Below are 57,671 nucleotides of genomic sequence, written 5' to 3'. Positions count from 1 at the left end.
TATATATATTATTTGCACACGTTATGACAGGCGTGGTTAACTATCAGGCATTTGCAGGAAAAGACGGTATCGCTCCGGTTGCAGTTGCCGTAGAAGCTATGGGTCCTGTTGGCGCAAACGGCATGATTACCCCGGCTTATCCCTGGCTAAACAATGCTATTTTATTGGCTATTTTGGGTGGCTATTCCTCGGTAATTTTAGTTCTCTTAATGGGACAAAGCCGCGTCTTTTTCTCGATGAGTAAAGATGGTTTATTACCAAAAGTCTTCTCAGAAGTTCACGAAAAATTCAGAACTCCTGCCAAAAACAACTTACTTTTCATGCTTATTGTGAGTCTTTTTGCTGCCTTTATTCCTGCCCGGGTTGTGGGAGAAATGACCAGTATCGGAACCTTATTTGCCTTCATTTTAGTTTGTTTGGGAGTTTTAATCATGCGTACAAAAATGCCCGAAGCCCCAAGAGCTTTCAGAACTCCATTTGTCCCTTTTGTACCGATTGCCGGAGTCTTAGTTTGTTTGTTCATGATGGTATTTTTACCGCTGGACACCTGGATTCGACTGATTGTTTGGATGATGATTGGTTTTGATTTATACCTTTTCTACGGCATGAAAAACAGCGCCTTAAACCAAGGCGAATTTAGTTTGAAAAATCAAAAAACAGTTGCCGGCAGTGGATTAGCAATGGTATTAATACTAATTATCATTGCTTTTATTCATCATAACGATCCTAATTTAGACGATATTTATCTATTCTATTTCTCTCTGGCGTTCTCTATAATTCATGCTTTTGTATATGGATACAATTATAAAAAGAGCTAACAAAGAACTTATTCTAACCAAAAAAGGGATTCTAAATCAGTTTTAGAATCCCTTTTTAATATCTCAAAATTTACAAATCAAATACCGAAGTTCGTTTAGAACGAATCAAATCTTTCAATCGAATCCAAAAGGCCAGCGTCAGATAAATTCCGAATCCCAGTCCTGCAGTAACAAACGAAATATAAATAAAAAACAAGCGAACACTGCTAACCCGCATTCCTAATTTATCGGCTAAACGCGAAGAAACCTGAAATCCGTATTTTTCGAAAAAAAACTTCAATTTGATAATAGCTGACATTGGGTATCGATTTTTAGTACCGGGTAAAATTACAAAATTATAACACTTCTTAATCAAATTAATTTTTCTTCAACAACTCCGTCCCAATAGCACACTGAAGACATTTTCCATAAGCACAGTATTCATTTTTCAATTGCAACAACGACTGACTTTCAAAAGAATTATTTGCCTTTAAACCAAAAGACTGAAACTTATTTACAATACTGTTTTTCTCAGCAGCAATCTGACTCAAAATCGCTATCAAATCTTCGCTTATTTCCTTAGCAATGCTTTTTGCGTAAGCAAACTGAATTGGAACAATCGTATTAATCACCAACAAATTAATAAAAGATTTCGAAAGCTTTTTAACTTTCTTCGGGCTTTCTTTATCAAACTGATAATGCGTTTCCCAATATTCCGAAGGCTTTAAATGAAACAATTCATAGGCCGCTTCAAGATTTGTAATACTAATAATTTTGGTAAATAGATTTTGGTGTAAATGATACAAATGCGCCAATTGCGAAAGTCGAATGGTCGGAAAATTATCCGGACGATGTTTAAAAAACTGAACTTGCCCTTCTGTTTCTGATGACAACTGGTATTTATGCAACAAATAAAAGTAACGAAATTGCAAATCTTTAAAATAATTATCTTCTTTTTCTCCCGCTAACAAAGCTGCTTTTCCAAACAACAACGCTTCCAGATTTTCAACCTCAAAACTTTCTTTTCGGATTACTGAAAAAGGAATTGACTGGGCAATTTTCAAAAAAACAGCGCCATTAGTATTCAACCCAAAATTCTTAGCCAGCATACAAAAAAGAACAGCTTCCCAATCGTTATTAGTTTGTCCCAATAATTCGTAAATAGCTTTGGATTTTCGTTCTAAGCGCTCAAAAAATAGACGTTCCTGCCAATTTTTCAACACAAAGTCATCAAATCCTTCAAGTTGTTTTTCACAAAAAATCCATGATTTGGGTATGCTTAGTTTTTGATAATTAAGCAAAACCTCTTCATCCGTAAAATTTTTAAGTTCCAGAACAGGAAGTTCGGAATTGTCTTTTCTGAAAACAGCGGTGTCATGCTCCCAAACCACATGCAAAATCACATTTTCATAAGCCGCATCTTTCTCGTGATGATGCACATACCAATCGGAAGATTTTAGGTGAATTTCGACATTTCCTGCCCATTTTTGATTACCAATAGTTATTTGGGCATTAAAAAAATCAGGACCGGCCTGCTGCAAATACTGCCCCACCTGACTAATACAAATACTTTCTCCGGTGGTGGTTTTTAAATCCTGAGTATTCCACTTTTTATATTTCCATAAATAATGTAAAAAATCTTCTTTCATAGCCGAGATATAAATTCACAGACTAATTTAATGAAAAAACTTACACCAAAACTTTTAATGTAAAAATTCTTATTTCAGCAAGTACAATTGCGCGCAGGCTTTGGCATCTGAGAGCGCTTCGTGGTGATTCAATGTTATTTGCATCTCCCGGCAACAATCACTGAGTTTGGTAGGTTTTATGCCCTTTGCTTTATAAATTTTCAGCGTACATTCCCAACGGGAAGCAATATTCAAATCGGTATAATCCAATCCGTAATACGCCATTGATTTTACCAAAACATTGCGATCAAAACTTTCGTTGTGCGCCACCACTACCCGGTTTTGAAGTCGTTTTTGAATTTCAGGAAAAACTTCCAGAAAATTTTGAGCCCTTGCGGTATCACTCGGATAAATTCCATGCACCTGAATGGTAAATGGCGAATACAAATTATTGGGCGGCTGAATTAAAGTTACAAACTCATCGACTACAATTCCGTTTTCAACCGTAACAATCCCCACCGAACAGGGATGGAAAGCCGTAGCCGTTTCAAAATCGATAGCAGTGAAAGTCATTGGATAAAAACTAATTAAAGAAATTCCAAATCAATCCCACACGAAGCATCATGTCGCGATACGGATTATTAGGTGCCGAATAATAATTATTTCCGGTGTAAGCCGAGTTAAAATGTTCGGCTTTAAAATAAACGCGGGTTCTTTGGATTTTAGCATTAATAAAGAAATCCAGATTAGGATAATTCCCAATTTGCTTTTTTTGCTGCACAAAAAACGCTCCAATTACCGGACTATAATCATTGGCATAAAAATTAGTAAAATAATTCAACGTTATCCCCGCCTGAAGAAACAAAGCTTTTTGAAAAAAATGATTACTAAAATACAAAGTATTGCGGGTAACCAAATCCGGAACATTTAACACCGCCTCAGTCTGATCTGCTTTTTGATACAAAACTGTATTATTCAGGGCAAATTTCCCAAAAGTAAGCTCTTTGCTCAACTTCAATGAAAGATATTTTATCGTTCCTCCAAACTGATTTGGCGTTACAATTTGTTGCGAATCATCAGTGGCGGTATTTTCAAAATACAAATGATCGGTCAGGGCAGATAACTGTAAAGAAGCCTCAAACCAAGGCGTCACAGCAGTACTGCTAAGTACATTAATTTTTTCGTTTTCAAAATTATTGAACCAATTATAGGCTTCATATTCACTTTGGTACAAATTGTAAATATCATCAGGAAGCTTGCTTACATTTTGATAGCCAAAAACGAATTGAAAATCATCATTCAAATCATAATTTAATTTGGCTTCAACATTAGAAATGGATTGCTTGCTAATAGATTTGGAAAGCAAAAATTTCCCATGCCATTTGTTTTTCCAATATTCGTATTGTCCGCCAACATTGTTTATTTTTCGGGACAAAGTAGAAGGAATAACGCCCTCGTCTTTGATTAATATTCGATTATAATAAAAATTACTTCTAAAATCATCCACAAAAAACTGAAACTTCCCCAGCGTGGTATTTTCATAAATTAAGCCAGCTTTGTTGTACATTTTATTGTAATGCGTCTGATCTTTCAAATCGGAAGTTACAATCGCATCGCCAAAACGATTCACCGCCTGAGTTCCCACCGCCGAAATTAACGTAGGCTGATAATACTGAAACATTTTATTTTCATAATTCAACTGATGCGTTACATATAAATTATTGGCTGCTTCACTTGGATTAACTCTGAAAACATGATCTACAAAAATACGTTTGGCTCTCAAAAAAGACTCCGCATCGGTTAAATACACCTGCAAACGCTGTCTGTTCTTATAATCAGGGTCTTCGCTTTCAAAATCTTCAGTAGTTGTAATTCCGCCATTTTCTTCATTCAAAGCATCCTGCGATGTAAAATGAGACTTAATCAAATAACGTTTACTTGTGGTGTGATAACTCATCGTAAATCGGAAACTTCCAGTGCTGCTTAACTGATTGATATATTTCCCTTCAGAGCGCAATCCTTTGTAAGCGATAGACAGGTTTAAGTTTGGTGAAAGATTAGCTGTAAAATAAGAATCCACCTCCTGTCCTCTGCCCAGAGAAGATTTAAAAAACAATTCTGTTACCGGAGTCGCCACCGAAGGATACAGAATTTGATTAACTTTTAAAAAATTAAAATGCTTAGCCGTAAAACCCATTTCCGGAAAAGGCGAATAATCCGTCAGGCTGTATTGAAGTGTATTATAAGCCTGACCTTCGTTAGGAAAAGCCAATAATCCAAACAAATCTCTTCGAAGGTAATTATGACTGTATTCTCTTTCAATAGTAAGCGAAGTATCTAAATAAGTCGTATCTCTTTCCAAAGTCACAAAACGATACATATCGATTGAAGCTACTTTACCGGTATCTTTTTGTTTTCCACCTTTTAAACGTTCAGAAAAACTTCTTTTAGAACCTTCTTCTCTGGAATCATTTTGAGAGAAAAGCACGGCAGGTAAGGCTAAAAAATATAAAAAAAAGAGAATCCTCATTCGAAACAGCTATATAAATTGGGTTTTATTTCAAAACTAATACGGCGACAAAGGTAAACGATAAAACGGTATAAAAAAACTACTTCATCGCTACTTAATTATAAGTAAACGTTAGAATAAGTCTCTATTATCTTAAAAATTTTATAATCTTTGTTCTCCGAAAACTTTTAAATACCGTTTGTTATTTCAAATTAGTCCAATAAAATTGGACTAGATGAAATTTACAACGGTATTATACAGGAACTATTGGACTAAAAAATAATTATAAATGGTATAATATGCTTGCCTCCACTTTTTCACAATTAATTCTTGAAGCAGGAACCGACGAAGCCGGTCGTGGCTGTCTTGCCGGACCTGTTACTGCCGCTGCAGTAATCCTCCCATTGGATTTTGAAAACAGCATTCTGAACGACAGTAAACAACTATCTGAAAAAGTGCGGGAAAAACTAAGACCGATTATCGAAGAACAAGCGCTTACTTTTGCCGTGACTCATTTGTTTCCTGATGAAATTGACGAAATCAACATTCTGAATGCTTCAATGAAAGGCATGCAGGAATCGGTTTTAAAATTAAATCCATCACCCGAATTTATTATCGTTGACGGCAACAGAGCTATGAATGCCAAACTGGGCTTAAAGAATAATTTTGGAAAACGATTTACTGCGGAAGAAATCAATTTATTAAAATCAATTCCGAATCAGAGTATTGTAAAAGGCGATTCTAAATATTTAAGTATAGCCGCAGCTTCTGTTCTGGCGAAAACCTATCGGGATGAATACATGGATAAAATCCACGAAGAATTCCCGATGTACAACTGGAAAAAAAACAAAGGCTATCCCACCAAAGAACACCGCGATGCCATTGAAAAATACGGATCCTGCAAATACCATCGCATGAGTTTTAGATTATTGCCGGAACAATTGACTTTAGATTTATGATTGCTGATTTTTAAACCATATAAGTCACATAAGTTCATTGATATTTAACCGCAAAGCACACAAAGAAGGCACAAAGTTCGCAAAGATTTACCTATAAAGAAGTTTTAGAAAAAAATCTGCTAAAATCTGTTAAATCTGCGTGCCAATATTTTATAACAAAGAAAAACAAAAAATCCGTGACAATCTGTTATATCAGCATCATCCGTGTGCCATCCCAATTTAAACAGTCACAAACTCAGCTTCAAACAACTGAGTGAAATATTTCAGGATTTTTGCTTTTACTTCTTCTTCATCGACTTTTTCAACACCTAATTCTACATTTAAAGTAGTAACCGCCTTACCGCGAATACCACAAGGAATAATATTATCAAAATAACCCAAATCGGCATTGACGTTTAGCGCAAATCCATGCATGGTTACCCAGCGCGAAGCGCGAACACCCATAGCACAAATTTTTCGGGCAAATGGTGTTCCCACACCTAACCAAACTCCGGTTTCCCCTTCGCTGCGTCCACATTCTATACCATATTCGTTTAAGGTTAAAATAATCGTCTCTTCCAGCAATCGCAAATATTTATGAATATCGGTAAAGAAATTTTCCAAGTCCAAAATAGGATACCCTACAATTTGTCCCGGACCGTGATAAGTAATATCTCCGCCACGGTTGATTTTGTAAAAAGTAGCGCCTTTGGCTTCCAACTGTTTTTCTGAAAGCAATAGGTTTTCAAAATCGCCGCTTTTCCCCAAGGTATAAACATGCGGATGCTCCACAAAAAGAAAATAATTGGGTGTTGGGAGATTAGTTTCTTCTCTTCTATTTTGGATTTTCAAATCGACAATTCCTTTAAACAAATCTTCCTGAAACTCCCAGGTTGATTTGTAATCCTTATGTCCTAGATCTTGAAGTTGGATTGTTTTATTCATTGGTCATTGCGAGGAACGAAGCAATCTCACTTTCGTTCATTTATTTGATGAACTGCAAAAATACAATTAATTATTTTCTTTTGCCACGGAGTCACAAAGTCGAAAAGATTGTTATTTATTATGCTTAATCTATTGAATTAGCTACCCAAAAGTCCGTTTAAGTATTTTATTAGAAAATATTATTTTCTTTTTTGCTTGATCAAAAAAGAAACAAAAAAATCAAGTCTTGCGCTTCCTCGTCGGTCAAATTAGTTTTCGAATGCTAAAAGAAAAGAACTCGCTACGCTCAAACAGCTTTTCTTTTTACGCATTCTTCAAACATTTGACACTCGACTGCGGAAGCTAAGGACGTTTGAATCTCGTAAATAACAAGAATTGATTATTCAAAAACCACATTTAAATTCAGCTTCTCCGGGTTTTCAGAATAGTCCGTAAAAGGATATTCCGCCGTAATGGTTTTTCTGTCGGCACTAAATAGCGCATCAGGATTGGAAACCGATTTTACCACTTTAGGAAAATGGTATTTCAAAGTGTATTTAGACGATGCAAAAATCATCTTAGCTATTCCGGTTGAATCGTTTGCAATTTTAGCCATTGCCTCTTTAGATACAATTGCTTTGCGTACAAACTGCTTTCCATCATAGCTAAAAGTCAACTTAGAATTATCATTTCCAATACCGCTTAACATCGCAGCAGGATTGCTGTTTTTATCTGATTTTCCCTTTAAATCTTTCATAGCCGACATACTTTCCATCAAACCTCCTAATTCATTGACGCTTTTAAATGGCGTATCCATAGAAAATAATAATTGTTTGGCTTCAGGATTCATTTTGATATTCATTACAAAGTTTTCCAACTTTTTAATCATAGCCTGTTGCTCCGAAGACAACTTAGCAATACTATCTTTCTTAGCCTTAAAAATTTCTTTGAATGAAAAAGTGGAATCTATTGCTTTAGCGTTATTTTTCATACCCAATTCACTTCCTAATTTTTCTCCCGCCATCGCCATCAATCCTGCCCCATCCATTTCTAATGAAAATTTTCCGGTTCCATCAGGCTGAACATCGATGTTTTCGGTGAAGTTGCAGCTTGTTAAGGTTACTACTAAAATTAAAAGACTAAGTAATTTGTATAATTTTGTCATTGTTTGTTTTTTTTTGTAAAAGTATTGATTTTTGTTGTGGACACGGATTGCAAACAGATGCTATCGAAAACTGTTATTGACAGTAGTTTTTTCCTCTAAAATGTTGATGAATAATATTTAAAAAGTTCTGGATTAGATGAAATACCAAACCCATCAATTACAGAACCCTTGAGTTTTTCAATATTTAAATTTTCTGCTTCATCAATTCCAAAAAATTTCATTCCGTAATAGCAAAAATGATTGTAATTTCCCATTCTTCCGTGATATTCAATAATTCCAAACCAACTATCTCTAGAAGTTGTTTCATGTATAATTTCATTATTTTCTGATTCAAAAGTATAGTCGACGCAAAAATTTCCAATTGTTGGACTTTCTATTTCTGAATCGTATTTTATTATTTCTATTTTGCAATCTAAATAACTTGAAATAAGAATAGCTGATAATTGATTATTTTGATGTAAAATTTTTATGAGACAATTCTCAAATCTATATTCATTAATATTCACAATTAAATCATTTTCAAATAATTCATTTTCATCTATTGTGTAAACGAATAATGGTAATCCGATAAATTCTTCAAGTTTAACCATTGACATTCCAATACTTATAGAATGAATAAAATCTTTTGGAATAATCCTTCTATTATCTTCTAACTTTTCTTTAATATGATTTTTTCTTTTGTTTTTTTCGTTTCTGATTTGAATATAATAAACAAACAATCCTCCAAGAAATCCACAAATTAAATTAATTATAAAATCTTTCAAATTCTGTTTTTTTAATTACTGTCAACTCGTCTATACACGCAAGTTTAAAAAAAATTATGGATTTACAACAGTATTTTTCTTTCTTTTTTACCTAAGCGAAAAGCCGACACACCGATTTACAGATGATTTTATTCTGTTTAATCATGCAAGATTTTAAAAAACTTGCAGGAAGAACGTTCTACAAAAAACAAAAGTTGTCACTTAGCCCTGATGGAAACGGCATCCTTTTAAGCCGGTCCCGAAGCTTCGGGACGGCTTAAAAGATAGAGTGTACAGCAGGACAAATCATGATAAAAAAGGGAGATTTTCTGCTCCTAAAAATTCTAAAAATCTGCATTCTAAAGTCTGCATTCTTTTTTTTATCTTTGCGGTCTTAAAAATCAGACTATAATGGCATTATCAGAACAAGAAATCATCCGAAGAGAAAAACTTCAATCTTTACGCAACTTAGGAATCAATCCTTATCCTGCTAATCTTTTTCCTGTAAATCATACTTCAAAGCAAATAAAGGAGACTTTTGAAGAAGGTAAGAAGGTTATTGTTGCGGGGCGTTTGATGAGTGTGAGAGATCAGGGAAAAGCTTGTTTTGCCGAATTGCAGGATAGCGAAGGGCGTATTCAATTGTACGTGAACCGTGATGTTTTGTGTGAAGGTGATGATAAAACTTTATACAATCAGGTTTTCAAAAAACTAACCGATTTAGGTGATTATATCGGAATTGAAGGGGAATTGTTTACTACACAAGTGGGTGCAAAATGTATTCGTGTAAGCGGTTTTACATTTTTGAGCAAAACTTTACGTCCGCTTCCTTTACCAAAAGTAGATGAAGACGGAAAAGTTTTTGACGCTTTCAACGATGCCGAATTGCGTTACCGTATGCGTTATGTAGATTTAACTGTAAATCCACAGGTAAAAGAAACATTTATTAAAAGAACCAAATTGTTTAACGCGATGCGTGGTTTCTTTAACGATGCGGGATACCTTGAAGTGGAAACTCCGGTTTTACAATCGATTCCCGGTGGGGCTGCGGCGCGTCCGTTTATTACACACCATAACTCATTGGATATTCCGTTGTACATGCGTATTGCGAATGAGTTGTACTTAAAAAGATTAATCGTTGGTGGATTTGACGGTGTTTATGAGTTTTCGAAAAACTTCCGTAACGAAGGAATGGACAGAACGCACAACCCGGAATTTACCGCTATGGAAATATATGTAGCCTACAAAGACTATAACTGGATGATGGATTTCACCGAGCGTTTGCTAGAGCATTGTGCTGTTGCTGTAAACGGAACCAGCGATGTGACTTTTGGTGACCACCAAATCAGTTTCAAAGCACCTTTTGCCCGCGTAACTATGACGGATTCCATCAAACATTTTACTGGTTTTGACATTTCCGGAAAAAGCGAAGCTGAATTGTACGAAGCTGCCAAAGGAATGGGAATTGAAGTGGATGAAACTATGGGGAAAGGAAAATTGATTGATGAGATTTTTGGAGCAAAATGCGAAGGAAACTATATTCAGCCAACCTTCATTACCGATTATCCAAAAGAAATGTCTCCACTTTGTAAAGAGCACCGTGACAATCCGGAATTGACGGAACGTTTTGAATTGATGGTTTGTGGTAAAGAAGTTGCGAATGCGTATTCAGAATTGAACGACCCAATTGATCAAAGAGAGCGTTTTGAAGACCAAATGCGTCTGGCTGCAAAAGGAGATGACGAAGCTAACGGAATCATCGATGAAGATTTCTTGAGAGCTTTAGAATACGGAATGCCTCCAACATCAGGATTAGGAATCGGAATGGACCGTTTGATGATGTTTTTAACGAATAATGCTTCTATTCAGGAGGTTTTATTGTTCCCGCAAATGCGTCCGGAGAAAAAACAAACTATTGAATTATCTGACGAGGAAAAAGTAATTGTTACTTTGCTAAAAGGAAGCGAAAACAAAATGGATTTGGTACAACTTAAATCTATAGCTGGTTTAAGTGGTAAAAAATGGGATGTTTCTATGAAAAACTTATCGAAACACGGTTTAACTAAAGTAGCTGTTGACGGCGAAAGTAAAGTGGTGGAATTTGTAGGTTAATTCAATTTTTGAAATATATTTAAACCCGTCTCGTTTTTAAAATGAGACGGGTTTATCATTTTTATGCCTTGCATTAAATTCATAAAATTTCCTTAAGAATTAAACTATTAATACTTTCTGTTGTCTTATTTGAAAAACATAAAAAGACGACCATTATGAAAAAATTAATCACCTTAGCAATGATTGCCTGCCTTGGATTAGCTTCTTATGCGCAACAAAAACCGTCAAGACACAATGGCAATCCAATGGAAAAATTCACTCCGGAACAACGCAATGAATTGATGTTAAAAAAAATGACATTGGAACTGGATTTAAATGCTTCACAACAAAAAAAAATGGGTAAAATAATTGCAGAACAAAGTGCAAAAAGAGAGGCTCATTTAAAAGACAGAAAAGCAAAAACAGAAAAACCAACTTCGGATGAAATTTTTGCGATGAAAAGCAAAATGTTGGACGAGCAAATTGCGATGAATGGTAAAATGAAAAAAATCCTTTCTACTGACCAATTCAAAAAATGGGATGAAATGAAAAAACACCATCGCGAAGGTATGAAAAAACATTTTGACCGCAGAATGGTTCAAAACAGACACAACAAAGGTGAGGATTTCAAAAGAATGCACAGAGATGGCATAAAAAAAAACATGATGAGACACAAAGACAGTACTCAGACAAATAAATAACAGTTTTAACAACTAGATTACAAACAAAAAAGGGATTGACGGCAAAGAGTCAATCCCTTTTTATATTTCTCAAAAAAATTATTTTCTGGTATTAGTATTTCCTGTTGGCATATAATAAAGCAATACAATACACACCAAGAATAAACCAAATGAAGCCGCAAAAGCCGGAATAAGAATCTCTATATTATTATCCAAAGCATTATTTAATGCGGCATACAACAACCAAATTTGAATAGTAACATTCAAAATCAATACAAAAATCAAGGTCGAAAGAATCGCGTTTAACTTATTCGGATTGGACTGATTCTGACTTCTTCTAAAATTACTCATAACCTTATCTTATTAAATCACTTTGACTTTTTCCTGTTGCGCTGCTTTTACATAAACCGCTTCACCTTTAAAAAACACCTCCAATTTTGGCAACGCTCTCGGTGGCGGACCTCCTAATACATTTCCGGTTTGCGCGTCAAACGAACCTTCATGACAGGGACAATGAATAATTCCGGTTCCCGGCTTGTAAAAAACGGAACAGGAAAGGTGGGTACATTTCTGTTCATAGGCTTTAAACTCGCCGGTTTCCAGATGAATCAATATATAAGGAATAGTACTCCCCTGAATTACAAAAGCATGTGTTCCGCCTAATGGCACATCGGCTTTATTACATACAAAATGTTCCCCTTCTACTTCTTCTTTCGGATACCAATAAGCTTTGGCTGCCACTAATCCGCTTCCTACCATCAAACCACCGGAAACTAATGTCAGGAATTTTGCAAAATCACGACGGCTTACATTAGTAGCCTGTTGCTTTTCAATTGGAAAATCTTTCTTCCAGTTTTTATTTAAATTTTCTTCTTTTTTTGACATGACTTTCAAACTAAAAAATTACTAATTCACTACTTCCCTTTGGCATCATGATATTCACTTTGGTATTCACAGTCTCTTTTCCAAAAATAAAAGTATTTACAGGTGTACTGTTTGGACGCATTTCCTGAATTTCATCTTTTGTACCATAAAATAAAGCGCCACTCGGGCAAACCGTTGCACACATTGGTTTTTTTCCCACGCTGGTTCGGTCATAACACATGGTACATTTCATCATTAAATCGTAGTTCTCTTCTTTTTTGGGTACACCAAAAGGACAAGCCATCACACAATTAGAACATCCAATACATCTTTCGGTATTAGCCGTGTGAACAATTCCGAATTCATCTTTAGAAATCGCATCGGCCGGACACACATTAGCACATACAGGATCGTCACAATGCATACACACCTGAACAGTAGTTTGCACAGTCGAAGCTCTGTCTACATAATTAACATGTATCATCGAATCCTGACCGTTAGTTTCACATTCGGCGCAAGCCATCTCGCAGGCTTTACAACCAATGCAACGCTGCATATCTACAAAAAATTCTTCGTTGGGATTAAAACCACTATATTTCATCTACATCAATTCTTTAGAAATTAAACACTGGCATAAGCTTTCGATTCTTTCGAAGGCGGAGCGATTTCGCCGAGTGGTTTTAATTGGCAGGCGCACACCTTAAATTCAGGAATTTTAGAAATTGGATCTAAAGTACCCGGGGTCAACTGGTTTGCTGATTTTTTTCCTGACCAGTGGTACGGAATAAAAACAGTATCTTCTCTAATGGTTTCAACAATATTAGCCGGAAAAACACCTTCTCCTCTTCTTGTTGAAACACGAATTAATTCTCTCTGTTTAATATTGTATTGCTTAGCTAAATTAGGATGAATTTCCAATAAAGGTTCCGGAAACTGATCGACTAACTTTCCAATTCTGCGAGTTTGTGTTCCACTCAAATATTGAGAAACCACACGTCCTGTCGTCAAAATCACCGGATAATCCACACAGGTTACTTCCCCCGGAAGTTTATAAGGTGCCGGGTTAAAATGCGCTTTGCCGTCGGGTGTTTTAAACTTTCTGTCCTCCCACAAGCGCGGTGTTCCGGGATGATCTTCGGTAGGACAAGGCCAGAAAACCCCCATATTGTCTTCTACTTTTTTATAGGTAATTCCGTTGTAATCGGCGGTTCCTCCTTTAGAAGCCACCCGCAATTCATTAAAAATGGCTTCACTGCTCTCGAAATCAAATTTGGTTCTCACTCCCAAACGTTTGGCTAATTCCAAAATAATCGAAGTATCCGTTCGGGCATCACCCGGAGGCGTTACCGCCTGACGAATTCGAATCACGCGTCCTTCTGCCGAAGTAGTTGTTCCTTCTTCTTCTTCCTGTAAAGAGCCCGCTAAAACGATATCCGCATGACGAGCCGTTTCATTTAAGAAAAAGTCAATACACACATAATATTCCAGTTTTTCCAAAGCTTCGCGAACGTAATTACTATTAGGTAAAGAAACCAACGGATTGAAACAAATAGACAACAAACCTTTTATTTCTCCTCTATGAATGGCCTCAATAATTTCATAAGCCGACAAACCTTTGCCTGGCAAATCTTTTTCATCAATTCCCCAAACTTCTGAAATGTATTTACGGTGTTCCGGATTTTCAATATCTCTGTTTCCCGGCAATTGGTCACATTTATGTCCGTGCTCCCTTCCTCCCTGTCCGTTTCCTTGTCCTGTAATGGTAGCATAACCGCAATACGGTTTTCCAATTCTTCCTGTTGCTAAAACCAGATTAATACAACCTAAAACATTATCTACTCCTTTAGAATGATGTTCAATTCCGCGGGCATGAAGCAGGAAACTGGTATTAGCTTTTCCCCATAATTCGGCAGCCAGCTGAATTTTTTCTTTTTGGATTCCGGTAACTTCTTCAGCCCATTCTAAGGTATAATCTTTCACCGCATCAATGGTTTCCTGAAATCCCGAAGTATGATTATCTATAAAATCATGATCCAGCATATCATGATCTACCAAATATTTCAACATCGCTCCGTACAAAGCAGAATCAGTCCCGGGACGCACATTCAAATGAATATCGGCGGTTCTCGCTAATGGAATCATCCTTGGATCTATCACAATCAATTTTGCTCCACGGTCTCTGGCTTTCCAAATCCAGTGGGTTAATGTTGGAAATGTTTCACTAATATTCGCTCCGGCAACAATAATTACCTCAGCATATTCTAAATCCGAATAATTATTGGAACCTCTGTCTAAACCAAAAGCCTTTTTATTTCCGGCACCGGCACTCACCATACACAAACGTCCGTTGTAATCCAGATTTTTAGTTTTTAAGGCAACTCGAGCAAATTTCCCCACTAAATAACTTTTTTCATTGGTTAAAGAAACCCCCGAAAGCATTGCAAAAGCATCATTTCCATATTCTTTTTGAATGCGCTGAATTTCTCTAACGGTTTTCGTCATCGCTTCATCCCATGAAGTTGGCACAAAGCCTTGTCCTTCCACACGTTTCAATGGACTCAAAAGTCTGTCCGGGTGATTATTTTGCAAATAACGCTGTACCCCTTTTGGGCATAGTCTTCCTTCATTAAAAGGAAATTCCATCCATGGTTCGAAACCAACTACCTTATTTTCTTTAACTGATAATTGAATTCCACATTGCATACCGCAAAAACAACAATGTGTTTTTACCAGTTGATCGGGTTCATCTCTTCCTTCATATCCTTCCTGAGGACTATAATTAAGATGAGGACCAAATTGCGCCACGATATGTTCTTCTGAAACCGGTAATTTTGCCATATTTATATGCTTTTATCTTTCTTTATTTTATCCAAACAAATTCCCTCCATCCTGACGCGCTCTTAAATGAGCCTGCGCCAATCGGGATCTTTTTCCTTCCGGGCTTAAATCTAAATGTGAAGTCCCGTCTTCCCGGTCAAAATCAAAACCTAATTTTTGAGTGAGCTTTTTCAAATCTTTAATATGCAGATTTGTTGTAAATTCTTCTCCTGTATGCTCACAAACAGCCATTCCCTGTTGCTTTCCTACTTTATGATAAATGTGGGCGGCAATTTGCGCCGGACGCTGGATAATATGAAAAAACTTCCCAAACGGAATCCAAATCAGAAATAAAATAACGGTTACAGCGTGCAAAACGGCCAAAAAGTCGAAAGCCAAACCTTTCATAAATTCATAGGAATACGTTAATCCTAATCCTGTAACCGAAATTGCAATTAATAAAATCAATGGCAGTAAATCGCCTTCGAAAGTTTGAGTTGCAATCAAACCCGGATTGGTCAAACGTCTTCTTAAATAATATCCCGCACCAAAAATCACCATGTAAGAAGACCAGTTTAGCGCATGAAAAGTCAGAAATGCCATAATGGAATCCAAATCAAAATCCATGACTTTAAACCCAAAAAAATGCGCTTCATAAACCGAAATCGAATTAGGAGCCATTGTAAAATGTACCCAGCCAAAAGTTAATGGAATCGTGATTAAAAATGCCGACGTACAGCCCACTGCAATCATAAAATGCGCGAACCAACGGTATTTTCCTCTGGGATATATAAACTTTTGAAAGGCAATATTTTCAACGGATTCTTTGACAGCAAAACAAAAATGAGAAAAGATTTTACCGGTAAACAAAAATCCTACTCCCCGTTTAAAATAAATCCACGTAGGCGGTCTTTGCAACCAAACGGTATAACGGTAAACAATACCAAAAAAAGCAAATACCGTCCCAAACAAATACGTCACTAAGGCTGCGTCAAAATTTTGCAATTCTCTCGAACCGTAAAACACTAAAACAACCATTAAAACGGAAAGTAGCGTAGCAATAAGCATCGCTTTTATATTATAGCTTCTGTTTTTCATTTTATTTCCCAATATTACACTTGTGCTTAAAAACTACTTTTTATTTTTCGAAAGTAAAAATAAGTAAAAAATACGTTAAAATACTTAAGTATTAGTCTGAAATACAAAAACGACTAAATATGTTACAAAACACGTACAAATCACTAATTTACAACAATAAACATCATCACTTATTATCAAACCCTTATTTTTCACTATTAATAATAAAAACATATTACCTTTCAAATCAACAACTTATATTGTTTTTTTTTTTAAATTAAGTATTTCCTCAACTAACTGGGTCTTTCGCAACCTTTTCTGTTATAAAACCACCAATTAATAACTGTTGCTATCGTCGTAAATACAATAAGACCTGTAAAGAATTGTATAACTGAACCGTTTGCTGAAATATTATTCCCTATCAATTTTGAAAAAATGAAAGGACCAAAAGCTGCAATAGCTGCTGTCCAACCAATAACACCTGCCGCCTGTCTTTGATTTTCTGAAAAGATAATTGGAAACTGTCTAAAAGTACCCGCATTTCCAATACCTGTAAAAAAGAACATCGCTAAAATTACTCCAACAAATAACGGAAACTGATTCATACTGCTAGGAGATACTAATCCCTGAGTGATTAAAATAACAGCTCCTGTTACTATTCCAATACCGGTAATTGTTGTTAATATGGCTCCTCCCACTTTATCTGCAATAAATCCAAAAGCAATTCTGCTGGCGGAACCAATAAGCGGTCCATAAAAAGCATACACTAAAGGATCTGGAGCATTTGGAAAATCACCGTACAAAAATTTTATCATTAAAGGAAAAGCTGCAGACAAACCGGCAAAAGTTCCAAAAGTCATCATATAAACCATCGTACAATACCAGGTATGTTTGTTTTTAAAAATATCCATCTGCTCTTTTACTGAAGCCTGCATTGGAATACTTTTTAGAAAAAACCAACTCATAAATGCCAAAACCAAGAGAAAACCAATGTACCAAAATGCAGCAGATTGAATATAGATACTACTTTTATTTACAGCCACATTTTTGGGACTTATTTTGTTTAATATTTTTTCAGCCACTTTCGGATTGGCATTAGCTATGGCTTTAGATTTTGCTTTCAAAGGCAAAGCTGCAAAAACTACTGTATTATCTGCTGATTTTACGGCAGCTGTTACTGAATCTAAAACCGGTTTCTTTACAGTAGCCAAAATTTTATTTTGCGTTTTGATGTCCAAAGCGGCAAAAACTGCTGTTTGCTTTTCAATTGTTGAGTCTGTTAAAACATTTTGTGTTTCTTTGGCATCGATACTTGTAAATACCGAAGTGGTTCCGTAAATACTAACACTCAAAATAATCGGAGTAATAAACTGAGCTAAAGAAACCCCAAAATTCCCAATACCCGCTTGGATTCCTAACGCTGTTCCTTTTAATCTTTTTGGAAAAAACAGACTTGTGCTAGGCATAAAGGATGAAAAATCTCCGCCACCAAAACCAGTGGTAATAGCCAAAAGAACAAATACCCAAAATGGAGTAGTGGTATCCATCACTGCAAACCCGATTCCAATTGCTGGAATTAATTTGAGTAAAGTTGCCACAGTCACTACATGCCTTGTTCCAAAAACAGGCAGAATAAAAGTGTGTATAATTCGTAAAAAACCCGCCGCTAATCCCGGAATAGCGACCAACCAAAAAAGCTGATCTTTAGAAAATGAAAAACCAAGTCCGGGAAGTTTCACCGCAATCACACTCATCATAAACCAGGAAGCAAATGATAAGATTAATGAAAGAGTTGTTACTGTTAATGTTTTCCAGGCAATTTTACTACCTGTTGCTGCCCAGAATGCTTCATCCTCAGGCTCCCACTTGGTCAACCACGTAGTACTTTGATTGATTTGCGTTTCGTTAGATACATTTTCAGGCTCTGATCCTAATTTTTCTAAGTAAGTATCCATAATATTATTTTTTAAAATTATTATATTTATTGGTTGCGCTCAATTCCTTTTGTAAACTGAGGCATCTTTTCACGCATAATATTGATAATTGTTCGGTGCATCCATAATAAACAACCCACAGAAATCAGGAAGATAAATATCCAGGAACTGGTCCATAAACCGGTTGCATTCAATAAGTATCCAAATAATATTGGACCTATAAATCCGCCTAAACCACCTATTAATCCCACCATTCCACCTACAACTCCCACCTCATTAGGGAAATATTCAGGAATGTGTTTAAAAACAGCTGCTTTACCAATTCCCCAGGAAATCCCGATTAAAACTACCAGTACAAGATAAATCCACATATTGGCATTAAACTTTATTTGGGTAATTCCTTCAGCCAAAAGTTCTTTCTTTTTGACTTCCTGATTTTGTTTGACTACTATTTCCTGCCATGAATTTCGAACAGGCAAAATATCAGAATCAGATGAACTAATGGTTGATTTTGCATTAACATTATAGGTTCTTTCTCCCACTTTAATTTCAGAAGCTGATATTTGATTAACCACTCCATTATTAGTGGCTAAAACTCCGGGACCTGATGTAAAAACTTCCATTTTAGGAAACATCAACAAAAAACTAATAGCAATTGAAGAACCTAAAACCCAATACATAACCGTTCTAGCTCCAAATTTATCAGACAAATAACCTCCAAAAGCCCTGATAATTCCTGATGGTAAACTAAACATCGTTGCAAACATTCCTCCCATAACAAGAGTCGTGTGATAGACATTCATAAAATTAGGTAACAACCATTGTGAGTAAGCCACAAAACATCCAAAGACTAAGAAATAATAAGCTCCAAATCGCCAAACACGTACATTTTTTAAAGGAGCCAATAACTCCGAAGTTGATCGGGCTACTGTTGCTGCTTTTTTATTTTTAGCAAAAAACACAAATAGTAATCCAATTGCTACCAATACAATTCCATAAATCACAGGAAGCATTTTCCAGCCGTTTTCAGTATCTGTTTCTGATAAAACATTTAATAAAGTTGGTGCAAAAAAAGTAGTTACCGCAGCACCTGCATTTCCCATTCCGAAAACCCCTAAAGCTCTCCCCTGCCATTCTTTAGGATACCAAACCGAAGTATAACCTACTCCAACCGCAAAACTGGTTCCTACTAATCCAAACAAGAAACTCAATAGGGCAAATTCCCAAAATGAACCGGCAAATGGCAATAAAAACAATGGAACAGCACAAAGTAACAACAAAGTCGAGAATACTTTTTTACCACCGTATTTATCGGTCAAAATCCCAATTGGCAATCGAAAAATAGCTCCCGATAAAATAGGAAGTCCTAACAACCATCCTACCTCAACAACCGACCAATTGAAAATTCCTCTATCTACTAAAAAAGTAACCAAAACACCGTTTAAAGTCCAACAGGCAAAACTGATTGTAAATGCCAGTGTATTCAAAAATAAAATACGATGTGACTGTGATAAATTGCTCATAAATCCCCTAAATTAATTATGGTGTAAAGATAAAATAGTCCTTTATCTATAAATATGATAAATATCAGCAAGTTTTATATTCTTACTAAATTCAACTAACTCAAACATAATTTATTTTTTAACACAAAAACCCCTATAAAAAGCTTAAAGCTTTCCTATAGAGGTTCTTAAAAAAAAAATGAATTAATAGACTTTATTGTAATGAAAACAATTTAGGATTAAAAGAAATCATGACCCACGCCCAATTGTTTGTATTTGCAGCATCGGTTACATTTTTAAGCCTTTCTAAAGTTGCAGAAGCCAACATCTGAGAATACCCGGCGGAAACCATAATGTCTTTTTGAACAGCGTAACCCAATGTAAAATCAATTTCTGTTCCCAGATAACTGTCCATTTTTTCATTGGAAGCATCTAAAACTGTATTGGACGCATTAAATACATGAGGAGTTAAGGTAAACTGCCATTTCTTAAGAGAATAATTTAATTTCAAATAAGCATCCTGCAGTCCCACGCTATTTTGATGATTACCCACATAAAAATAATCCATAAAACCATTAAAAGCGTGATTGGTTCCAAAAATCGGACTGAATGATTTGACAGTCAAACTCGCATTATCCTGATCTTTTCCTGAGAGGAATTCATATCCTAAACCAGCTTTAAAAGCATCGGTTAAGGCATATCCTAAATTAGCTCCGGCATACCAGGCACTAACATTATTATTAAAACTTTTTCCTGTTTGTCCGTACAAACCTAAATTAGTATCCCATTTTTTATCTTTAAAAACAAGATAGGTTCCAAAAGTTTGTTTATAATCGACTTCTAAATTTCCAACCGATTTTTCGAATTCATAACCCGTATTCAGCAATAAAAGACTTGTATTTATTTTACCAAATTGCGTATGATACCAGGCATATTGCATCGATTTATAATTAGTGGTATAAGGCGTTTTGGGAGCAACTAAATTTTCAGCATTGGCATTCATGGCAAAACCTAAATCCAGTTGATGCTTTTTTGGATGAAAAGAAAACAGAGCGGCATCATGGCTTTGTCCTTGTTGTATCCAATCGATTTCACCCAAAATACGCTGATTATCATACGAAATCACCTGACGTCCAAAACGGGCACTCCAATTAGGACTAAAATCATATTGTGCCCAGGCTTCAAAAACAGCCACTCCATTTTTATCGGCGGTAGCAGTTGTACTAACATCACCCCAGCTTCGGATGTTCTGTAAAGTTAGTTTGGCTTTTAGTTTTTCCTGTTTGAAATTCAAATTCAAACGGGAACGCTGAGAAACAAATGAAGTCGGATCTTCTCCATTTGAAATAGGACTTTTAAAACCGTTTCGATATTCATAACGAGGTCTGAATTGTAAATTGGCATCCAATTCCTGTGCATAAGTCCCCAGACTTATCATTGCTACCAATGATAAACCGATTATTTTTAGTGCTTTCATATTTAATTTATTTTTTGAGCTTCTTCTTTGATTTTAGCAATTGTTGGATCGGAGTTAACACCCAAACCTTCTTGCTGATAAGTCAGTTCTCCGTCGGCATTGAATACGCTTATGATATTAGAATGAGAAAAATCTATTGGGGAAACTTTTTTATAATTTACTGCCAAAACCGCTGCAAACTCTCGTGTATTTTCTTCAGTAGAACGCAGAAAAACCCATTGATTACTATTCATTTTATTTTCGATAGCAAAAGCTTTAAGACGTTTAGGTGTGTCTGCTTCCGGGTCAATACTCACTAAAACCATTTGCACCTTGTCTTTGATATTTTCCGGTAAACGCTTTTCGATATTACGCATATCAGCAACCAAACGAGGACAAGCAGCTTTGCAGGAAGTATAAATCATCACCATCACCAAAACTTTTCCTTTCATATCTTTCATTTCAATATTTTGTCCGTTTTGATTCGTCCATTTTGAGGGAAGATTATAAATGGATAAATCGGAAATTGGCTTGTCTTTTTCGGCAGCTTTTACTTTTTGGTTACAGGATTGTAATGTTACTGCCAACGCTAATATCCCTAAAAAAAGCAGACTAAGGATTCCTTTTTTTATTTTCTGGCATTCCAATTTTGATTTCATCATCTTAGATTTTGAATGGTTTTTACAAGAGCTACTTTATCTTTAGCACAACGAAATCCAAGATTTCTTGTAGTGTATCGCGCTTTCAAACTGCCTCTGAAAGCATAGCGCATAAAGGCAGCATAATTCATTAAATCGGTAGCATTTACTGAACCGCTTCCGCAAAAAAGATTCTTATCGGTATCCTTGTCTTTTCTGGATTCTCCGGAAAGAAAAATACTGTTGAAATCTGAAGTCCATTCCCAAACCAGTCCGTGCATATCGTAAACACCCCAATAATTTTTAAAAGTCTGCCCTATCGGATTAGCATAGGTTTTTGGTTTTTCATACCAGGACATGATGTATTTGTTGAAAGCTTCTTTAGTTCTGGCATCAATTCGTTTTTCGTCTGCCATCGCTACATATTCCCATTCGTCCATGGCAGGCAAACGTTTTCCTTCACATTCACAATATTTTTTAGCAGCAAACCAGGAAACATTGGTTACGGGAGCATTACTCAAATTATTTTTACCATAATCAAAATCACTCTGCCAATGTGATAAATAGCTTTTATCCGCAAAAATTCCTTTAATTTTAGAACGGCTGTATTCAGGATATTTTTTTAGAAAAGCTACAAATTGCGCATTCGTTACCGGGTAAATATCCATTTCAAAAGCGGCAACTTCCAGCGGTTTTTTATCAATGGAACCATAAAGAGGGACAAACTTTCCTTTCTTTATGGTAACCATTGAAGTTTGTTGAGCACCAACTGACGTTACTATTCCTAACAGTAAGATGAGTACGGTCATTTTTCTCTGTAACAGGGTTCTCATTCTTAATTTTTTTTAAACTTTATTTTCTTTGTGATTTAACCATTGCGGGAGTAACTACTGTTTTATTATTTCCCCAGCTGCTGTACACATAAGTAAAAGCATCAGCCAGTTGTTGGTCGGTCAAGGGTTGTGCCGGCATTGCTGAAGCATATTTTTTACCATTTACAACAATTGGCCCGCTCAATCCTTTTACCACTCCTCTAATGGCACGATTTACGTCTTTATTTAAATAATCCGATTTTGCCAACGGAGGAAAAGCACCGGGAATTCCCAGTCCTGTAGCCTGATGACAGGTGATACAAACCTTGTCATACACTCCTTTTCCTTTAACTGCATTTTGACTAAAACCATATAGTCCAAATCCCATCATCACAATTGCAAATACATTTTTTTTCATTTTGATTATCTTTTAAATTTTTTAATTCCATTTTTTAAAAATCTTAATGTGCAGCTGCTGCTTTTGAAGCTGGTTTTGCTCTAACCGCTTTCACTCTTGCCGGTGTAATTACCGTTTTATTATTACCCCAACTGTTATAAACATAGGTTAATACATCAGCTACTTCTTCATCCGTCAAATTCTGACTGGTCATCACATTGTTGAATTTTTTTCCGTTAACTGTAATTTCACCGCTTAATCCATGTAAGACCGCATTAATTGCCAGATCCGGATTAGCATTTAAGAAATCAGATTTTGCCAAAGGAGGAAAGGCATTTGGAATTCCTTGTCCGCTTGGCTGATGACAGGCAAAACAGGTTCTTTCGTACAATTCTCTACCAGACTCAATTTTTTCCGGAAGGGTTTTAGCCTCTATTTTTTTAGCCACACCGTTTTCTCTTGGCATGTTTTGAATGGTTCCGCCTTCCGGCAAATAAATTCCTTCCTGAGTTGTTCCCGAATACACTTTTTTATTCTCATCTCCTTCTACTTTTAACATTCCCAAAGCTCCTTTGTTAAAAGCTCTAAAAATAGAATGATCCACCAAGATGAAAGTTCCCGGAACATCTACTTTAAATTCAACGATAGCAGAACCTCCGGCAGGAATTAAAGTAGTTTGTACATTTTTATTTAATTGTTCTCCGCCTTCGATGTGTACTTTGTCAAAGATTTCCCCGATAACATGGAATGAAGAAACCAGATTTGGCCCGCCATTTCCCATGAAAATACGAACCGTTTCACCTACTTTTGCTGTAATAGATTTATCTCCTGTCAACGCGCCAACTTTTCCATTAAACACTACATAATCCGGATCTTCTTTAATAGCCTTATTCATATCAAAAGGTTGTTTTCCTGACTCTCCGTAACTTCCTTTGGTATAAAAATCGCCCTGCATTACATAATATTCCTTATCAACTGGTGGTAAACCTCCTTCGGGTTCCACCAAAATCAAACCGTACATTCCGTTAGCAATGTGCATCCCAACCGGTGCCGTGGCACAATGGTAAACATACAATCCTGGATTTATGGTTTTAAAATTAAACACCTTCTCGTGTCCCGGCGCCACTAAGGAAGAAGTTGCTCCACCTCCCGGCCCCGTAACCGCATGCAAATCAATATTATGTGGCATTTTGTTATCCGGATGGTTTTTTAAATGAAATTCAACCTCATCTCCTACCCGGGTTCTGATGAAACTTCCCGGAACCGAACCTCCAAAAGTCCAATAGGTATATTTTACACCATCAACCATTTCTCCTTCCTGCTCCTTAATTTCCATGTTAACCACTAATTTGGTGGCTGCACGGTCGCCTACCGGTTTTGGCACTAAAGGTGGCGCAGTAAGTTCGGCTTCTTTTTGCCCTTCAATTGTAATGCTCTTATAATATTCAGCATCTTTTTCTTCTTTTTTTGCACAAGAAAACAGGTTTAACAACACTGCTCCCACTACTGCAATTCGCATACTTTGCTTTACTAAAGTCAGTTTGGGTTTCATAATTATTTATTATTATAATGTATCGTTTTTAATAAATAAAAGACATTTTTATCCTTTATTATTTTATGACAAATTACGCTCTTAAAAAAAACCTAAAATATGATAAAAATCATGGAATCGATTTTATTTTTTTCTAAAATTAAGAAGTCAAAAATGAACCATATCAACATGAATTACAAAAGATTACAATTAAAACAACAATAAAAGATAAATTTGTCTTTTATTTAAAATTAATACTTACATTTGTAACAGAGATTTAAAAATTAAAAACAACAATTATGGAAACATTAGAAAAAACAACAATCGGAGAATATGTAGCAAAAGATTTCAGAACAGCAGCCATTTTTTCAAAATACGGTATCGATTTTTGCTGCAAAGGAAACCGAACAATCGAAGAAGCCTGTGACAAAAAAGGACATGATTCAGAAACTATTTTAAATGAAATCAATGCGGTTTTAAACACTAAAAATGATAACAACATCGATTTTCAATCCTGGCCTCTGGATTTATTAGCCGACTATATCGAGAAAACCCATCACCGTTATGTGGAAGAAAAAACACAAATCTTACTTCCTTTTTTAGACAAATTGTGCAGAGTACACGGCGCATCTCACCCTGAATTATTCGCCATCAACGAATTGTTCATTGGCTGCGCTGGCGAACTGGCGCAACACATGAAAAAAGAAGAACTGATTTTATTCCCTTTTATCAAAAAAATGGTGCAGGCAACCCTGAGTCATGAACAAATTATGCAACCTCATTTTGGAACTGTTGAAAACCCTATTGCTATGATGATGCACGAACATGATGCCGAAGGTGAACGCTTTAGAAAAATTGCTTCTTTAACCAATAATTATACGCCGCCGGCAGATGCCTGCAATACTTACAAAGTAACTTTTGCGATGCTACAGGAATTTGAAGAAGATTTACACAAACACATTCATCTGGAAAACAATATTTTATTTCCAAAAGCAGTCGAATTAGAAAAAAAATTCTCAGCACAATAATAAAAACAAACCATATAAACTAAAATCATCAAATGCTATGGAAAAATATGTTATCAAAAGAAACGGCCAATACAAGCCTTTTGAACCTTTTAAAATAAAAGATGCCATCGAAAAAAGTTTCCTGAGTGTTTCCATGGCAATTGATGAAAACATTTTTGAAAATGTTATCCGGGACTTAGAGTCTAAAGAAACCTGGGCGGTAGAAGAAATTCAGGATTTAATCGAGAAAAATCTTTTTGAAAAAAAGCATTTTGATGTTATGCGTTCGTTTATGCTTTTTCGCCATACCCGAAAACTGCAACGCGAGCATATTGATGGTTTTAATGAAGATACCACTTATGTGGACAGCACCCAAACCATCGAAGAATACATTGAACAAACCGATTGGCGTATTAATGCCAATGCTAACACCTCCTACTCCAATGCCGGTTTGGTCAATAATGTGGCGGGAAAAATCATTGCCAACTATTGGCTGGACAAAGTTTACAGTAAAGAAGAAGGTTATGCGCACCGCAACGGAGCTATTCACATTCATGATTTGGATTGCCTGACCGGCTATTGTGCCGGCTGGAGTTTGCGTGTCTTACTAAATGAAGGTTTTAACGGAGTTCGCGGTCGTGTGGAAAGCAAAGCACCGTCGCATTTCAGGGAAGCGCTGGGACAAATGGCTAATTTTCTTGGGATTTTGCAAAGCGAATGGGCAGGTGCTCAGGCTTTCAGTTCTTTCGATACTTATTTGGCGCCTTATGTTTTCAAAGACAATCTCTCTTTTGATGATGTTCTGAAAGCGGTTCGCAGTTTTGTTTACAACCTGAATGTTCCGGCGCGTTGGGGACAATCGCCTTTTACCAACATCACTTTGGATTGGGTGATTCCTGAAGATTTGAAAACACAAATTCCGACGAAAAATGATTTACACTTTTTTGAAGGCAACTTTAATTATGATCTTTTGGTCAGAGCCAAAGAGCGAGGCGTAACTAAATTAACCGATTTACGTTACGAGCATTTTCAAGCCGAAATGAACCTCATCAACAAAGCTTATTACACCGTAATGACCGAAGGCGATGCCAATGGACAGCCTTTTACCTTCCCGATTCCAACGGTAAATATCACCGAAGAATTTGACTGGAACGGAGAAAATACCGATTTACTTTTCGAAAATACAGCTAAAATTGGGTCTTCTTATTTTCAGAATTTCATCGGAAGCCAATATGTTTTGGATGAAAACGGAAATAAATCAGAAAATCCAAATGCTTATAAACCCAATGCCGTTCGTTCCATGTGTTGTCGTTTGCAATTAGATTTACGCGAATTGTTAAAACGCGGAAACGGTCTTTTTGGTAGTGCCGAAATGACGGGAAGTATTGGTGTGGTAACCATCAACATGGCGCGTTTGGGCTATTTGTACAAAGGAAACAAAACCGAATTATTCGAACAATTAGACCGATTATTATACATTTCAAAATCGACTTTGGAGAAAAAAAGAATCTTTATTCAGGAAATGTACGACCGTGGTTTGTATCCTTACACCAAGCGTTATCTGAAACATTTCAGGAACCATTTTTCTACGATTGGCGTAAACGGAATCAACGAAATGATTGTCAATTTTACCAATAATCAGGATACGATAACGTCCAACACAGGAATTGCATTGGCTGCTGAAATTCTGGATCATATTCGCAACCGAATGAAAGAATTTCAGGAACAAACCGGCAATTTATACAATCTGGAAGCCACTCCAGCCGAAGGAACCACCTATCGTTTTGCCAAAGAAGACAAGAAACGTTTTGCCGATATTTATCAGGCGGGACAGGAAGAAAATATTTATTACACCAACAGTTCCCAAATTCCGGTAAACCATACCGAAGATCCATTCGAAGCTTTGTTTTTACAGGATGAATTACAATGCAAATACACCGGAGGGACGGTTTTGCATTTGTATATGAGTGAAAAAATCAGTTCGCCCGAAGCCTGTAAACAATTTGTAAAAAAGGTTTTATCGAATTTTAAGCTGCCTTACATCACCGTGACACCGGTATTTAGTGTTTGTCCGGTTCATGGTTATTTGAACGGCGAGCATGAATATTGCCCGAAATGTGATGAAATTATTATTGCTGAAGAAACAAATTTATTGAAGTGTAAAGATTTTTAAATCTCTCAGATTTAAATCAATTTTATAAAAATCCACCCCACCTTTCAGGCACCCCTCCAAAGGAGGGGAAAGCACTCAAGTTCCCCTCCTTTGGAGGGATGCCCAACGGACGGGGTGGCTCTAACTTTTAAACAATTTTAAATCTAGAAAAATATGAAAACAGCAACGAACCCTATTTTAGAAGAAAAACAGCATTTAAGAACCAAATGCCTAGTGTACACCCGAGTAATGGGCTATCACCGACCTGTAGAAAGCTTCAACATTGGAAAAAAAGGAGAACACAAACAACGCACTCATTTCAATGAAGGAAAATGTTAGTACGCCTATTTACAGCATAACGCCTTTTACATTATTAGATTATGCGCATCAATCAGCCTGTATTCTTTGGTTTGCAGGCTGTAATATGCGTTGTCTTTATTGTTACAATCCCGAAATTGTTCTTGGAAAAGGAAGTATTTCTTTCGAAAAAACACTCGCTTTTCTTCATTCCCGTAAAAATTTACTCGATGCTGTTGTTTTTAGCGGAGGCGAATGTTTGTTACACAAAAACATCGCAGACCTCATTATTGAAGTCAAAAAAATGGGCTTCCTGGTAAAAATTGACACTAACGGTTCCAGACCAATGTTCTTAAAAAAGCTGATTGAAAAACAATTGATTGACTATGTCGCTTTGGATTTTAAAGCCCTGCCGGAGCATTTTGAAAAAATAACCCAATCGGTTCTTTTTCCACAATTTGAAAATTCTTTAGATTTACTTTTGGAAAACCAATTTCCTTTTGAAGTGCGCACCACTGTTCATTCGGAATTGATTCCTGAAAAAGATATTCAACAGATGATTGCTTATTTGGAAAACAAAAAATATTCGGGAAATTATTACCTTCAGTATTTTGTAAACGGCGTAAAAACCTTAGAAAATTTAGGTCATTCACTTAAAATATTAAACGCAGAAAAACTTTCCACTTCAAAAATAAAAATTTCTATTAGAGGATAATTATGCGAAACCATTGGCTCTTAATCTGTTTTATTAATTTTTTCATTGCAGCCAGCATGGGATTAGTGCTTCGATTGCTGTATGTATTCCCTATTGAAAGTATCAATTATCAGTTTTTATTGCACGGTCATTCCCATGTAGCCATGTTAGGCTGGGTTTATCTGATGATTTACAGTTTGATTGTTCATTTTTTTATTCCAAAAACAGCACAGCAAAAACCCGTTTACAACCGATTATTCTGGCTAACCGAAATTGCTGTTATCGGTATGACGTTTCGCTTTCCTGTGGAAGGTTACGCTTTATTTTCTATTGTTTTTTCTACGCTGCATATTTTTTGCAGTTACTATTTCTGTCGGTTAGTCTGGAAAGATGCCAAAACCAATTCGCTACCTGAAAAACAACTTTTGAGAACCGCATTATTTTTTATGTTGCTATCCACTTTAGGCGTTTGGTGTTTGGGTCCTGCTGTGGGACTCTTAGGAAAAGCCAGTGCTTTTTATCAGATTGCCATTCAGTTTTTCCTGCATTTTCAGTTTAACGGCTGGTTTTTATTTGCCATTTTAGCGTTATTTCTCAAACATTTGAATGCAGATATCGACAAAAAAATATTCCAGCGATTTTATAATTTTCTGGTTTCGGCTACTGTTTTAACCTTGGCTTTGCCGGTAAGTTGGTATCTTCCTTATCCGATTTTCCATTGGATAAACAGTCTGGGAGTGCTATTGCAACTGATTTCTTTTATTCTTTTTATCCAAATAATTAGACCCTATTTTGAAACTTTCTTTTCTGCTTTAAAAGCTGTTGAAAAACTCGTTTATGGTTTTGCCTTAACTTCATTATTTTTAAAAATCGTTATTCAATTAGTGGTTTTAATCCCGGAATTAGCCCAAATTTCACATCAGATTCGGAATTTTGTAATTGGCTACATACATTTAACAATGCTCGGAATCATTAGTGGTTTTTTATTGGGATTTGTGCTGCAAAATACATTTCTAAACGGACAAAAGAAACGCGTCAAATTAGGAATCTTATTGTTTTTAATAGGTTTTACAGGCACCGAATTACTTTTATTTCTACAAGGCAGCTGCTTTTTTTTCAACAAAGGACAGCTTCCCGGATATACAGAAAATCTTTTTACCGCCAGTATTTTTTTACCATTAGGACTATCAACACTAATTTCCGGTATTTTGTTAAATTTCAAAGCAATTCAACCTCAAAAATTATAGTTCAATAATGAACTTATTTCAATAAATTTGTAAAAAATTAAATATGTTCTCTAAAACTTGTGAATACGGAATCAGGGCAACTATTTTCATTGCATCAGAATCTTTTCAGAACAACCGTGTTGGGCTGAAAGACATTGCCAAAAAAATAGATTCTCCGGAAGCTTTTACGGCTAAAATTTTGCAAATCCTTTCCAAAAACAACATTATTCATTCGATTAAAGGCGTAGGTGGCGGATTTGAAATTCCAAAAGAAACAATGAGTCAGATAAAATTATCTCAAATTGTGACAGCATTAGAAGGCAATCAGGTTTTTACAGGTTGTGGTCTTGGACTGAGTCATTGTTCGGAAGAACATCCTTGTCCGGTTCACGATAAATTTAAATTCATCAGAAACGAACTGGCTGCTATGCTAGAAAACACTAATTTAGAAGAACTCGCTTCAGGAATTAAATCAGGAGATACTTTTTTAAGATATTAATCAAATTCGTTTTTATAAAAAAAACAACACCAATAAAAACAAGAGTATTACTTTCAAATACTTGTAATTAACAAAATGGACACAGAAAAAATAAAAGATTTAAAAGAGCGTATATTAAAATTAAAAAAAGCAAAAAATGCCGTAATTCTGGCACATTATTACCAGGAAAATGACATTCAGGATATCGCTGATTATGTAGGAGACAGCTTAGGATTATCACAGGAAGCCACAAAAGTAGATGCTGATATTATTCTTTTTGCGGGAGTTCATTTTATGGCCGAAACAGCAAAAATTTTAAATCCTTCTAAAAAAGTAATCCTGCCAGATTTGAATGCAGGTTGTTCTTTGGCAGAATCTTGTCCGCCGGATTTATTTAAAAATTTCATTGATCAACATCCTGATCACACCGTGATTACTTATGTAAACTGCTCTGCCGAAGTAAAAGCACTGACGGATATTGTGGTTACATCAGCTAATGCCGTTAAAATTGTAGAATCAATTCCAAAAGACCAACCAATAATTTTTGCTCCGGATAAAAACCTTGGAAAGTATGTAATGAGCAAAACCGGAAGAGAAATGCTTCTTTGGGATGGTTCCTGTGTGGTTCACGAAGCTTTTTCATTGGACAAACTAATTGCCTTATACAAACAACATCCCGATGCTCAAATCATCGCTCACCCGGAATCTGAAACACATATTTTGGAAACTGCCAGTTATATTGGCTCTACTTCCGGAATGATTGAATATGTAAAAACCAATCCGAACAACAAATTTATTGTAGCAACTGAATTTGGTATTTTACACAAAATGCAGGAAGAAGTTCCTAACAAAATATTAATTCCTGCTCCGGCAAAAGAGGATAATACGTGCGCCTGCAGCGAATGTGGTTACATGAAAATGAATACTTTACAAAAAGTATATGATTGTTTAGCAAATGAAAGCCCGGAAGTACACGTAGCCGAAGACATTATCCAAAAAGCATTAGTTCCTATCGAAAGAATGCTTGAATTATCAAAATAATGACAAATACCAATTACCTGATAATAGGCTCGGGTGTTGCCGGCTTGACCTTTGCGCTCCGAATTGCGGAACAATTTCCGGACAAAAAAGTTACCATTGTAACCAAAGCTAATGCCGACGAATCCAATACCAAATACGCACAGGGTGGTATTGCTATTGTTACCGACAAAAATGAAGATTCGTACCAAAAACACATCGAAGACACTTTGATTTGTGGCGACGGATTATGCAATGAATCGGTAGTAAAAATGGTGGTAACCGAAGGGCCTAAACGATTAAAAGAATTGATTGAATGGGGAGCCAAATTTGACAAAAATTCAGATGGCAATTTGAATTTAGGAAAAGAAGGCGGACATTCTGAAAACCGCGTGGTACATCACAAAGACCAGACAGGTCACGAAATTGAACGCGCTATTTTAGGACAGGTTTACCAAAAAAGCAACATAACCGTTTTAGACCATCATTTTGCCACCGATTTAATTACAGCCGAAAATTACTGTTTGGGAGCTTATGTTTTAGATCAAAAAACACAAAAAATAAGCACCTATCAATCGGATATTACTTTGCTGGCCACCGGAGGAATTGGAATTCTTTACGGTCACACCACAAATCCCGCTATTGCTACCGGAGACGGAATAGCGATGGCATATCGTGCTAATGCAAGCATTAAGGAAATGGAATTTATTCAGTTTCACCCAACCGCTTTTTACGAAGCAACCACAGGTTCTAAGTTTCTAATTTCTGAAGCGGTTCGTGGTTTTGGCGCTTATCTTCGCACTAAAAACGGTCGCCGTTTTATGATTGATTATGACAGCCGGGAAGAGCTGGCTTCACGAGATATTGTTTCCCAAAGTATTGATTTGGAACTAAAAAAATCAGGAGACGACTGCGTTTATTTAGATTGTTCCCACTTGGACATTGAAGCGTTCAAACAACATTTTCCGATGATTTACAATCATTGTCTTAAAGCCGGAATTGATGTTACCAAAGACTGGATTCCGGTTGTTCCTGCCCAACATTATATTTGCGGAGGAATTGTCGTGAATACCGATGGAAAAACTTCGGTAAACAATTTATTTGCCTGCGGCGAATGTTCGCAAACCGGATTGCATGGAGCAAATCGTTTGGCATCAAATTCTTTATTGGAAGCATTGGTTTATTCCAGCAGAATATTTGAATATTTGTCGAATCCTGCTTTAAAAACAGAAATTCCAAATCTTACAATTCCGAAATACCACAGCATAGAAAAACCAGAAATTGACGCTGACTATCTGAAAACTTTAAAGGCAAATTTGCAACAACTCATGCGACAAAATGCCGGAATCGTCAGATATGAAACCGATTTGCAAAATGCTAAAATTCAACTTTTGGAATGGAAATCAGCCATTGAAAAATTAGGCGAAAATCACCAGCTCAATTCGGCTTATTTTGAATTACTGAACATGATTACCATCGGAAGTTTAATTGTTATACAATCCATTGAACGAAAAGAAAATAAAGGCGGATTTGTAAAATTTGAAACTCCTTCTTTTAAATAAAAACAGCTATTTTAAAAACCAACAACAGCCCAATATTCACTATTTAAAAAAAATAAATATTTTTTTTAACAATAATTAAACCTTTCTCTTTATTTATTATCTTATATCCATAACTTTTAACATAAATCAAGAAAAATGAAAAAATTAATTATTGCCGCATTATTAGTTGTCAGCGTATCAACTTTTGCCCAGGAAAAACAAGAAAGATCTCAAAGAGGAGATATGAGAAACATGACTCCTGAACAACGCGCCGAAAGACGTGTAGAAAGAATGACTAAGGATTTGAACTTAGACGCCAAACAACAGGAGCAACTTAAACAAATGTATGCCAACGAAGCCAAAGAAAGAGAAGCGATGATGGCCGACATGAAAAACAAAAAGGACAAATCCAAAGAAAAAGCAGGTGACCAAAGAAAAGGAATGCAGGATCGTATGAAAGCTTCTGAAGAAAAAATGAAAACTATTTTAACTCCGGAACAATTCACAAAATGGAAAAGCAATCAGGACAAAATGAGAGAAAGAATGCAGCAAAGAATGAGTGAAAGACAAGGTGGTATGGGAATGGATGACAACGGACCAAGAGGTGGCGGTGACATGGATAACTAATAACAAAAAAGCTTCGGAATTCCGAAGCTTTTTTTATGTCTAAAATTATAGCGTTTTAGAAACTTTATCGATAGCATTGATTGTGAAATCTAAATCTTCATAAGTCAAAGCATCTGTGATAAACCAGGTTTCATAAGCTGAGGGCGCAATATAAACCCCTTCCTGTAACAACCCATGGAAGAACTTTTTAAAAGTCGCATTATCACCTTTAGCGGCTTTTTGAAAATCTACTACCGGACTTTCATCAAAATGTACCGAAATCATCGAACCAACTCTGTTAATCGTATAAATAATTTTGTTAGCCTGCAACACACCATGAATTCCGGCTTCTAAGTAAGCTGTTTTTTGCTCCAATCGTTCAAAAATAGCGGCATCATTATTTAAAGATTCTAACATTGCCAGACCCGCGGCCATCGCTAATGGATTTCCCGACAAAGTTCCTGCCTGATACACCGGACCAAGCGGCGCTAAATAGTTCATAATTTCTTCACGAGCTGCAAAAGCACCAACAGGTAATCCTCCACCGATTACTTTTCCAAAACATACAATATCGGCATTAATTTTTAGTAATTCCTGCGCTCCTCCTTTCGCCAGACGAAAACCGGTCATTACCTCATCAAAAATCAACAAAATTCCATTCTCCGAACACAACTGACGTAAACCTTCCAAAAATCCTTTTAGCGGAGGCACACAACCCATATTTCCCGCAACAGGTTCCACAATAATGGCAGCAATTTCATTAGGATTGGCCTCAATTAAGCTCTTCACATTTTCTAAATCATTGTATCTAGCTAACAATGTATCTTTAGCCGTTCCGGCAGTTACACCAGGACTGTTAGGCGTTCCAAAAGTCATCGCGCCACTTCCCGCCTGAATCAGAAAAGAATCCGAATGGCCATGATAACAGCCTGAAAATTTAATTATTTTATCTCTTTTTGTAAATCCGCGTGCTAATCGCACCGCACTCATACAGGCTTCTGTTCCTGAATTTACAAAACGAATTTTATCAATATTGGGCACCATCGAAACCGCTAACTTAGCAATTTGGGTTTCCAACTCTGTTGGCATTCCAAAAGAAGTTCCCTTTTGAGCTCTTGCTGTCACTGCCTGAACTACCGGCTCATAAGCATGCCCTAAAATCATTGGCCCCCAGGAATTGATATAATCGATTAATCGGTTTCCATCTTCATCATACAAATAAGCTCCTTTGGCTTCTTTTACAAAAATTGGGGTTCCTCCAACTGATTTGAAGGCTCGTACCGGCGAATTTACTCCTCCGGGAATTACTTTTTCTGCTTCAGCAAATAGCTGACTACTTCTTTGGTATAACATTTTTATTTTACAACTTGTAATTAATTTACTTTTAATTTTTGACCAATATAAAGGGTATTGTCGGTCAATTTATTTTTGCGTTTCAAATCATCCACCATCATATTGTATTTTTTCGAAATAGAATATAAGGTATCGCCTTTTTGAACCTCATAATAGGATTCATTTCGGGAACTCACTGCAATTGACCTTATATTTTGATTTTCTATCGGTCGGTATTTAATTCCTAAAACCTGTGCATCATATTGTGCCAAATTATACCTTTCGATATAAGAAATTAATTTTTCAGGATATCTGGGATCTGTAGCATAACCCGCTTTACGCAAGCCTTTTGCCCAAGCCTGATAATCATCTTTATCCAATTCAAACAAACTGGAATACCTTCCTTTTCCGGTCAAAAACAAGGCATGATCGCGATAAGATTCGGCTACTTTATCATATTTTCTAAAGCACTCCTGACTGGCATCGTCATCGTGTCGTACGGAATCTCCGGTCCAGTCGGAATGGCATTTGATACCAAAATGATTATTGGCACTAACGGCCAAATCACCTCTTCCCGCTCCCGATTCTAAAATTCCCTGTGCCAAAATAATACTCGCCGGAATACCATAAGTTTTCATATTACTCATCGCAATATCTTTGTATTCTAACACATAATTGCTCACAATATCATTAGTAACCACCGTTCGGGAAGTAGATTCAATGACTTCGTTACGACTTTTGCTGTTTTTTTTAGTTCTTGAAGAATAGGTATTGTTTTTAGAAACTGCTTTTTTAGTCGTTACAATTGGGGATTTTGTAGCGTGACAGCTCACTAAAGTAATGATAATAAATAATAGTAGGCTTTTTTTAAACATCGATTGTTATTGTTGGTAATTGTTTATTTTTTAAACGTTCATTCATTCCAAAAACTCCCTGTAATCCGCCGGTATGAATGAGCAAAATATTCGAATGCGCCGGAAAAAAATCTTTTTGAATTAAATCCAAAACACCAAAAACCATTTTCCCTGTATAAACCGGATCTAACGGAATTTTAGTATCCTTATAAAACTGATTGATAAAATGAACCAATCCTTCATTAATCTTAGCATATCCGCCAAAATGATAATCATTAATTAATTCCCAGTTGTCATTCTTTGCAAAAATACGGATTTCATCCTGTAAAAAATTGCCTTTCAAGGCCGGAAACCCTAAAACTTTTTGATCAGGCAAAGTACTGTTAATAATTCCCGAAATCGTTCCGCCGGTTCCAACCGCACAACAAATATAATCAAACTTCGCGTCTTCTTCCGTTAAAATCTCCTGACAGCCTTTTATCGCCTGTGCATTAGTCCCTCCTTCGGGAACGAGATAAAAATCACCAAATTTTGCTTTTAATTCTTCCAAAAAAGCCGCTTCTGTTTTATGGCGATAAGCTTCGCGCGACACAAATTCAAATTGCATGCCGCATTCCTTAGCAAATTGCAAGGTTGGATTACTATCTGTTTTTTCGTTTAATTCATCGCCGCGAACAACACCAACAGACCGAAAACCCTGCTCCTGAGCCGCATAAGCTACCGCTGCAATATGATTGGAAAAAGCCCCTCCAAAAGTGAGCAGCGTTTCTTTATTCTCGGCTTTTGCCTGAAGTAAATTGTATTTTAATTTTCGAAATTTATTTCCGGAAACTACTGGGTGCAACAAATCCTCTCTTTTAATTGTAACCGAGACAGATTTAGGAAATAATATTTGTAATTCCTGATTCAAAACTTTTTTTTACAAAGGTAAAACTTCTAAGCTATGCTTTTCAACAGAACTAAATTTAAACGAATACCTTTTGCAGCTTAACTTTTCATGAATTCAAATACTTCCAAAAACCAAAAAGCTTTCTTTTTTTAAGATATTCTAAATCCGTTTCATTGTTGTAAGCTTCTCTTTCGAAAGAAATATTTCGATAGGCATGATTTTTGTTGTTGTATTTCAGAAGGTTAAAAAGATATTCTAAAAAATACCAAACAAAAAAAGGCAGAATTAACAACTCTGTTTGTTGTCGTAAATGAATACGCTCGTGATTGACAAAAACAGCATTGTCTTTATCAACACGAAATTTCAAAAACACAAAAGGAAAAACCGTCAACCCGCGGAATCCTTTCGGTATTAAATACTTGTTAACAACAAAAAACATTGGTCTTTTAATTTATAAATTTGTATAAATAATACTATTGAATGACAGGACAAAGTAATGAAAATAAATTAACTGAAGGCGAAGATTTCTATTACACCGCCGAAGGTTACAAATGTTTTACCGAAAAATACCATTTAAAAAGAGGCTATTGCTGTAAAAGTGGCTGCCGACATTGTCCTTATGGATATGATAAAAAAACAGGAAGGATACGAAAATAGCTTTTATTTCAAACTTTTCCCTTTTTAAAAGTTCTAATCAAAACCTGAATTTTAATTATACATTAGTAATCAAATAATTGCATTATGAAAACAATCAAAATAATACCCTTATTATTTCTTTTTCTGCTAAGTGCCTGTAGCTCGATAAGAGTCAACTCTGATTACGACAGCCACGTGGATTTTAGCCAATACAAAACCTATGCTTTCCACAAAAAAGGAATTGACCGTGTTCAGATTTCGGAACTGGACAAAAAAAGAATTTTACACGCCATCGACAATGCGTTAATGCAGAAAGGAATGAGTAAAAGTGAAAATCCCGACTTATTAGTCAATATTTTCACTAAAGAAAGAGAACAAATTGACGTGAACCAATTTAACATGGGTTGGGGATACGGCTGGGGATGGGGTTGGAATCCTTATTTCTGGGGAGGCAATACCTATGTTTCCTCGTCCACTCAGGGAACGCTTTTTATCGATTTAATCGATGCTAAGAAAAAAGAACTCGTTTGGGAAGGACAAGGAATTGGAATCCTAACCGAAAACCGAAAAGAAAAAGAAAAACAAATCAACGAATTTGTTTCTAAAATTTTAGCTCAGTTTCCTCCTGCTCCCGAAACAAAATAAACAACAGCTGAATTCTAAAGGCAAAAATTTATATATTTGTTAAACAATTCAAAAACATGAAAAAATTGATTGACATCCGTATCGCGATTAACATTATTATTCCCTGATAATGACGGAGAGTTATGTAAATCAGTACCAAAAATACAATTTATCAAACCTCCGTTAAGGAGGTTTTTTTATACCGGAATTATGAGTTTATTTCAACAAATAGAAGAAGCCAAAAAACAATTACAGGATGTTGTAATGGCAACACCTTTGTCCAAAAATTTAAATCTTTCTAACGAATTTAACGCTACAATTTTATTAAAAAGAGAAGATTTACAAACCGTTCGTTCTTATAAAATCAGAGGTGCTTATAACAAAATAAGCACCCTTACTGCCGAAGAACAGGAACAGGGTGTTATTTGCGCCAGCGCCGGAAATCACGCTCAGGGTGTGGCTTATTCCTGCAAATTGCTTCAGATAAAAGGCAAAATTTACATGCCTAAAACCACTCCGAAACAAAAAATAAAACAAGTAAAACTTTTTGGAGAGAATTATGTAGAAATCATCCTTACGGGTGATACTTTTGATGATGCTTATGCGGCCGCAATAGCAGAATCCACTAAAAACAAAATGGCTTTTATTCATCCTTTTGACGATGAAAAAGTAATTGCCGGTCAGGGAACTGTAGGACTCGAAATCTTAGAAAGCTATAAAAAACCAATTGATTATGTCTTTGTTCCAATAGGTGGTGGCGGATTAGCCTCCGGACTTTCGGAAGTTTTTAAACATTTAAGTCCGCAAACTAAAATCATTGGTGTAGAACCTGAAGGCGCACCTTCGATGCAAACTTCCATCGCCAATAACAAAGTAACCGTTTTAGACAATATCGACAAATTTGTTGACGGAGCAGCCGTAAAACAAGTGGGCAAACTCACTTTTGACATTTGTAAAAAAAGCCTAAGCGACATTATTCTGGTTCCGGAAGGCAAAGTTTGCACCAGCATTTTGCGTTTATACAACGAAGAAGCCATGGTAGTTGAACCAGCAGGAGCTTTATCCATAGCAGCCTTGGATTTTTACAAAGAAAAAATTAAAGGCAAAACCGTCGTTTGTATCGTCAGCGGAAGCAACAACGACATTGAACGCACCGCCGAAATAAAAGAACGCTCCTTGCTTTATGAAGGACTGATGCATTATTTTATGATTCAGTTTCCGCAACGTCCCGGCGCTTTAAAAGAATTTGTCAACGACATTTTAGGCCCGGACGACGATATTACCTATTTCCAGTTTACCAAGAAAAACAATCGCGAAACAGGTCCGGCCGTTGTAGGGCTTGAACTTAAAAATAAAAATGATATTGAAGCTATTAAAACCAAGATGAATAACAAGGGTTTTGAATACAAATATCTCAATGACAAACTTGATTTATTCAACCAGCTAATTGGCTAAAAAATATATTTCCGCAATCCATTATTCGATCAAAAATGCCTGATTTAAACGATATACAAAATCTTGATGATATCATACTATTGGTAGATACTTTTTATTCCAAAGTTCAAAAAGACCCGCTGATTGGTCCAATTTTCAATGAAAAAATTGGCAATAACTGGCCGGCACATTTAGAACGCATGTACCGTTTTTGGCAAACTATTTTACTGGAAGAACACACTTATTCCGGAAGTCCGTTTCCGCCACACAAACATTTACCGGTAGAAAAAGCACATTTTAATCGTTGGATGGAAATTTTTACCGAAACCATTGACGGACTTTACGCCGGAAATCTTGCCGAAGAAGCCAAACTTCGCGCTAAAAATATGGCCGAAATGTTCTTTTACAAAATAGAGTATTTTAGAACCGGGGGACGTAATTTCTTTGAAGCGTAACATTCTTCATTATTTTTCAAACTAAAAATCGAATTCTCTTTCACAAACTAAAATTTCATAAAAGGGTAACGAGTACACATATCGGCAATTTTTTTCTGAAGTTTTACCAAAAACTTTTGATGACTTTCGGATTCCGGATTAAAAGGACGATGATTCAAACTACTTTGAATACTTCCTATTTCTTCCAAAACCGGCAAAGCTGATTTTGAAATTGCTGTTTCTTTAAATCGCTCCCAGATATAATCTATCGCGAGCTGATTAGGATGCAACATATCCTCAGCATAAAAACGATAATCCCGTAATTCGTCCATCATGATTTCGTAGCTTGGAAAATAGTTATGAGTTGTGAGTTGTGAGTTATCAGTTGAATGAATTGCTGCAATCAAATGCGCTTTACTCCATTGATTTTCGACAAAACCATCTTTAATGTGACGCACGGGAGAAACGGTAAGTATAAATTTAGCCTCCGGATTTACCGTTTGAATAAGCTGAATAGTATTCTGAAGAGCCGTTTGAATCCTTTCAATTGAAAGTAATTCTTTGGTAAATTGTTTTTGAGGCACTTTATGACAATTGGCTACAATTTGATTGCTTTCTTTATTTCGATACACCCAAGCCGTTCCGTAAGTAATTAAAAAATGTGTCGATTCGCTGATTTGTTGATTTGTTGAATCGATTAAATCATTCAATGAATCTAAAAAAATTGCTTTATCCTGATTAGAAAGTTCCGAATGCACTTCGAAACAATGCCACAAATCATTGTGATAAAAAATATCTTCTTCGGTAAAAAAACGCTTATGAACGGCACGCTGAACTAATTTTTCAATGGAAACCGGATTGAAGATAATCCCAAAAAGATTGCAGCTGTTTTGAAATTTAAAATACTCCAATTTCTCAGCCATATTCACCGCAAAACAGGAACCCAGACTTAAAATTTTGGAATGGTAATCAATGGGAAACTGAATTTCAGTGATTGGTATTGGGGTACGAAATTGCATTGCCGTTTTTTTCCAAAAATAAGTATTATAACCCGTTGGGAGAAATTAATTTTTGATTATAATTTTTCGTCAGTTCGAGTGATTTTCTCCCGAAGCCTCGGGAAGAAAATCGTATCGAGAACAAGAAAAATTTCATTAAAAACGGTTCTCGTCCCGATAGCTATCGGGACATTTTTTGTTCCGTTTCACTACACAAAAAACACTCGAACTGACGTTTTAGTAATTTCACCCAAAGGGTTATTATAATTTAATACAAATACTGAATTTTAGAATAATTAGGATTCGTCAAACTGGCTTCGGAAACCTGCTCCACCGGGTAATTATCGGCATCATATTTATAAGTTGTTTTATAAATATTCGCCGAAGAAATAGTTCCTTCTCCTTCAGTGACAGTCGTTTCAGAAACCGCCTGAACCATATTATTTCTGGACACCAAAGCGCCCTGATTTAGCAACTTATCGTAGCCCAAAATACTATAATAAGGGTTATTAAACGTATCATAGTCGTAACTTATTTTCATACTAACGGTTTGATTTTCATCTAAAACATCAAACAAACGCTCGTCTTTAATCAGATTTTTATTTTTAAAAGACAACGTTCCGTGATAGACTTTTTGAGCTTCGCTTTTAGTTGTTCCGTTGTATTTCTCATAAGAAACCGTTCCGTCTGAATTATAACTGTAATAAATCGAATAATTTTCAGAAGAAGTAAGCTGAACTAATTTTTCATTTTCGTAACTGAATCCTAAAACCACACTTGATTCCGAATCTTTAACATAAGTTACAATTCTGGAAATAAGTCCGTTTGCATAAGTATAATCAATTCTTTGCTTTGAATTTTCGGCGCTGATAATTTGATTTTCTTGATATTTGAAAACAGAATTCTCAACAACATTATTATCAGTAGTTTCAATTATTTTTACAAAAACTTTCCCTTTATCATCTTTATCGTTCGAACAGGAAGTAAGAACCAAAGCAATAACAAAAATCAGAAAAAATATTTTGGTCAAATTTTTCATGCGATATAGGTTAATTGAACTGGATATTTTTGGGACTCCAAAACTAAATATTTAATAAAGCCAAGCCAACAAAACAGGTTTAACGACCTAAAAACTCGTTCAAAGGACACTTTTAAAAAACAAAAATCAGCCTGCTTTAAAGACAGCCTTTCCTTTTACAGATTTCATCTTTTAGGTTTGCCAATAAACTTCTAAATTCAAAATAAAACAAACCACTGATTTACAAACACTAAAACCATTGATTAAACCCAACCAAAACACCTTAACCCCAGAAAAACACAGTCTTTTAACATCTCATTTTTATCGATAAAAAGCAAGGCACTAGCGGTTTAAAGAGTTTTTTTTCCTTTTAACGATTTTAAGTTGTTTACTAATTTTTTGCTTCTACATTTGACAAGGATACCAGCAAAACACACTATGAAAAATATATTTAACCCTATTTACAGACAGGGCTTTTTCGAAGGCTATTCAGCGGGACAAAATCCTTATTCTGAAGTAAAAAATAAAACTTCCAATCCGGCATTTAATGATGGTTTTAATTCCGGCCGACTGGATTATGAAAGTTTGAATGGAAGTGTCCAGGAAGGAATTCCTAAAAAAATTATTACCGAAAAAATTCTGGATGAATTTTTATTAGCCGGCTTATTAGGAATTAATGTTGACACCGACGGTTATACGCATTTCCAAATAGCCATTCTGTTAAAATGGTATCAAAGCGGTATTGAACAATACGACCCAAAAGAGAACAGTTACTTACTGGATATTCTGGAAGAAAACGGAATTGAAATAAGTTACTCAGAAAAATAAAATTAAGTTTATCAATTCTTTTTAAGAGATTAAAAGAATAGCATTTTGTCTTCTTTTTTGTCCCAAAGATCCAAACTTAAACCAGAAAACCCTTTTAATTTGTCCTTCGCAAACTAAAAGGGTTTTTCTTATTTATACCTCACGAAAGATCATTTTACAAACTCAACAGCCTTCGCTAAAGCTTCCTGAATTCCTGCCGCATTTTTACCTCCGGCTGTGGCAAAGAACGGCTGTCCTCCTCCTCCGCCTTGGATATATTTACCCAATTCACGAACCACTTGTCCAGCATTCAAGTTTTTCGCAGCCACTAATTCTTTAGAAATATAACAAGTTAACATTGGTTTATCTTCGTTTACAGTTGCTAACACCACAAATAAGTTTTCCTTATTACTTCCTAATTCGTGAACCAAATCTTTAGCTCCTGAAGGATCTAAATCTACTTGCTTCGCTAAGAATTGTACTCCGTTTACTTCCTGTAATTCCTGAGCCAATTCGCCTTTCATATTTTTAGCTTTCTCTTTCAACAAAGCTTCTACTTGTTTTTTCAATTTAGCATTTTCATCCTGCAAAGAAACCACCGCTTTTACAGTATCCTGTGGATTTTTCAATGCCGATTTAATTTCTCCCAATAATTCTTCCTGAGAAGCAAAAAACTGTCTTACTCCTTCTCCGGTAATTGCTTCCACACGACGGATTCCGGCAGCAACTGCTCCTTCGGAAACAATTTTGAAAGACCAAATATCAGCCGTATTATCCACGTGGATTCCTCCACATAATTCCATACTGTCACCAAATTTAATCGCACGCACATTATCCCCGTATTTTTCTCCAAACAAAGCCATTGCACCTTCGTCTAAAGCCTGCTGAATTGGAATACTTCTCCTTTCAATCAATGGCAATTGCTCCTGAATTCTGGCATTTACAAAATCTTCAACTTGTTGCAATTCTTCATCGGTTACTTTTGAAAAATGAGAAAAGTCAAAACGTAAATTTTTAGGATTTACCAATGAACCTTTTTGCTCCACATGCGTTCCTAAAATACTACGCAACGCCTGATGCATCAAGTGCGTAGCCGAGTGATTTTTAGAAGTTGCAGTTCGTAAATCGGTATTTACTTTCGCTACAAAAGATGCTGAAATATTTTCCGGTAATTTTTTGGCAAAATGCAAAATCAGGTTATTCTCTTTCTTGGTATCAATAATTTCAATCGTCTCATTAGCTGAAACCAAAGTTCCTTTGTCTCCAACCTGTCCTCCGCCTTCCGGATAGAATGGTGTCGCATCCAAAACAATTTGGTACATCACCCCGTCTTTCTTAGAATCAACCTTACGGATTCGGGTGATTTTTACCTCATTTTCCGTTTGATCATAACCTACAAAAGACTCTATATTACCTTCAACTAAGATTTTCCAGTCATCTGTAGAAACTTCTGATGCCGCACGGGAACGATTTTTTTGCTCCTGCATGGAAGCTTCAAATTCAGCTTCGTTAAACGACATTCCTTTTTCCTTTAAAATCAAGGCGGTCAAATCTTTTGGAAAGCCAAAAGTATCATATAATTCAAAAGCTTTCACTCCGGAAACTTCCGTTCCTTTAGTTTCAGCTACAACATTTTCCAACAACTGTAATCCTTGCTCCAAAGTTCTTAGGAAAGAAGCTTCCTCTTCACGAATTACATTGGTAACCAATGTTTGTTGTTTTTTGATTTCAGGGAAAAATTCGCCCATTTGATTCGCCAAAACTTCAACCAATTGATAAATAAAAGGCTCTTTAGTATTTAAGAAAGTAAATCCGTAACGAATGGCACGACGTAAAATACGACGAATAACATATCCTGCTCCGTTGTTAGATGGTAACTGTCCATCAGCAATGGCAAAAGCAACGGCACGTACGTGATCTACAATAACACGAATCGCAATGTTTATTTTGTTTTGCTCTTCGTTTATATCTTTAACTTCGTTAGAAGTATATTTCAATCCGGTAATTTGCTCCACTTTTTCAATAAGCGGGGTAAACACATCGGTATCATAATTAGAAGTTACGTTTTGCATCGCCATACACAAACGCTCAAATCCCATTCCGGTATCTACGTGTTGTGCCGGTAATTTTTCTAAAGAACCATCGGCTTTACGGTTGAATTCCATAAATACATTGTTCCAAATTTCCACTACCTGCGGATGATCGGCATTTACCAGACTGAAACCTGAAACTTCCGCTCTTTCGGCATCCGGACGCAAATCGATATGGATTTCTGAACAAGGTCCGCAAGGTCCCTGATCTCCCATTTCCCAGAAATTATCTTTTTTGTTTCCAAGAATAATGCGATCTTCAGACACAAATTGTTTCCAAATATCAAATGCATCCTGGTCAAAAGGAACGTTTTCGGCTTCGTTTCCTTCAAAAACTGAAACATACAAACGGTCTTTGTCTAATTTTAAGACTTCTGTCAAAAATTCCCAAGCCCACGGAATAGCCTCTTTTTTGAAATAATCACCAAAAGACCAGTTTCCAAGCATTTCAAACATCGTATGATGATAGGTATCAAAACCGACATCTTCTAAATCGTTGTGTTTTCCTGAAACACGAAGACATTTTTGAGTATCCGCAATACGATTACTTTTCGGAGTGGCGTTTCCTAAAAAATATTCTTTAAACTGTGCCATCCCGGAATTGTTAAACATCAGAGTTGGATCGTCTTTTAAAACAATAGGTGCCGAAGGGACAATTAAGTGCCCTTTGCTTTCAAAAAATTGTAAATACGCTTTGCGAATGTCTTGTGATTTCATTTTTATAATTTAATGATTCAAAGATTGAAAAATTTAAAGATTAATTCTTAAACCAAAGGAAACTTAACTCATTAAATTCCAATTTTATAAGCCTTAATCTTTTGCTAAATTCATAAATTCAGCCAGCTTTAAGCTGCTAAATTTTTAAATCTTTCAATCAATTTTATATTATATTTAATACTAAAAAAAGGGCTGCACAAATAAAACATTTATTAAATTTGTTGCAATCCGCTTTTTTGAAGCTGCAAAAATAGGGTATTTTAAAATATGGCGAAAGTAAAATATTATTACGATTCTGAAAATCTGGCATATCGCAAAATCAAAGTCAAAAAAAGAAAGAAATTTGGCTTTGTCGCCCTGTTTTTACTGGCTGCCGCATTGTTTGGTTTTCTGAGTTTTGTAATTCTGCTGAACACCCCTTATTTTGACACTCCCAAAGACCGACTTTTACTTCGGGAAATTGAAAATTTGAAACTAAATTATGCGGTTTTGGACAAAAAAATAGATCAGATAGATAATGTTGTTGAAGCCATCGAAGAGCGAGACAACAATTTGTATCGAACTTATTTCAACACCGCTCCTATTCCTGAAGCAGAAAGAAAATCCGGTTTTACCGATGTAAACCGATACAAAGCCTTAGAAGGTTATGACAATACCCAACTGGTTTTGCAAACCACTAAAAGAGTTGATGTTTTAACCAAAGAGCTGGCTATTCAGTCCAAATCATTGGATTATATTTTAAAATTAGCCAAAGAAAAAAACAAATTACTGGCTGCTATTCCGGCGATTCAGCCTGTCAGAAACGAGAATCTGAAAAGAATGGCTTCCGGATTTGGATACCGTACCGATCCTTTTACCAAGGTTAGAAAAATGCACGAAGGCATGGATTTTACCGCTAAAAAAGGAACGCCGGTTTTTGCCACCGGTGACGGCGTAGTCAAACAGGCAGACAACAGAGCGTCGGGATACGGAAATCATATTGTTATCAGACATGGTTATGGTTATGAAACCTTATATGCTCATTTAAGCAAATACAACTGCAAAGCCGGGCAGCGCATTAAACGTGGCGACATCATTGGATTTGTAGGCAGCACGGGACGTTCGGAAGCACCTCATTTGCATTACGAAGTTCACAAAGACGGTCGAGTAGTGAATCCGCTTAATTTTTATTACGGCAATATTTCGGCAGTCGAATACGTTGCCATTTCAAAATTGGCTAATCAGGAAAATCAGTCATTGGATTAACGATTTTTGACTGTTAATTGCTGATTTTAGAATTAAAACATTGGTTTTTGGAATTTATTAATTTGGAATTTAAAAAATTATGCACATAGAATTACAACCCGGCAAAAGATATTACAGCATAGGCGAAGTAGCCAAAGCATTTGATGTAAATGCTTCGCTCATTCGTTTTTGGGACAGTGAATTTGACATTCTTAAACCTAAAAAGAACGCCAAAGGAAACCGAATGTTCACTCCGGAAGACATTAAAAACCTGCAATTGATTTACCATCTGGTAAAAGAAAGAGGTTTTACGCTCGAAGGAGCCAAAACGCATTTAAAAGAAGGACAAAAGAAAACGCTGGACAAATTTGAAATCATCAGCAAACTGGAAGCTATCAAAGTGCAGTTGACCAACATTAAAAATGAACTATAGATTTAAGATTACAGATTAACGATTTTTGATTTAAGATTACAAACAATAAATAATAAACTTTAAATTAAACAAAAACATGGATTTTAAGAAATTTTTACCTTGGATTATTGGTGCAGTTATTCTTTTTGGAATTTACGGTTGGGTAAAAGGGATCAACAACACTGCGGTAACTTTGAATCAGGATATTGAAGAATCCTGGGGAAATGTTCAAACGGCTTATCAAAGAAGAAATGATTTGATTCCAAATATAGTAAACACCGTAAAAGGATATGCTGAACACGAAAAAAGCACTTTAACAGCAGTTATTGAAGCCCGTGCCAAAGCGACTCAAACTACGGTTGACCCAACTAACATCACGCCGGAACAATTAGAAGCTTTCAACAAAGCACAAAGTGGCGTAAGCAGTTCTTTATCACGATTATTGCTTACTGTAGAACAATATCCAAACCTTAAAGCCGACCAGAATTTCCTAAAATTACAGGACGAATTGGCTAGTACAGAAAACCAGATTTTAACAGCTCGTACGCGTTTTAACGAAGCCGTTAAACCCTACAACACGCACATCAAAACTTTCCCGAATTCCTTATTCGCCGGAATGTTTGGTTTCAAAGAAAAAGCGTATTTCAACGCTGTAGAAGGTGCCGACAAGGCTCCGGAAGTGAAATTCTAAAATCGATTTCAGATTTTTGATTAACGTTCCGATCTATCGGGACGTTAATCTTCATTAAAAAATAATTCCTATGTCAAACGTTGAAGATTTTTTAACTCCGGAAGAAGAACAGGAGATTGTTGAAGCTATTCGCATTGCCGAAAAAAACACTTCAGGAGAGATTCGGGTTCACATCGAAAAGACAACTTCTATAGATGCTTTTGACCGCGCCAAAGAGGTTTTTCACCAACTAAAAATGGATGAAACCCAATTAAAAAACGGGGTTTTAATTTATCTGGCCGTTGACGATCATAATTTTGTTATTTGCGGAGACAAAGGAATCAACGATGTTGTGGAAGATAATTTTTGGAACTGCACCCGCGATGCCATGATCACTCAATTCAAACAAAGAAAATTCAAGCAAGGGCTTGTTGACGGAATTTTAAGAGCCGGAGAGCAACTCAAAAAATATTTTCCGTGGCAGGAAGGCGACACCAACGAATTATCGAACGAAATCTCAAAAGGATAATACAATGCAAAAATCAGAAGGCAGAATGCAGCCATCAGTATTCAGAAAACATTTAAGCTACAAATTAGGCTATTTGTTTTTAGCTTTTATATTCTTACTGAACTGCAATTTATTAGTTGCTCAATTTAAAATCCCCGAAAAACCTTCGTTTCAAACTTCCGTTTACGATTATGCCAATCTTTTTAATTCGAACGAGAAAGCACAATTGGAGGAAAAACTCGTTCGTTATTCTGACAGCACCACTACACAAATTGTAGTCATTACCGTAGAAAGTTTAAAGGGTGAGGATGTTAGTTTGTTAGCTACCAAATGGGCGCAAACCTGGGGAATTGGAGGAACTGCTAAAGACGACAACGGAGTTATCATTCTGATTTCTAAAAACGATCGAAAAATTGCCATCAATCCGGGTTACGGATTGGAAGACCGATTGACAGCCGGAATTGGCGGAGAAATTATCCGAAATATTATTATTCCCGAATTCAAAGCAGGAAGTTTTTATAACGGAGTCGATAAAGGTATTGACGCTTTAATTGATGTTTTTAAAGGCAAATACAAAGGCAGCCGAAAACAAAATCAACAACAGGATTTCCCTATTCTTCCTTTCATTATCATTATCGTTTTGATTTTCATTTTAGCTTCCCGAAATAAAGGAGGCGGTGGAAATTCAGGAAATAATGGCGGTGGCGGACCAAGTTTACTGGATATGATTATTTTAAGTAATTTAGGTCGAAACAGCGGCGGTTTTGGTGGAGGAGGCTTTGGTGGTTCCTCCGGTGGTGGATTTGGAGGCGGCGGCTTCGGTGGTGGCTTTGGCGGAGGAGGATTCTCCGGCGGAGGTTCCAGCGGAAGTTGGTAAAAAAATATATTAAACCAAAAAACCACTTCCAATGGAAGTGGTTTTTTGGTTTTAAAAGTAAATCTTCTTAAAACCTTCTTTCATTATATTTCTTTTCTTTTCCGCCAAATTTACTAATCTTATAAGTTAACGAAAACATGAGATAACGTTTTAAAACCGTGTTTTCCGAATCATAAATATTTGTTGGCGAAATATATCTGGTAGCATTTTGATTCTGATTCAAAAGATCATACACTTTCACTTTAGCCGTTAATTGCTCTTTGAAAAATGTATAACCTAAACTGGTGTTCCATAAATAGAAATCTTTCTTGTAACCATCCGAAATATTCGAATTATAGGAATAAGAAAAATCATTAGCAAAAATCCATTTTTTTCCAAAATAATTAGTGCTTTGCAACTCTGCTCTATGATTAAAATTAGATGTAGAATTAATTGTATAATTCGTATACTTTGAATCATTAAACACCGGATTATAATTAGCCGTTAAACTAAAAAGCTTATCGATTTCATAGGTAAAACTGATTCTTGGATATACTGAAAAAGTATTCGCTTCATAAATTTCTCCATCAACAAATCCTTTATCAAAACTGTATCCCCCGTAAGTTCCTACACTAAACTTATAAATATTGGCCTCTTTTTTTAAAGTTTTATTCCAGGAACCTCCCAGACTAACGGAATAATTCCCGGAAATATTCTCATAAGTACTGGTCGTTTTTAGATTCTCTTTGTCATAAATCATCGAAGAAACCACTCTGTTTTCATAATAATTAGCATACATATACACATAAAAACCCGAACGTGTTGCATAATCGTAATTATTATAACTAATATTCCCTGAATGGGTTTTATTTGGATTCAAATCAGGATTTCCTTTATAAATACCCATAGGATTAGACAAATCTTCAACCGGCAAAAGTTGGTAAGCCGATGGCAAATCGACTCTGTAATCATAATAAATTCCGACGGATTTAGACTTTGAAATCTTATATCTTGAATTCATATTAAAATAAGGCAACACATAGTTTTTTCTTAAACCCATATCCTGTCCCATATAATTAGAAAAAGTATTTTGTCTAATAATCATGGGACCTGCTTCTAAATTGAAATTAATTTTTTTCTTTGTGATTTTAAAAGCCGTTTGTGGTCGAATAAATATATTCTCGGTCGTAAAATAATTGGATTGTGCCGCATTAAAATCATTGTATTCCTGACTCGAATCGTTAAAATCAAAGGTTTTTCTTTCCGTTGAATTCGAATTAATTCTAAAATCACCACCAATTTCTACACTTAAAGAATCGGTTATTTTATTTGAAAATTCCACATTAACATGGTAATTATCGGTTATATTTTTGTTTCTAATATTTTGATTTCTATCAACATCTGTTTCTGCCGGATTCTGAAAATCTACTTTATTGACACTAATCCCGTTAGACTCGTCTTTTGAATTTTCATTATCAAAATTAATGGCTAAAAATTGCTTATTGCCTTTAAAACGTTTGTTAAAAAAAATCGAATTATTAAACTTGTCATTATTTGAATCACTGGAATAATGACTTGTACTTTCGTTAACCAAATCACCGTTAGTATTATAGGATTCTCCCGAAGATTCATTCCTGTTATTAGACTGGCTTTTGTTGAACTTAGGTGCAACCACAATGGTTGCTGTAGAATCTATTTTGTATTCAAATTCAAAATTCAGATTGTGTCCATTAGTTTCGTTATTTGATGTTCCTCTGGATTCGGAATACAAATTTCCGGTTGGTAAAAATGTAGTGACTTTGCTCGAAGTCTTATTCCCAGTATTGGTATTGGTAAAGAAATAACTTCCGGTGGCATCAAAATGTTTAGCGAGTTCGTCAGTATAATTCACCCCAACCATATTCGATCGGGTAATTCCATTACCTCCGCCAAATCGGATTCCGTTTACGGCAAAAGAATTTTGTCCGTAATAATAACCACTTCGACTTCGCCCGCCTCCCATATTATCAAAAATTTCGTTCATCGAAAAACCCGGCGAATTGATATTATTGGACGAAGTCAGCACACTTATTTTTCTTTTATTTTTAAAATAATTGATTAATCCGTTGCTTTCATACCTGTTATCCGTTCCGGCACCCGCCATAATTTTACCAAAAAGTCCTTTGTTTTTATCCTTATCAATCGTCAGATTAATGCTGGCATTATTAGACGAAGCCGCCTGCTTATTGAGTTCTTCTTTTTTAGTTTTGGTATCGCTCACCTGGATTTTATTAATCAAATCGGCAGGCAAACTTTGCAACGCAATTTTTCCGTCTTTATCAAAAAAAGGTTTTCCATTTACTAAAATCTGGTTGACTTCCTTGCCGTTTACGGTAATTTTTCCTTCCTCATCAATAACAACTCCGGGCAATTGTTTTAACAAAGTTTCCACATTGGCATCCGGTCTCACTTTAAAAGAAGAAGCGTTAAATTCCAGAGTATCTTTTTTTATGCGAATAGGCGGCGCCTCACTTTTTATCACCACTTCATTCAATACATTTTCATTTTCTGTCAAAAATAAATTACCAAAATCTTTACTTTCGGTTAACGCATCCATCTCTTTCTTTAATGATTGATAACCCATATAAGAAATTTTTAATACGAACGGCTGGGTAATTTTTTTAGTTTCTAATTTGAAATTGCCATTTTTATCCGTAATCGTATAATCGATTACTGTAGAATCTTTGGCTGATGACAAATATACAGTCGCTGCTTCAATAGGAAATTGATTCTTTTTATCTAACAATTTCCCCTTAACTTCAATAGCATTTTGAGCCTGCAAGGAAATACAATAAAACAATGAAAAAAGAATTGGTAAGAGTCTTTTCATACACAAATAACTTTGGTTAGTCATAAAATAGCTACGCAATCTAAGTCTTTTTGATGAATCAAAGTTATTTCTTACGTGAAAATTAACATATTATTTTTCTTAACAAAAAGAAAACCGCGGTATTTCTAAACTTCTAAAAAATCATTCTTCTCGAAAATTTTAACAATTTTAATCAGTTGCATAAAAATCAGTTGTAACATTTATAAAATTATTTATCTTTATCCTGATTTAAGTTAAACTTAGCCGCGAACGAACAACAGATGCTTTCACAAAAAACCAAATACGCCCTTAAAGCCCTACTCTATTTGGCGCAACAGGATATCAATCATATCTCTAAAACGACCGATATTGCCGAATCGGCTAATATTCCTAAAAAGTTTTTGGAACAAATTCTATTGGACTTAAAAAGAGGTCATTTGGTAGGCAGTAAACAGGGAAAATTAGGCGGCTATTACCTTTTAAAATCGGGTAATGAAATTACTTTAGCCGATATTCATCGTTTATTTGACGGCGCTATCGCTTTATTACCTTGTGCTTCTCTAAATTTTTACGAGCGTTGTTCGGATTGTAAAAACGAGTCGGAATGCCTGCTACGACACGGTTTAATGACAATCAGAGACGAAACTTTGAAAGCCATGCAGGGAATTACAATAGCTTCATTAGTAAAAAAATAAAAAAATATTTATTTAACTCTACTATTTTTATAGAATTTACATACATTTGTATCGATTTACAATTATTACTATAATTATTAAATGATGAAAACAATTCAAAAACGCTTTTTTAAAAAAAGCTCAAAAACGGTTATTACTTTAAATTCAAATAAAACAATTCATTATTGTATGATGTATATGTGTCTTTAAAAAAAATTAATTAAAAACTCTACTAATCATATATAATTAATAAAATAATGAAAACAATTATAAAGAACATATTCACAATTATCTTATTATTAATCATTTCAAGCAGTTTCGCACAAGCCATAAAAGGTCGTGTGACTACCAAGGAAAACAATGCCCTACCGTCGGCAAATGTTGTCATTAACGGAAACACATTCGGAACTACTACCGATGTAAACGGAGATTTCAGCATTGAATCACTAGGGAAATTGCCAATTACACTTTTAATTCAACATGCAGGATACAAAGCCGAAAAAGTATTGCTCTCTACCATACCAGCTACTCCTTTAAACATTATTTTAACAGAAGACAATCAACTGGCAGAAGTAGTGATTTCATCCCGAAGAAGAATTGAGAAAACTCAAAATGTACCAATTCCAATTTCGGTCGTAAGCGGAAAACAAGCCGAACAGGTCGGTGCTTTCAATGTAAACCGAATTAAAGAATTAATTCCTTCGGTACAATTATATTCATCAAACCCTAGAAACACCGGAATTAATATTCGAAGTTTAGGCTCTCCTTTCGGTTTAACAAATGACGGTATTGATCCCGGAGTAGGTTTTTATGTTGACGGTGTATATTATGCCCGTCCTGCTGCGACTACTTTAGATTTTGTCGACATTAGTCAGATTGAAGTGTTACGCGGACCACAGGGAACTTTGTTTGGAAAAAACACCGCTGCCGGAGCTTTTAGCATCACTACCCGAAAACCAAGTTTCACACCAAGCGCCAGTTTTGAAGTGAGTTATGGAAATTATTCTTTACTGCAAGCCAAAGCTTCTGTAACCGGTGGTTTAACAAAAAAAATTGCCGGACGTCTTTCTTTTTCGGGAACACAAAGAGACGGTTTAATCGAAAATGTAGCCACCGGAAAATCGACTAATACTTTGAACAATCAGGGTATCAAAGGGCAACTTTTGTATACCCCGTCAGCCAATACCAATATTTTACTTTCAGCAGATATTACAACCCAACGTCCTGACGGTTATGCGCAGGTTATTGCCGGAGTTGCTCCTACTCAGAGAGCTGCTTACCGACAATTCAATCAAATTATTGCCGATTTGGGTTACCAATTACCAAGCATAAATGCTTTTGACCGAAAAATAGATCAGGATACACCTTGGCGCTCCAATCAGGATATAGGAGGAGCTTCTCTTACTATCGATACTAAAATTGGACAAGGAACTTTAACGTCTACTACTGCATGGCGTTTTTGGAACTGGGATCCATCCAATGACAGAGATTTTACAGGATTACAAGTTTTGGCTAAATCACAAAACCCAACCAGACAAACGCAATTCACACAAGAGGTACGTTATGCAGGTCAAATTGCATCTAAAATCAGTGCCGTGGGAGGTCTCTTTTTTATCGACCAAAATTTACATACTACCGGAACAGAAGAATCAGGAAGTGCGCAATGGCGTTTTTCACAAAGTACAACCAGTTCAAAATGGGCAACACCAGGTTTATTTGAAGGGTACGGAATCAATACAGATGCCCGTATTCATGCAACTTCTGCGGCTGTATTTGGTCAGTTAGACTGGACGATTACTGAAAAATTGCACCTTTTACCTGGTTTACGATACAACTACGACAGAAAAGATGCCGATTACAGTCGTACTACTTACGGCGGTTTAGAAACAACAGATCCGGAATTGATTGCTTTGAAAAAATTAGTATATAGCGATCAAAGTTTTGCTAAAAATACCGATGCAGCTGACTTTTCAGGAAATCTAACCATATCCTACAAACCTGCTGACAGAATAAACACCTATGCAACCTATACAAAAAGCTACAAACCTGTGGGTGTAAATGTAGCGGGATTACCAACGCTTAACGGAGCTCCAATATTGGATTTGGCCGTAATCAAACCGGAAAGCCTAAATCATTATGAAATTGGAGCGAAAACAACGCCATTTAACAATACCATCTTCAACATCACATTCTTTAATACCGATATTACCGATTATCAAACCAATGTTCAGGCGGCTGAACTAGGTGTTAACCGTGGCTATTTAGCCAATGCTGACAAAGTGCGCGTAAGAGGAGCAGAAGTTGATTTTAGTGCATCTATCAACAGTCACTTCAATATAAACGGAGCTGCTACTTATACAGATGGAAAGTATATCAAATTTACCAACGCACCGCTTCCTTTGGAAGAAACAGGAGCTGCCGTTTCTTATAAAGATGTTTCAGGCTCCAGCTTACCGGGAGTTTCCAAATGGGCCGGAAGCTTAGGGGGAGAATATACAACAGACGCTAAATTCTTTGGAAACCTGGGTAAATTCTTCATCGCATTGGATTCTTATAGTCGTTCTGAATTTTCTTCAAGTCCGTCAGCTTCTAAATATTTAATCGTTCCGGGTTATGCTATTTTCAACGGGCGTTTAGGATTCCGTGTTACCGATGGTTTGTCGGTACATATTTGGGGACGAAATCTTTTCAATAAAAATTATTACGAACAATTATTACCGGCAGGAGGAAATACCGGGCAATATGCCGGAGTTTTAGGAGACCAAAGAACCTATGGAATTACTTTGAAATATTCGTTGTAAAAGCTCCCAAAATCAAAACCAATTAATTATGAGATATTTAACCCAAACACAAGATTAAAGTGAGTAACTTTAAGAGAAAATAGGGCTATGAAAAATTTTGCAATTAAACTTGTATGGTTTACAACGGCTTATGTATTTGTATTTGCAGCTTTGAACCAAACCAATGTCAATATACGAATACTATTGTTTATGCACAGTATAGGATTCCTTTTAATCCCATTTATGACTTATACTGTTTTGACTGATAATTACAAAACCAATAAAACATTTAAAGATTGGTATGAGGATTATCCTATAGACACTTTGGACGAAGACGAAGACAAAAACAATTAAATTTTTAAGCCGTTAAATCAAAAATTCCTTTACAGACTCTAGGCTTGTAAAGGGATTTTCTTTTAATAATTATTTATTTTTCGTCGGATTTTGTCTTGTATCAAAAACTCTATTGATATAAATTTTTGATTTACCTTCCCGATAGGTTATTTTACAATGATGGTGAATTAACTTTCTATATTCATACTTTAAATGAACAAAATCTTCATCAACAGCACCTATTTCTTTAAAGTTACTATTCTCTAAAACCTCAGTTCTTTCTCTTAGTCCTGTTGCAATTACAATAGCTTTACTAAAACCGTAAAGCGTTGCATTAAATCTAGTTACTTTTTCTAAATCTTTTAGAGCTCTGGAAGTCCAATAAACTGGCTTTACTACTCCTTCCAACTTTCAATCATTTTTTGAACCTCAGCTTGACTGTGAATTCTTCCTGATTTTATATCACTCTCTGATTCAGCAATCATTTTGTCTTTTTTTAGTTGGACACTATATGCTTTAGCCATTTCATAGAACATCTTGATGAATTTTTCATCGCCTTCATTAATAAACTGATGCAGTTCTTGTTTTAATTCTAATGTACTCATGGCAATAGTTTTTATTGTCTTACAAATTTACAAATTCTATTTCAAAATTTCATATACTACTGAATGAAAGTTAATTGTAATTATTTACAGGCTTTTGAAATACCAATATTTATGACTATCTAAAACAACAAAGAAGCTACAACTTTATTTGTTGTAGCTTCTTAGATGTATTATTTGCTTTTGTTTGCTGGCACAGATTGCATCCCGAAACTTCGGGACTGCGCTATCCCTTGAAAGAGATATTTTGTTATATCCGAGTAATCGGGTTTGCCAAAGTTTCACAAATGCAAGACCAACTTCAAATTAAGCTAAATACCCAAATTGCTTTTAGTGCATGTAGTGGTTGGCAAATTCACATTAGTTTGATTAAAATGTTTGTTCTAGTTAAAATAAATGTAGTTTCGTCTTTTCGTTCAATTTCCATTTTTTCTTTTGTACGAATAAGATAATAATCATTGTTTTCGTTAACTTCATATTTAACTCCAGAATAATAAAGTTTGTCTTTGAGATTTTCAAACACGTAATTTAAAAGTTTCTTTTGGTTTTCAAAATTCCAATTTTCTTTATTATTTTTTAATTTAATTAGAATGTCTTTTTCGCTAATCTTTACAATTTCATACTCTTTTGTGTTGAAGAAATTGATTCCTAATGTAATTTCTTCCACTAGTTTTTTTTCATAGTAAGCAAATCGATTTTCTTTTTTTATAAAATGATCTTCTCTTCCAGATAATCCAGTTTTGCTGTACGGAACTCCCATATTTTCCTTGCTTAAGAGAAATCTCTACTCACATTCATAACTCCAATTATTTGATTTAACATTTGTTATATAATATAACGGAATTGCCATATTTGGAAATTCACATATATCTATGGGCACTAGATCCTTTGTATAATTTGTCGGAATAAAACCTAAATATGTATTATTCCCATTTTCATTTTGGATAATTGTTTCAATACTTTTCTCTAATTCTTCAGTTTTAAACTTTATTTGAAAACCTTTCTCTTGAGTATAATGTGGCCACATTAAAGGATTATTTTCTTTTGCTGTCATTGAAACTACACCAAATTTATTAGACAGAACTTCCCAAAAAAGGGAAATATAACCTTTACAATAGCTATCTTTGCTTATGTCTTCTTCGTAAAATTTCAATAATTCTTGTTTATTATTGGGAAAAAGAAACCCTAAAAAACTTTCATAATAAGAATAATCCAATGGTTTCGATGTCCAAAAAAGAAATGAGCTACTATCTAGTCATTCCTTAAAAAGCCACTATTTTAAATCTCGATTAAAATAGTGGTTTTGTTTTTAGTAAAAAAGTTGAACAATAATTGTAGCCAAAAAATAATTTGCTCTTTGATTTGATTAAATCTGAGCTTTAGATTGTATCCAATTCCCGCTAGTAGTGC

Annotated in this window: 57 protein-coding genes (1 of these 57 running past the window's edge); 26 read left to right on the top strand and 31 right to left on the bottom strand. The window is 35.6% G+C overall.

Features of this window, described 5'->3' with window-relative positions; all coding sequences use genetic code 11:
- On the top strand, positions 1–818 hold the 3' portion of the coding sequence (locus H599_RS0105955) for an amino acid permease (RefSeq protein ID WP_026713286.1). 817 nt of this gene lie to the left of the window's left edge; the window shows 818 of its 1,635 coding nt (coding positions 818–1,635); the start codon falls outside the window, past its left edge; its stop codon occupies positions 816–818.
- Between the two features lie 70 nt (positions 819–888).
- Here the strand turns inward: H599_RS0105955 and H599_RS0105950 are convergent, their stop codons facing one another.
- The 4 genes from H599_RS0105950 to H599_RS0105935 all read right to left on the bottom strand — a co-directional run bounded on the left by H599_RS0105950 (position 889) and on the right by H599_RS0105935 (position 4,955).
- Entirely contained in the window at positions 889–1,116 is a 228-nt protein-coding gene (locus H599_RS0105950) for a PspC family transcriptional regulator (protein WP_026713285.1), read from the bottom strand.
- Positions 1,117–1,174: 58 nt separating this feature from the next.
- Positions 1,175–2,446 (bottom strand): DUF2851 family protein, encoded by a 1,272-nt coding sequence (locus H599_RS0105945; RefSeq protein ID WP_026713284.1) that lies wholly within the window; start codon positions 2,444–2,446, stop codon positions 1,175–1,177.
- A gap of 69 nt (positions 2,447–2,515) precedes the next feature.
- Complete coding sequence (locus H599_RS0105940) at positions 2,516–2,998, bottom strand: 3'-5' exonuclease (RefSeq protein WP_026713283.1); 483 nt, start codon at positions 2,996–2,998, stop codon at positions 2,516–2,518.
- A 10-nt stretch (positions 2,999–3,008) separates the two neighbouring features.
- A complete protein-coding gene (locus H599_RS0105935; protein ID WP_026713282.1) occupies positions 3,009–4,955 on the bottom strand; it encodes a putative porin in 1,947 nt (648 codons plus the stop codon).
- A gap of 278 nt (positions 4,956–5,233) precedes the next feature.
- Here H599_RS0105935 and H599_RS0105930 point away from each other — a divergent pair, with 278 nt between their 5' ends.
- Positions 5,234–5,893 carry a ribonuclease HII gene (locus H599_RS0105930; protein ID WP_026713281.1) on the top strand — a complete coding sequence of 220 codons (660 nt, stop codon included), beginning with the start codon at positions 5,234–5,236 and terminating at the stop codon, positions 5,891–5,893.
- Between the two features lie 219 nt (positions 5,894–6,112).
- On the opposite strand, the gene lipB is transcribed toward H599_RS0105930, so the two are convergent.
- The 3 genes from lipB to H599_RS0105915 form a co-directional block, all read right to left on the bottom strand.
- On the bottom strand, positions 6,113–6,817 hold the full coding sequence (lipB, locus tag H599_RS0105925; RefSeq protein WP_026713280.1) for a lipoyl(octanoyl) transferase LipB: 705 nt from the start codon (positions 6,815–6,817) through the stop codon (positions 6,113–6,115).
- Positions 6,818–7,196: 379 nt separating this feature from the next.
- Positions 7,197–7,961, bottom strand: coding sequence for a hypothetical protein (locus tag H599_RS0105920; protein ID WP_026713279.1), 765 nt, complete (start codon positions 7,959–7,961; stop codon positions 7,197–7,199).
- Positions 7,962–8,056: 95 nt separating this feature from the next.
- Entirely contained in the window at positions 8,057–8,725 is a 669-nt protein-coding gene (locus tag H599_RS0105915; RefSeq protein WP_026713278.1) for a hypothetical protein, read from the bottom strand.
- A gap of 390 nt (positions 8,726–9,115) precedes the next feature.
- Between H599_RS0105915 and lysS the strand changes: the two genes are divergently transcribed.
- The gene (lysS, locus tag H599_RS0105910) at positions 9,116–10,816 is read left to right on the top strand and encodes a lysine--tRNA ligase (protein WP_026713277.1); all 1,701 of its coding nucleotides are present in this window, start codon (positions 9,116–9,118) and stop codon (positions 10,814–10,816) included.
- Between the two features lie 155 nt (positions 10,817–10,971).
- Positions 10,972–11,496 carry a hypothetical protein gene (locus H599_RS19280; RefSeq protein WP_051590660.1) on the top strand — a complete coding sequence of 175 codons (525 nt, stop codon included), beginning with the start codon at positions 10,972–10,974 and terminating at the stop codon, positions 11,494–11,496.
- 78 nt (positions 11,497–11,574) lie between these two features.
- On the opposite strand, the gene H599_RS0105900 is transcribed toward H599_RS19280, so the two are convergent.
- The 12 genes from H599_RS0105900 to nirK all read right to left on the bottom strand — a co-directional run bounded on the left by H599_RS0105900 (position 11,575) and on the right by nirK (position 24,491).
- Positions 11,575–11,826 carry a DUF6755 family protein gene (locus H599_RS0105900; protein WP_026713276.1) on the bottom strand — a complete coding sequence of 84 codons (252 nt, stop codon included), beginning with the start codon at positions 11,824–11,826 and terminating at the stop codon, positions 11,575–11,577.
- 12 nt (positions 11,827–11,838) lie between these two features.
- Positions 11,839–12,360, bottom strand: coding sequence for a Rieske (2Fe-2S) protein (locus H599_RS0105895; RefSeq protein WP_026713275.1), 522 nt, complete (start codon positions 12,358–12,360; stop codon positions 11,839–11,841).
- 10 nt (positions 12,361–12,370) lie between these two features.
- Complete coding sequence (locus H599_RS0105890) at positions 12,371–12,940, bottom strand: 4Fe-4S dicluster domain-containing protein (protein ID WP_026713274.1); 570 nt, start codon at positions 12,938–12,940, stop codon at positions 12,371–12,373.
- 20 nt (positions 12,941–12,960) lie between these two features.
- Positions 12,961–15,177 carry a molybdopterin oxidoreductase family protein gene (locus tag H599_RS0105885; RefSeq protein WP_026713273.1) on the bottom strand — a complete coding sequence of 739 codons (2,217 nt, stop codon included), beginning with the start codon at positions 15,175–15,177 and terminating at the stop codon, positions 12,961–12,963.
- Positions 15,178–15,204: 27 nt separating this feature from the next.
- Entirely contained in the window at positions 15,205–16,254 is a 1,050-nt protein-coding gene (locus H599_RS0105880; protein WP_026713272.1) for a hypothetical protein, read from the bottom strand.
- A gap of 272 nt (positions 16,255–16,526) precedes the next feature.
- The gene (locus H599_RS0105875; RefSeq protein ID WP_245600498.1) at positions 16,527–18,188 is read right to left on the bottom strand and encodes an MFS transporter; all 1,662 of its coding nucleotides are present in this window, start codon (positions 18,186–18,188) and stop codon (positions 16,527–16,529) included.
- Between the two features lie 26 nt (positions 18,189–18,214).
- The gene (locus tag H599_RS0105870; RefSeq protein WP_026713270.1) at positions 18,215–19,690 is read right to left on the bottom strand and encodes an MFS transporter; all 1,476 of its coding nucleotides are present in this window, start codon (positions 19,688–19,690) and stop codon (positions 18,215–18,217) included.
- Positions 19,691–19,883: 193 nt separating this feature from the next.
- Positions 19,884–21,146 (bottom strand): alginate export family protein, encoded by a 1,263-nt coding sequence (locus tag H599_RS0105865; RefSeq protein ID WP_026713269.1) that lies wholly within the window; start codon positions 21,144–21,146, stop codon positions 19,884–19,886.
- A gap of 2 nt (positions 21,147–21,148) precedes the next feature.
- Positions 21,149–21,787, bottom strand: coding sequence for an SCO family protein (locus H599_RS0105860; protein ID WP_245600497.1), 639 nt, complete (start codon positions 21,785–21,787; stop codon positions 21,149–21,151).
- Positions 21,784–22,572 carry a formylglycine-generating enzyme family protein gene (locus tag H599_RS0105855; RefSeq protein WP_035141267.1) on the bottom strand — a complete coding sequence of 263 codons (789 nt, stop codon included), beginning with the start codon at positions 22,570–22,572 and terminating at the stop codon, positions 21,784–21,786. Before H599_RS0105855 ends, H599_RS0105860 begins: the two co-directional genes overlap by 4 nt.
- Before the next feature lie 43 nt (positions 22,573–22,615).
- On the bottom strand, positions 22,616–22,993 hold the full coding sequence (locus tag H599_RS0105850; protein ID WP_026713266.1) for a c-type cytochrome: 378 nt from the start codon (positions 22,991–22,993) through the stop codon (positions 22,616–22,618).
- A 43-nt stretch (positions 22,994–23,036) separates the two neighbouring features.
- A complete protein-coding gene (gene nirK, locus H599_RS19275) occupies positions 23,037–24,491 on the bottom strand; it encodes a copper-containing nitrite reductase (protein ID WP_394330975.1) in 1,455 nt (484 codons plus the stop codon).
- Positions 24,492–24,802: 311 nt separating this feature from the next.
- On the opposite strand from nirK, the gene ric reads away from it, so the two are divergent.
- The 9 genes from ric (at position 24,803) to H599_RS19270 (ending at position 33,542) form a co-directional block, all read left to right on the top strand.
- The gene (ric, locus tag H599_RS0105840; protein ID WP_026713265.1) at positions 24,803–25,531 is read left to right on the top strand and encodes an iron-sulfur cluster repair di-iron protein; all 729 of its coding nucleotides are present in this window, start codon (positions 24,803–24,805) and stop codon (positions 25,529–25,531) included.
- Between the two features lie 37 nt (positions 25,532–25,568).
- The gene (locus H599_RS0105835) at positions 25,569–27,683 is read left to right on the top strand and encodes a ribonucleoside triphosphate reductase (RefSeq protein ID WP_026713264.1); all 2,115 of its coding nucleotides are present in this window, start codon (positions 25,569–25,571) and stop codon (positions 27,681–27,683) included.
- Positions 27,684–27,836: 153 nt separating this feature from the next.
- Positions 27,837–28,001: an anaerobic ribonucleoside-triphosphate reductase gene (nrdD, locus tag H599_RS20745; protein WP_155960748.1), complete on the top strand. Its 165-nt coding sequence runs from the start codon at positions 27,837–27,839 to the stop codon at positions 27,999–28,001.
- Positions 27,985–28,674, top strand: a complete 690-nt coding sequence (locus H599_RS0105825; protein ID WP_026713263.1) for an anaerobic ribonucleoside-triphosphate reductase activating protein — start codon at positions 27,985–27,987, stop codon at positions 28,672–28,674. The genes nrdD and H599_RS0105825 overlap by 17 nt, the downstream gene beginning before the upstream one ends.
- A gap of 56 nt (positions 28,675–28,730) precedes the next feature.
- A complete protein-coding gene (locus H599_RS0105820) occupies positions 28,731–29,900 on the top strand; it encodes a hypothetical protein (RefSeq protein WP_245600496.1) in 1,170 nt (389 codons plus the stop codon).
- A gap of 43 nt (positions 29,901–29,943) precedes the next feature.
- Positions 29,944–30,378 (top strand): RrF2 family transcriptional regulator, encoded by a 435-nt coding sequence (locus H599_RS0105815; RefSeq protein WP_026713261.1) that lies wholly within the window; start codon positions 29,944–29,946, stop codon positions 30,376–30,378.
- A gap of 75 nt (positions 30,379–30,453) precedes the next feature.
- Positions 30,454–31,398 (top strand): quinolinate synthase NadA, encoded by a 945-nt coding sequence (gene nadA, locus H599_RS0105810; RefSeq protein WP_035141240.1) that lies wholly within the window; start codon positions 30,454–30,456, stop codon positions 31,396–31,398.
- Positions 31,398–32,936 carry an L-aspartate oxidase gene (gene nadB, locus H599_RS0105805; protein WP_026713259.1) on the top strand — a complete coding sequence of 513 codons (1,539 nt, stop codon included), beginning with the start codon at positions 31,398–31,400 and terminating at the stop codon, positions 32,934–32,936. The genes nadA and nadB overlap by 1 nt, the downstream gene beginning before the upstream one ends.
- Positions 32,937–33,071: 135 nt before the next feature.
- Positions 33,072–33,542 (top strand): Spy/CpxP family protein refolding chaperone, encoded by a 471-nt coding sequence (locus H599_RS19270; RefSeq protein WP_051590658.1) that lies wholly within the window; start codon positions 33,072–33,074, stop codon positions 33,540–33,542.
- A gap of 45 nt (positions 33,543–33,587) precedes the next feature.
- On the opposite strand, the gene hemL is transcribed toward H599_RS19270, so the two are convergent.
- The 4 genes from hemL to H599_RS0105780 all read right to left on the bottom strand — a co-directional run bounded on the left by hemL (position 33,588) and on the right by H599_RS0105780 (position 37,035).
- Positions 33,588–34,874, bottom strand: coding sequence for a glutamate-1-semialdehyde 2,1-aminomutase (gene hemL / locus H599_RS0105795; protein WP_026713258.1), 1,287 nt, complete (start codon positions 34,872–34,874; stop codon positions 33,588–33,590).
- A 20-nt stretch (positions 34,875–34,894) separates the two neighbouring features.
- Positions 34,895–35,728 (bottom strand): glucosaminidase domain-containing protein, encoded by an 834-nt coding sequence (locus tag H599_RS0105790; RefSeq protein WP_026713257.1) that lies wholly within the window; start codon positions 35,726–35,728, stop codon positions 34,895–34,897.
- Positions 35,721–36,617, bottom strand: a complete 897-nt coding sequence (locus H599_RS0105785; protein WP_026713256.1) for a 1-aminocyclopropane-1-carboxylate deaminase/D-cysteine desulfhydrase — start codon at positions 36,615–36,617, stop codon at positions 35,721–35,723. The genes H599_RS0105790 and H599_RS0105785 overlap by 8 nt, the downstream gene beginning before the upstream one ends.
- A gap of 85 nt (positions 36,618–36,702) precedes the next feature.
- On the bottom strand, positions 36,703–37,035 hold the full coding sequence (locus H599_RS0105780) for a hypothetical protein (protein WP_026713255.1): 333 nt from the start codon (positions 37,033–37,035) through the stop codon (positions 36,703–36,705).
- 41 nt (positions 37,036–37,076) lie between these two features.
- Here H599_RS0105780 and H599_RS20880 point away from each other — a divergent pair, with 41 nt between their 5' ends.
- From H599_RS20880 to H599_RS0105760, 4 genes are all read left to right on the top strand, one after another.
- Positions 37,077–37,253, top strand: coding sequence for a DUF5522 domain-containing protein (locus H599_RS20880; RefSeq protein WP_162174250.1), 177 nt, complete (start codon positions 37,077–37,079; stop codon positions 37,251–37,253).
- 84 nt (positions 37,254–37,337) lie between these two features.
- Complete coding sequence (locus tag H599_RS0105770) at positions 37,338–37,877, top strand: DUF4136 domain-containing protein (RefSeq protein WP_026713254.1); 540 nt, start codon at positions 37,338–37,340, stop codon at positions 37,875–37,877.
- Between the two features lie 189 nt (positions 37,878–38,066).
- Complete coding sequence (gene ilvA, locus H599_RS0105765) at positions 38,067–39,311, top strand: threonine ammonia-lyase IlvA (protein ID WP_026713253.1); 1,245 nt, start codon at positions 38,067–38,069, stop codon at positions 39,309–39,311.
- 35 nt (positions 39,312–39,346) lie between these two features.
- A complete protein-coding gene (locus tag H599_RS0105760; RefSeq protein ID WP_026713252.1) occupies positions 39,347–39,745 on the top strand; it encodes a group III truncated hemoglobin in 399 nt (132 codons plus the stop codon).
- 47 nt (positions 39,746–39,792) lie between these two features.
- Here H599_RS0105760 and H599_RS0105755 read toward each other — a convergent pair whose 3' ends face one another.
- A complete protein-coding gene (locus H599_RS0105755; RefSeq protein WP_026713251.1) occupies positions 39,793–40,743 on the bottom strand; it encodes a GSCFA domain-containing protein in 951 nt (316 codons plus the stop codon).
- Positions 40,744–40,990: 247 nt separating this feature from the next.
- Entirely contained in the window at positions 40,991–41,761 is a 771-nt protein-coding gene (locus tag H599_RS19265) for a hypothetical protein (RefSeq protein WP_051590657.1), read from the bottom strand.
- 417 nt (positions 41,762–42,178) lie between these two features.
- On the opposite strand from H599_RS19265, the gene H599_RS0105745 reads away from it, so the two are divergent.
- Positions 42,179–42,568, top strand: a complete 390-nt coding sequence (locus tag H599_RS0105745; RefSeq protein ID WP_026713250.1) for a hypothetical protein — start codon at positions 42,179–42,181, stop codon at positions 42,566–42,568.
- Positions 42,569–42,717: 149 nt separating this feature from the next.
- On the opposite strand, the gene alaS is transcribed toward H599_RS0105745, so the two are convergent.
- Positions 42,718–45,354, bottom strand: coding sequence for an alanine--tRNA ligase (gene alaS, locus H599_RS0105740; protein ID WP_026713249.1), 2,637 nt, complete (start codon positions 45,352–45,354; stop codon positions 42,718–42,720).
- 267 nt (positions 45,355–45,621) lie between these two features.
- Here alaS and H599_RS0105735 point away from each other — a divergent pair, with 267 nt between their 5' ends.
- From H599_RS0105735 to H599_RS0105715, 5 genes are all read left to right on the top strand, one after another.
- Positions 45,622–46,599, top strand: coding sequence for a M23 family metallopeptidase (locus H599_RS0105735; protein ID WP_026713248.1), 978 nt, complete (start codon positions 45,622–45,624; stop codon positions 46,597–46,599).
- A 79-nt stretch (positions 46,600–46,678) separates the two neighbouring features.
- The gene (locus H599_RS0105730) at positions 46,679–47,011 is read left to right on the top strand and encodes a MerR family transcriptional regulator (RefSeq protein ID WP_026713247.1); all 333 of its coding nucleotides are present in this window, start codon (positions 46,679–46,681) and stop codon (positions 47,009–47,011) included.
- 76 nt (positions 47,012–47,087) lie between these two features.
- Positions 47,088–47,681: a LemA family protein gene (locus tag H599_RS0105725; protein WP_026713246.1), complete on the top strand. Its 594-nt coding sequence runs from the start codon at positions 47,088–47,090 to the stop codon at positions 47,679–47,681.
- A 70-nt stretch (positions 47,682–47,751) separates the two neighbouring features.
- A complete protein-coding gene (locus H599_RS0105720) occupies positions 47,752–48,189 on the top strand; it encodes a TPM domain-containing protein (protein WP_026713245.1) in 438 nt (145 codons plus the stop codon).
- A gap of 4 nt (positions 48,190–48,193) precedes the next feature.
- Positions 48,194–49,045, top strand: a complete 852-nt coding sequence (locus tag H599_RS0105715; protein WP_245600495.1) for a TPM domain-containing protein — start codon at positions 48,194–48,196, stop codon at positions 49,043–49,045.
- Between the two features lie 67 nt (positions 49,046–49,112).
- On the opposite strand, the gene H599_RS0105710 is transcribed toward H599_RS0105715, so the two are convergent.
- Positions 49,113–51,893: an outer membrane beta-barrel protein gene (locus tag H599_RS0105710; RefSeq protein ID WP_026713243.1), complete on the bottom strand. Its 2,781-nt coding sequence runs from the start codon at positions 51,891–51,893 to the stop codon at positions 49,113–49,115.
- A gap of 260 nt (positions 51,894–52,153) precedes the next feature.
- Here H599_RS0105710 and H599_RS0105705 point away from each other — a divergent pair, with 260 nt between their 5' ends.
- The 3 genes from H599_RS0105705 to H599_RS0105695 all read left to right on the top strand — a co-directional run bounded on the left by H599_RS0105705 (position 52,154) and on the right by H599_RS0105695 (position 55,680).
- A complete protein-coding gene (locus H599_RS0105705) occupies positions 52,154–52,567 on the top strand; it encodes an RrF2 family transcriptional regulator (protein ID WP_026713242.1) in 414 nt (137 codons plus the stop codon).
- A 236-nt stretch (positions 52,568–52,803) separates the two neighbouring features.
- Entirely contained in the window at positions 52,804–55,347 is a 2,544-nt protein-coding gene (locus H599_RS0105700) for a TonB-dependent receptor (RefSeq protein WP_026713241.1), read from the top strand.
- An 87-nt stretch (positions 55,348–55,434) separates the two neighbouring features.
- On the top strand, positions 55,435–55,680 hold the full coding sequence (locus tag H599_RS0105695; protein ID WP_026713240.1) for a hypothetical protein: 246 nt from the start codon (positions 55,435–55,437) through the stop codon (positions 55,678–55,680).
- Positions 55,681–55,749: 69 nt separating this feature from the next.
- On the opposite strand, the gene H599_RS0105690 is transcribed toward H599_RS0105695, so the two are convergent.
- From H599_RS0105690 to H599_RS0105675, 4 genes are all read right to left on the bottom strand, one after another.
- A complete protein-coding gene (locus H599_RS0105690) occupies positions 55,750–56,067 on the bottom strand; it encodes a type II toxin-antitoxin system RelE/ParE family toxin (protein WP_026713239.1) in 318 nt (105 codons plus the stop codon).
- Complete coding sequence (locus tag H599_RS0105685; protein WP_026713238.1) at positions 56,055–56,264, bottom strand: hypothetical protein; 210 nt, start codon at positions 56,262–56,264, stop codon at positions 56,055–56,057. The genes H599_RS0105690 and H599_RS0105685 overlap by 13 nt, the downstream gene beginning before the upstream one ends.
- Before the next feature lie 352 nt (positions 56,265–56,616).
- On the bottom strand, positions 56,617–57,021 hold the full coding sequence (locus tag H599_RS0105680) for a hypothetical protein (protein WP_026713237.1): 405 nt from the start codon (positions 57,019–57,021) through the stop codon (positions 56,617–56,619).
- Positions 57,022–57,045: 24 nt separating this feature from the next.
- Complete coding sequence (locus H599_RS0105675) at positions 57,046–57,477, bottom strand: DUF2971 domain-containing protein (RefSeq protein ID WP_026713236.1); 432 nt, start codon at positions 57,475–57,477, stop codon at positions 57,046–57,048.
- Positions 57,478–57,671 lie beyond the last annotated feature (194 nt).

Origin of the sequence: Flavobacterium daejeonense DSM 17708 (genome assembly GCF_000425425.1) — a bacterium.
GTDB lineage: Bacteria > Bacteroidota > Bacteroidia > Flavobacteriales > Flavobacteriaceae > Flavobacterium > Flavobacterium daejeonense.
Note: the sequence above shows the minus strand (reverse complement) of the source record. Positions and strands in the feature narration are given on the sequence as shown.

What these genes read in the sequence shown, in the direction of transcription:
- H599_RS0105700 (WP_026713241.1), top strand. Translation starts at nt 52,804, where the DNA reads ATGAAAACAATTATAAAGAACATATTCACAATTATCTTATTATTAATC.
- H599_RS0105770 (WP_026713254.1), top strand. Translation starts at nt 37,338, where the DNA reads ATGAAAACAATCAAAATAATACCCTTATTATTTCTTTTTCTGCTAAGT.
- H599_RS0105890 (WP_026713274.1), bottom strand. Translation starts at nt 12,940, where the DNA reads ATGAAATATAGTGGTTTTAATCCCAACGAAGAATTTTTTGTAGATATG.
- H599_RS0105755 (WP_026713251.1), bottom strand. Translation starts at nt 40,743, where the DNA reads ATGCAATTTCGTACCCCAATACCAATCACTGAAATTCAGTTTCCCATT.
- H599_RS0105735 (WP_026713248.1), top strand. Translation starts at nt 45,622, where the DNA reads ATGGCGAAAGTAAAATATTATTACGATTCTGAAAATCTGGCATATCGC.
- H599_RS0105780 (WP_026713255.1), bottom strand. Translation starts at nt 37,035, where the DNA reads ATGTTTTTTGTTGTTAACAAGTATTTAATACCGAAAGGATTCCGCGGG.
- H599_RS19270 (WP_051590658.1), top strand. Translation starts at nt 33,072, where the DNA reads ATGAAAAAATTAATTATTGCCGCATTATTAGTTGTCAGCGTATCAACT.
- H599_RS0105865 (WP_026713269.1), bottom strand. Translation starts at nt 21,146, where the DNA reads ATGAAAGCACTAAAAATAATCGGTTTATCATTGGTAGCAATGATAAGT.
- H599_RS0105935 (WP_026713282.1), bottom strand. Translation starts at nt 4,955, where the DNA reads ATGAGGATTCTCTTTTTTTTATATTTTTTAGCCTTACCTGCCGTGCTT.
- H599_RS0105815 (WP_026713261.1), top strand. Translation starts at nt 29,944, where the DNA reads ATGTTCTCTAAAACTTGTGAATACGGAATCAGGGCAACTATTTTCATT.
- nirK (WP_394330975.1), bottom strand. Translation starts at nt 24,491, where the DNA reads ATGCGAATTGCAGTAGTGGGAGCAGTGTTGTTAAACCTGTTTTCTTGT.
- H599_RS20880 (WP_162174250.1), top strand. Translation starts at nt 37,077, where the DNA reads ATGACAGGACAAAGTAATGAAAATAAATTAACTGAAGGCGAAGATTTC.
- H599_RS0105850 (WP_026713266.1), bottom strand. Translation starts at nt 22,993, where the DNA reads ATGAAAAAAAATGTATTTGCAATTGTGATGATGGGATTTGGACTATAT.
- nadB (WP_026713259.1), top strand. Translation starts at nt 31,398, where the DNA reads ATGACAAATACCAATTACCTGATAATAGGCTCGGGTGTTGCCGGCTTG.
- H599_RS0105820 (WP_245600496.1), top strand. Translation starts at nt 28,731, where the DNA reads ATGGGATTAGTGCTTCGATTGCTGTATGTATTCCCTATTGAAAGTATC.
- H599_RS0105930 (WP_026713281.1), top strand. Translation starts at nt 5,234, where the DNA reads ATGCTTGCCTCCACTTTTTCACAATTAATTCTTGAAGCAGGAACCGAC.
- ilvA (WP_026713253.1), top strand. Translation starts at nt 38,067, where the DNA reads ATGAGTTTATTTCAACAAATAGAAGAAGCCAAAAAACAATTACAGGAT.
- H599_RS0105900 (WP_026713276.1), bottom strand. Translation starts at nt 11,826, where the DNA reads ATGAGTAATTTTAGAAGAAGTCAGAATCAGTCCAATCCGAATAAGTTA.
- H599_RS0105885 (WP_026713273.1), bottom strand. Translation starts at nt 15,177, where the DNA reads ATGGCAAAATTACCGGTTTCAGAAGAACATATCGTGGCGCAATTTGGT.
- alaS (WP_026713249.1), bottom strand. Translation starts at nt 45,354, where the DNA reads ATGAAATCACAAGACATTCGCAAAGCGTATTTACAATTTTTTGAAAGC.
- H599_RS0105870 (WP_026713270.1), bottom strand. Translation starts at nt 19,690, where the DNA reads ATGAGCAATTTATCACAGTCACATCGTATTTTATTTTTGAATACACTG.
- H599_RS19265 (WP_051590657.1), bottom strand. Translation starts at nt 41,761, where the DNA reads ATGAAAAATTTGACCAAAATATTTTTTCTGATTTTTGTTATTGCTTTG.
- H599_RS0105860 (WP_245600497.1), bottom strand. Translation starts at nt 21,787, where the DNA reads ATGATGAAATCAAAATTGGAATGCCAGAAAATAAAAAAAGGAATCCTT.
- H599_RS0105790 (WP_026713257.1), bottom strand. Translation starts at nt 35,728, where the DNA reads ATGTTTAAAAAAAGCCTACTATTATTTATTATCATTACTTTAGTGAGC.
- H599_RS19280 (WP_051590660.1), top strand. Translation starts at nt 10,972, where the DNA reads ATGAAAAAATTAATCACCTTAGCAATGATTGCCTGCCTTGGATTAGCT.
- lysS (WP_026713277.1), top strand. Translation starts at nt 9,116, where the DNA reads ATGGCATTATCAGAACAAGAAATCATCCGAAGAGAAAAACTTCAATCT.
- H599_RS0105945 (WP_026713284.1), bottom strand. Translation starts at nt 2,446, where the DNA reads ATGAAAGAAGATTTTTTACATTATTTATGGAAATATAAAAAGTGGAAT.
- H599_RS0105745 (WP_026713250.1), top strand. Translation starts at nt 42,179, where the DNA reads ATGAAAAATATATTTAACCCTATTTACAGACAGGGCTTTTTCGAAGGC.
- H599_RS0105695 (WP_026713240.1), top strand. Translation starts at nt 55,435, where the DNA reads ATGAAAAATTTTGCAATTAAACTTGTATGGTTTACAACGGCTTATGTA.
- H599_RS0105950 (WP_026713285.1), bottom strand. Translation starts at nt 1,116, where the DNA reads ATGTCAGCTATTATCAAATTGAAGTTTTTTTTCGAAAAATACGGATTT.
- nrdD (WP_155960748.1), top strand. Translation starts at nt 27,837, where the DNA reads ATGAAAACAGCAACGAACCCTATTTTAGAAGAAAAACAGCATTTAAGA.
- H599_RS0105710 (WP_026713243.1), bottom strand. Translation starts at nt 51,893, where the DNA reads ATGAAAAGACTCTTACCAATTCTTTTTTCATTGTTTTATTGTATTTCC.
- ric (WP_026713265.1), top strand. Translation starts at nt 24,803, where the DNA reads ATGGAAACATTAGAAAAAACAACAATCGGAGAATATGTAGCAAAAGAT.
- H599_RS0105760 (WP_026713252.1), top strand. Translation starts at nt 39,347, where the DNA reads ATGCCTGATTTAAACGATATACAAAATCTTGATGATATCATACTATTG.
- H599_RS0105730 (WP_026713247.1), top strand. Translation starts at nt 46,679, where the DNA reads ATGCACATAGAATTACAACCCGGCAAAAGATATTACAGCATAGGCGAA.
- H599_RS0105720 (WP_026713245.1), top strand. Translation starts at nt 47,752, where the DNA reads ATGTCAAACGTTGAAGATTTTTTAACTCCGGAAGAAGAACAGGAGATT.
- H599_RS0105685 (WP_026713238.1), bottom strand. Translation starts at nt 56,264, where the DNA reads ATGAGTACATTAGAATTAAAACAAGAACTGCATCAGTTTATTAATGAA.
- hemL (WP_026713258.1), bottom strand. Translation starts at nt 34,874, where the DNA reads ATGTTATACCAAAGAAGTAGTCAGCTATTTGCTGAAGCAGAAAAAGTA.
- H599_RS0105725 (WP_026713246.1), top strand. Translation starts at nt 47,088, where the DNA reads ATGGATTTTAAGAAATTTTTACCTTGGATTATTGGTGCAGTTATTCTT.
- H599_RS0105855 (WP_035141267.1), bottom strand. Translation starts at nt 22,572, where the DNA reads ATGACCGTACTCATCTTACTGTTAGGAATAGTAACGTCAGTTGGTGCT.
- H599_RS0105895 (WP_026713275.1), bottom strand. Translation starts at nt 12,360, where the DNA reads ATGTCAAAAAAAGAAGAAAATTTAAATAAAAACTGGAAGAAAGATTTT.
- H599_RS0105835 (WP_026713264.1), top strand. Translation starts at nt 25,569, where the DNA reads ATGGAAAAATATGTTATCAAAAGAAACGGCCAATACAAGCCTTTTGAA.
- H599_RS0105705 (WP_026713242.1), top strand. Translation starts at nt 52,154, where the DNA reads ATGCTTTCACAAAAAACCAAATACGCCCTTAAAGCCCTACTCTATTTG.
- H599_RS0105940 (WP_026713283.1), bottom strand. Translation starts at nt 2,998, where the DNA reads ATGACTTTCACTGCTATCGATTTTGAAACGGCTACGGCTTTCCATCCC.
- H599_RS0105880 (WP_026713272.1), bottom strand. Translation starts at nt 16,254, where the DNA reads ATGAAAAACAGAAGCTATAATATAAAAGCGATGCTTATTGCTACGCTA.
- H599_RS0105715 (WP_245600495.1), top strand. Translation starts at nt 48,194, where the DNA reads ATGCAAAAATCAGAAGGCAGAATGCAGCCATCAGTATTCAGAAAACAT.
- H599_RS0105680 (WP_026713237.1), bottom strand. Translation starts at nt 57,021, where the DNA reads ATGGGAGTTCCGTACAGCAAAACTGGATTATCTGGAAGAGAAGATCAT.
- nadA (WP_035141240.1), top strand. Translation starts at nt 30,454, where the DNA reads ATGGACACAGAAAAAATAAAAGATTTAAAAGAGCGTATATTAAAATTA.
- H599_RS0105875 (WP_245600498.1), bottom strand. Translation starts at nt 18,188, where the DNA reads ATGGATACTTACTTAGAAAAATTAGGATCAGAGCCTGAAAATGTATCT.
- H599_RS0105920 (WP_026713279.1), bottom strand. Translation starts at nt 7,961, where the DNA reads ATGACAAAATTATACAAATTACTTAGTCTTTTAATTTTAGTAGTAACC.
- lipB (WP_026713280.1), bottom strand. Translation starts at nt 6,817, where the DNA reads ATGAATAAAACAATCCAACTTCAAGATCTAGGACATAAGGATTACAAA.
- H599_RS0105825 (WP_026713263.1), top strand. Translation starts at nt 27,985, where the DNA reads ATGAAGGAAAATGTTAGTACGCCTATTTACAGCATAACGCCTTTTACA.